Raw genomic sequence first — 57,671 nt, 5'->3', positions numbered from 1 at the left:
ATGTTCAGCGCGATCACCGACTTCTCGTTCCGCCGCGACGGGGACCTGGCGGTCATCGGCGAACCGCTGGACTACCTCGGCGTCAACTACTACTACCGGCTGCACGTCGCCGACGCGCCCCACCGGGAGCCGGACCCGGCCCGGCGGACCGCCCACGACATCGGCGTGGACACCACGCGGCTGCCGGACGTCCCCCGCACGGGCATGGGCTGGCCGGTGGAACCCGCCGGGCTCACCACCGCGCTGACCGACCTCACCGCACGCTATCCGACGTTGCCGCCGATCTACCTCACCGAAAACGGTTGCGTCTACCCGGATTCGAGCACGTTCGAAGACAACGAGCGCATCGCCTACCTCCGCGACCACCTGGCCGCCGCCGAAGCGGCGGCGGCCGCCGGAGTCGACCTGCGTGGTTACTTCTGCTGGTCGCTGCTCGACAACTTCGAGTGGGCGCACGGCTACAAGCATCGGTTCGGCCTGGTCCACGTCGACTACCCGACGCAGCGCCGCACCCCGCGCGCGAGCTACCACTGGTACCGATCGTTCATCTCGGCCGCGCGCCGATCAGGCTGAGGGAGCAGGCGCACTCGTCGGGGGAAAGATCGCCAGGAACGCGAACCAGACCAGGATCAGGATTCCGGCCGGGCGCAGGAACGATTCCGGCAGCACGTTCCCCACGAACGAATACCCGGCCAGCCAGAGACCCGTGATCACGCCGACCGCGCCGACCGGCCAGGCCCGGCTGACCAGCGAACTCGACACGATCCAGACACCGGCGAGGACGTGCCCGCCGAGCCGGACCGCCCAGGCGGTGTCGTAGGCGATCTCGTTGATCATCAGAATGCCGGCGAGCACGTCCAGTGCCACCCATCCGTAGCCCGCCGCCTTGGCCCACGGTGCCGCGTCCAGGCGGGAGACGAGGAAAAGGATGGACAGGTGGAAGAAGACTCCCAGGTATTCGCCCCACGCCACGTCCGGGTCCACGAAGAAGGCGATCACGGCCGGGAGGAACAGCACGAGGGGAAGAAGCGCCAACCAGCGCAGGCTGACGTAGTGCCGTCGAGCATCGAACATCGCGGAGTCCTTAGGTGTGGACGGTCTTGTAGGGTCGAACCCTAGAAGGGCGGTGTTGACATGTCAACGCGTGGCGAAGCGACCGAACTGTGGCTGCTGTGGAAGCGCGCCTACGAGACGACCCGCGCCGCGGTCATCGCCGACATGACGGCGGCCTCCGGTCTCTCCGAAGCAGAGCTGAGCGTCTTGGTGTGCCTGCACGAAGCCGGTGGTGTCCTGCGGCAGAGCGCCATCGCCACGACCCTGGGCTGGGACCGGACACGGCTGTCGCACCTGCTGACCAGAATGGAGAAACGCGACTACGTGGCCCGCGCCAAGGTCGCGAACGGCGTCGAGATCACCTTGCGCCCCACGGGCCGCCGCACGATCGACGCGTCGGTACCGGCGCTGGAAGCCTCGACCCAGCGCCACCTCCTGGCCCACCTCACCCCGGCCGACGCGGCAGCCCTCAAACACATCGCCGAGCAACTACTCCCCGACGAGAGTTGCTGAACGTCACTAGTGTGCGGTGAGTCCACCGTCGACGATGAGTTCGGTGCCGGTGATGTACGAGGATTCGTCGCTGGCCAGGAAGAGCATGGTGGGAGCGATTTCGGCGGGGCTGCCCGCGCGGCGCATGGGGGTGCGCACGATGTCGGGTTGCCGGTCGCCCTGTTCGTCGAGCAGTTCCTGGATCATCGGGGTGGCGATGACGCCGGGGTGCACCGAGTTGACCCTGACGCCACGGGTGGCGTATTCGACGGCGGCGGTTTTGGTCAGCAGTCGCACCGCTCCTTTGGTCGCCTGGTACGCGGCGGCGGCTCCGCTGCCGATGAGGCCGAGCACCGAGGAGGTGTTGATGACCGAGGCGTTGCCGGAGGCGCGCAGCAGGGGCATGGCGGTTTTCATGCCGAGCCAGGTGCCGGTCTGGTTGATCGCGATCACCCGGTCCCAGGCGTCCTGTGTGGTGTCCTCGATGCCGGGCCAGTCCACGACGCCGGCGAGGTTGACCAGGACGTCGAGGCGCCCGAATCGTTGCCGGGTCAGTTCGATGACCTCGCTCCAGTTCTCGGCCGAGGAGACGTCCAAGCGAGCCGCCAGCACCTCGGTCGCTTCCAGTCGCCCGGCGAGTTCCCGCGCGGCGTCCTGCGCGATGTCGGTGATCACCAGGCGGGCGTCTTCGCGGGCGAACAGTTCCGCGGTGGCCTGTCCGATGCCGCCGGTCGCGCCGGTGATCAACGCGACCTTGCCCATGAGCCGTCCAGGCATGGCTGCCCGCCCTCGGTGATCGGACTCGCGATAGAGGACAAGATGCTCGTGATAAAGCACGCCGTCGCGGATGTCACCCGTCGCGGTGAAACCGGTGTCGTCCACGTAGTCGAGGTGGTTGCCGGTCACGGTGTAGCGACCGGTGTAGGCGCTGCGCCGTTCCCCGCGTGCTTCGTCGTAGCGCCCGTCTGCGCGCAACTCCTGCCGGATGTGCCCGTCCGCGGTGACCCACATGCCGACCACGTCGCTGTTGTTTGTCATACCGCCCAGCGTCGGCGACGGCGGGAAGCGCTGGCAGGACGCGTGGTGGCTGGGTGTGCCACACCCACCCGACCGGGCCGACGGCGACCTACCCTGGCGCCATGGCCACTGGTGAGCTGGGCGCGTTCCTGCGAGCGCGCCGCGCGCAGCGATCTCCCGAGGACGCGGGCGTGCGCTATTCCGGTCGGCGCAAGGTGGCCGGCCTGCGCCGGGAGGAGGTCGCCGTGCTCGCCGGGGTCAACGCCGACTACTACACCCGCCTGGAACAGGGCCGCGAAACCCACCCGTCGCCGCAAGTGCTCGACGCCCTCAGCCGCGCACTGGACCTCGGCCCCGACGCCCGCGAGCACCTGTACCGGCTGGCCGGCACCGCACCGGACCACACTCCCGTGCCGCAGACCGTGAGCCCCGAACTGCGGCAACTCATGGACGCCTACCCGAACACGCCCGCCTTCGTCCTCAACCGCATCCTGGACGTCCTGGCCACCAACACCCTCGCCGACGCGCTTTTCTCACCATTCCAGACGGTGGACAACCTCGCGCGGATGACCTTCCTCGACCCCGCGGGACGACAGTTCTACGGGCGCTGGGACTGGACCGCGCAGGCCACCGTGGCGAACCTGCGGACAGCCGCGGGCTTCGACCCCCATGACCCTGGCCTGCGGCGCCTCGTGGCCGAACTCAGCGAGGGCAGCGCGCACTTCCGCGCCCTGTGGGAAACGCATGAGGTGCGCGGCAAGACCCGGGAACCCAAACACCTCGTACACCCGGACGTCGGCCCGCTCACCCTCACCTACCAGGCATTCGACGTGCGCAGCGCCCCCGGCCAGCAACTGATCATCTACCACGCCGAACCCGCCACCCCCAGCGCCGAAGCCCTCGCCCTGCTCGGCAGCCTCCACGCCGCCCCAGCCGACTACTCCTTCCACGTCACCTGATCAACCGACAGCTGGGCGGATGTTCTCCGCCGAACTGCTCAACCGAGCCCTCAACTCCGAGCAACCCGCCACCGCACCGGCCCCGCTCGCCGCCCCTTCGTGTCGCGCCTCGGCGGAATCGACGCCAACCGCTGCGAGGGCTCGCCGAGCACGGTCATGATCGTGTCGACCAGTTGTCGCCGGTGCGGGGGCGTGTGGGCCTTCGCCGTCGAAGTTCCGGCTCCGACAGCAGGCGGACCGCGTTTGTAGGCCACGTGTAGGAGGCACATGGCCGGGCAGTGGATCCGGTGGGCAAAGTTCTCACGGTGGTCAGCCAACGGGTACCGCCATCGCGCCACGGCGACGATCGCCTCCGGCGCGTGGTCCTCACCTGGCTGACCACGGCGCAGGGCGGCGCGGAGCGCTCCACCCTCGAACTGGCGCGGGGGCTCCGCGAACTGCTCGGCGCCGAAGTCACGCTGGTGTGGTGGGACGGCGGTGACCACCAGCCACTCCCGCCCGTGCCCGGTGTGCGGGTGTGGCGCACCGAGGACGCCGCTTCCTACGCGCGTGCCCTGGCCGGTGAGCTCCGCCGCGACCCGGACCGGACCGTGCTCATCGGCACCCACCGCACGGCGCTGGTGGACATCCCGGTCGCCGAGCCGCTCGAAGTGCCCGTGGTTTCCGTGCTGCGTGGAATCCTCGTGCCCGGCGAACGCCTGCGCACCGCCGATCCGGCCACCGGCCTGCTCGTCCCGCGCCTGCCCGGCGAATTGGACTGGACAACGCTGGCTCGAGCCACCTGGGTCGGGGTCAGCCGGGCGGCCACCGCCAGCCTCGCCAGGACGTCACCGCATCCGGTCGACGCCGTCACCATCTACAACGGCATCGCGGGGGCGGGCCGGCCGAAGGCGTCGGCGCCGAGGAGACCGCGCCGGTTCGCCGTGGTGGCCAGGACCGAACCCTGGAAGCGGATCGACCGGGTGATCCAAGCCTTCTGCGCGGTGCCCGACCGCGTGGCCTCCCGCGCGCGGCTGGACATCTACGGCACCGGAACCGCGTTGCCGCTCCTGCGGGCGCAGGCGAAGGCCGCGCCGGCCAGGGACATCCGGTTCCGCGGCCACGTCCCCGCCCACCGGTGGCAGGCAGCCGCGGACGTGCTCGTTTCGGCCTGCGACATCGAGGGATTCGGCCGGTCCGTGCTCGAAGCCGGTGCCGCGGGCATCCCGCAGCTCGTGCCGGACCGCGGTGGCAGCGCCGAACTCGTGCTGCCGGGCCTGACCGGGCTCATCCACTCCGCCGACGAACCGGGCGGTCTCACCGCCGCACTGACCGAAGCCGCCTGCTGGTCCGAGCAGCAGCTCCAAGCGCTGGGCAGGCTCGCCCAGCTCCACGCGCGTTCCTACTCCCAGACCCGCTGCTTCCTGGCCTACGCCCGGCTCGCGCAGCGTGTTCGCGCGTGTCCGGGCCACTCCCCCGCGTTGCACGCCTGACCGGCTCCTCCCGAGAAAGGATCAGCACATGGGTCACGAAGCCGAACGCCAGCACATCGTCCGCGCGGTCAGCGACATGACGCGCTGGGGAACGCTCGATCCGGCCGGGGGTTCGGTCAGCGTCCGGGCCGGTTCCGGGAACGTGGTCAGCACCACCTCGAGCTCGGCCTTCGTCCGGTGGGACATCACCGCTCGCAACCTCATGGTGTACGGACCCGACGGTGCCATCGTCGAACGGGCAACCGACCTGGCGCCTCCGGACGCCCCGCTCCACCTGGCGATCTACCGCGAGTTCCCCGGCTGCAACGCGATCGTGCACTCCCACGCGCCGTACAGCCTGGCGTTCGCTTCGCTCGGCCTCGGGGTACCGTCGTGCACGAACAAGCTCGACACGCTCGGCGAAGTGCCGTGCTTCACCTCCGACGACCCGGCGGTCAAGGAGGACGTGCTCGCCGGGCGCGTCGAGATCGAGGTCCCCGAGTGTCTAGGCTCCCGGCCCGATGTGATCGCCGGCTACCTGCTCACGGTCAACCCCCAGGTGTTGGAGCACTTCACCCCGCGGGCAGGCGAACTCGGCAGGCACGGCCTCGGTTTTGTGGTCTACCGGCACGGGGTGTTCGTGTTCGCCCGCCACCTCGACGAGGCCGTGGAGAACCTGACCAGGATCGAAGTCAGCGCCCGGACCGCTCTGTTCCAGGCCACTCTGCACGGCGGGATCAGCGGGATCAAGCCGGACGTGTTGCACCGCCCCGGTGCCACCTGGTCGGAGAGCCTCTACTCGGGGAACAGCCGCTGAGGTCGCGAAGCTGCCAGGACGGTACCCGCGGCGCCGCGGCGGGCATGCTCGTCGACACCGTCGGACGCCTGCTCGTGGTGAACCCCACCTACAAGTTCGGCTGGGGCCTGCCGGGCGGGGTGATCGAGGCCGACGAGTCCCCCCTCGCCGCTTGCCGCCGGGAACTGCGCGAAGAACTCGGCATCGAGCCCGCGCTCGATGGCCTCGCCGGTGTCGACTGGATCCCGGCCCGCCTGGACCGCGGCGCCGCCACCATCTTCGTGTTCGCGGGCCGGATCCCGGACGCTCTGGTGCACCGGATCCGGCTTCCGCCGGAGGAACTGTCGGCGCACTTGTTCGCCGACCCAGCGCGGCTCGACGAGTTGCTGGCGGTGCACATCGTCCGCCGGATGGCGGCCTGCCTCGCCGCCCGCCGTGCCGGACGTGTCGCTTACCTCGAGTTCGGCCGCGACGTCCTGCCGTCCGGCCGGACCGCCGGTTCGCGGTGATCCTTGCGGAAGGCGAGCCAGCCGAAACACCCGAACCAGAAATCCCGTTCCAGCCGGAATCCCGCGGTGGCCGCGGCCGCGGCCACCGCGGCCGGCGTGCGCGGCACGGCCGCCGGGCTCCGCTGGGCGTAGCGAAGATCGACCAGTTCCTGGTCGTAGCTGCCGGTACGGGAAAAGGTCATCGCCAGGCACACCACACCGCCGGCCCGCAGCAAGCTCGCCAGGCTTTGCCAAAGCGGCACCGGATCGCGCAGGTAGTGGTAGGCCCCGACCAGCATCGCGCCGTCGAAGCAATTCTCGCCGTCGAGTTCCAGCGGCCGTTCCAGATCGCCCGCGACCATCCGTATCCGCGGATCGCCGGAAGTGCGTTGCGCGGCGGCGCTGAGGAAATCGGGGCTGATCTCCACACCAACCAGATCCGTGTCCTTGCCGTGTCCCGCGTACCGCGCGAGTTCGAGCAGTCCCAGCCCGGTGCCGGAAGCGAGATCGAGTAGCGCGTTGCCCTCGGAAACCAGTGCACGTACCGCTTGGAGCCGTCCGTAACGGTAATAGGGAAGCTGCATTCCCTGGTCCCACAGCTCGACGTTCGACGCATCGAAGCCGGACAGTGCGGGCTTTTCCCCTTGGGTCAGCGAGGCCACCACGCGGCCGAAGCTCCCGCTGTAACCGAGTTCCCGGTAGCTGGATTTCCCGGTGGCCAGCCGGATCAATTCGTCATCCACCGGCCGCGGCGCGTGCTCGGCCGCCGCGGCGAACCGCGGGCCAGCACGGTACACCGCACCGCATCGGTTCAGCGCGCCGAGCAGGAGCTCCGCCACCGCGAGCTTGCCGGGCACAACTTGGTACCGAGCGGCGAACTCGGCGACCGTGGCCGGTTCCCGCAGCGCGTCGAGCACGCCGCAGTCGACCGCGGCCCGGCGGATGAACTCGTATCCGGAGCGCCGGTATTCCATATAGGCCGCTGCCATGCGTTCGGGCGGGATGTCGATCAATTCCTCGTCGGTTAGGCACATCGCACGCCCCTTCCCCGTGATCCCCGGGATGCGACTCCATTCTACGGCTCCGCCGTCAACCCAGCACCGCCTCACGTTGCATGAACCAAGATCTTGTGACAATCTGAGTTGCACTGCACTTTCTGCTCATCAACGCGTTTTGCCGATACCGCACGGCCGAAGTTGATCTGAGCAATTCTGTTCGTCGAGGGATGACCAGCTCTATTGGGGGCTTGAGAGATGGATTTCCGCGTTCTCGGCCCGGTCGAGGTGGGACCGGTGCGCAGGGAGCACGGACTCGGCACCCCGAAACAACGCACGGTGCTGAGCGCGCTCCTGCTCAACGCCAATCACATCGTGTCGGTGGACCAGCTCACCACCGTCCTGTGGGACGGCCGGCCGCCGCGCTCGGCCATGGCCAACGTCTACAGCTACGTCGCCGGGGTGCGCAGGCTGCTCGACGGCGCGGGCGAAGCAGGCCGCGATCGGCTGATCACCCGGATGCCGGGGTACGTGCTGCGCGTGCGCAGCGGGGAACTCGACCTGTCCGTTTTCGACCAGCTGGCGCACCGCGGGCAGGCCGCGCTGCGCCGGTCGGAGCTGGAACTGGCCGCCGACTGCCTTGGCCGCGCGCTCGCGGTGTGGCGGGGCCGGCCGCTCGAAGACGTGCGCGTCACCTCGGCGCTGATGGCTCCGATCACCGCGCTCGAAGGGCGCCGGATCGACGTGCTGAACGACCTCATCCAGGCCCGGCTCCGGCTGGGCCAGCACAAGGAAGTGGTCGGCGACCTGCGGGAGCTCATCGCGCTCGCGCCGTTGTCGGAGCTCACCTGGTCCCAGTTCATGTTCGCGCTGTACCGGTCCGGCCGCAAGGCCGAAGCGCTCGGGGCGTTCCTGGACGCGCGCCGGACAATGATCTCGCAGGCCGGGGTCGAACCCTCGGCCTACCTGCGACGGGTCCACCAGGCCATGCTCACCGGCACCCCGTCCGCGGAGCTCCTGGAGCACTGCTGGCGCGGGTGAGGATGCTGTCGCCGGCGTTCGGCGCCCACCGGCAACAGCGCGCCACCGGCCACCGGGGCGACCGCGACGGCGGCGAACGCCGCGGCGTATCCGGCGGTACCGATGAGCCCGCCCAGCAGCACCGGACCCGCGGTCGCCACCAGGCTCTGGACGGTGTGCTGGATTCCCAGTGCCCGGCCGAGCCTGGCGTGCGCGGCGAATCCGGCCACCGCCGTGGACGCCAGGCCGTAGCCGGTCACCGTGGACACGCAGGCGATCAGCAACGCGGCCGGAGCCCATCCGGTACCGCTCAGCACGCCGGCCACCAGCAGGGCCAGCACCACGGCGTTGCCGACGGCGAAAGCCCGCATCAACCCCAGCCGGGAGCCGCCGCGGTCGGACAGGTGGCCGAGCACCGGCCGGGTGAGCACGGTGAGCAGCAGCCCGCCGCTGAGCAGCCACCCAGCCCCCGCCGGGGTCCAGCCCCGATCATCGACCAGGTAGCTGACGGTGAAGGTGAGTAGTGCCGACTGCGGCAGCACCAGCAAGGCACAGGCCCCGTACATCCGGGCCATGACCGCGGGAGCAGCCGGTTCGCCCGCCGGACCGGACCGGTCGCTCTCCGCGCGTGGCTGTCCGCCGAACACCAGCACCAGTGCCGCCGCCAGGACGCAGAGCCCGGCCACGCCCAGCCACAGCGCGGGCAGGCCCTGCCGTGCCGCGACCCCCGGCACCACCGCGGCCGCCAGCGCCGAGCTGAGCGGTGTCGAAGTCTGGGTCAGGCCGAGGGCGAGTGCCCGCTGCCGGGCGGGAAAGCCGCGCACCACCGACCGTCCGCTCGGCGCGTACACCGCGGCCGCGGTCACCCCGGCGAGGGCGAAAGCACCGAAGAGCACCGGAACGGAACGGGTGCCCGCCGCCGCGCACAGGCACCCCGCGCAGAGGACGAGGCCGGTGGCCATGGCACGCCGGTCCCCGAAGCGATCGGCGAACACACCCCAGCCCAGCAGGGCCACGGTGAGCCCGCCGTTGGCGGTGCCGACCAGCGCCCCCGCCAGCGCCAGCGACATCCCGGTCTCCGCGCGCAATGCGGGCAGCACCAGTGAAAGCTGGAACACCGCGGTGGCCCCGGCCGCCCACGCGACCAGGCTGACCGCGAGCAGTACCCAGCGGTTCGGCGCGGCGTCACCGGCCATGCGCGCTGACCCAGGCGGCGAGGTCGTCCAGGCATCGCAGGTGTTCGTGCCGCCCCGGCGGGTCGGGACAGTCACCGTGCGGGTCGAGGTGCAGCGGCCGGAGGCCCGCCGCCAGCGCGCCGTCCACGTCGATGCGGGCGGTGTCGCCGACGTAGACCGCCCGCTCCGGCGAAGCGCGCAGCTGCCGGAGTGCCAGGCGGAAGATCGCCGGATCCGGCTTGGCGATCCCGACCAGTGCCGAATCGATCACCACCGCCACCGGCGTGCCCGGACCGGGACCCACCTGGCAGATGCCGGCCCGCCGCAGTTGCCCGGCGACCACGCCGACGGAGTTCGACACCACGCCCACCGAAACCGGGAGCGCGCCCAGCTTCCGCACCGCCTCGACCGCCCCGGGCACGCCGCGTGTCCAGTTCGGCCCGTTGATCGCAGCGCCGAGTTCGGCAACGACCCCGTTGAGCCGGTCGTCGCCGATCCCGCATCCGCGTGCGAACGCCCGCAGGTACCGCCCGCGGTCGCGGGGTGGGCAGGCGTCGTTCACCGCTGTGGCCAGGTAGTGCACGCGGTCGAGGAGGCGTTCGTCGGCCCGCGCTCCCGCCGCGCGCAGGATCGAGAGCACGGCTTCGGAGGCGGGCATGATGAGCACCCCGCCCGCGTCCAGCAACACGGCTTCCACCGGTGGCCTGGCGATCACGGCGGATCGCTCACTACGGTGTCCGCGTACCAGACGGGCTTGGTCGGCTCCTCGAAGTAGACCGTGCCACCACCGAGAAAACCGCGGACGCATTCCCGCACCCGGCGCTCGGTGTGCGGTTCCACCGCGGGCAGTGCGGACACCGGGAAGAAGCCGAAGTCGGCGATCTCGTCCGGTGCCGGCCGGATGGCCACCCGCGCCGGTCCCGGCAGCCGCCCGGCGAACACGAACAGGTTCGACGGCGGGCGGTGTGGCCACGGCGGGAACCACACCACCCCGACCAGGCGCTCGAGGACCGGGGTGATGCCGAGTTCCTCGCGCACTTCCCGCACGCAGGCGGCCATCGGCGACTCCGCTGCCTCGACCACGCCACCCGGCAGGTCCCAGACCGGCTTGTTCCCCGGCCGGACCAGCAGCACCCGGTCGGCTTCGTCGAGCTGCACGGCACCGGCGGCCCCGCGGGTGCGGGCGAGTTGCGCGTAGTACGCGCTTTCGGCGGCCGGATCAGGCATCCGCGAACTGCTTGGTGCTCGCCGCGGCTTCCGGGAACAGCAGGTTCGGCTCGACCCCGGCCAGTCCGCCACGCAGGATCGCCTGGAACACCGCGGTGCGCGCGCTCATTTCCACCCGCGCCAGGTTTTCGACCGCCTCGGTCAGGCCGCGCGCGAACACGAACGCACCGTGCCGGTAGAGCACGCACGCCAGGCCGTGCCGCTTGAGTTCTCCCGCTCGCGGGCCCAGCTTCTCCTTCAGCTGGGGGATCAGCTGGTAGGTGTCGACCGCGGCGATCTCCGGCCGCTGGGCGATCCCGTCGGGCAACTCCACCGGCGGCCGGTCGGATTCCCCGCTGAGCACCCCGCCCTTGACCGCGGTGTCATCGGCGACCAAGCAGGGCACCTCCCCGAGCGTGTCGAGCTGGTTGACACAGGACGGAACGCCCATGCCCAGTGAGGCGAAAGCCAGCACGTAGGCGTTGTGCGCGTGCACGATGGCGCGGCAGTCGGGGAACATCTCGTAGGCGGCCATGTGGATCAGCGCACCCACCGGAGCGACTCCCCCGGTGCGCTCCCGCAGTTCGCCGGTGGCCGAGATGACCGTCATGTCGCGCGGGCTGACCTTCCAGCGCGCGAAGGCCGAGCCGGTGGCGGTGACGATGATGTCGCCGTTGTCCGCACGCACGCTCAGCCCGCCGCCGGTGGTTTCGATCAGGCCCCAGCGGGCCATGTCCCCGATGGTCTCGACGAGCAGTTGCCGTTCGGCTTCGTACCGCATTTCTCCTCCGTTTTGTCGCGGGATGTGCCACGCCTCAGCGGTGCTGGCGGGCGAGCTGTCCCGGGGTGGCGCTCTCCTGGCTTTCGAACTTCTCCCGTGGCCCCAATCCGAAGGCAGGCAACGGTTGTTCCCGTCCTTCGAGCAGGTCGGCCACGTATTCGCCGAGTGCGGGCCCGAACTTGAACGCGTGCCCGCCACCCCCGGCCAGCCAGCCACCACCGCCACCGGGGACCGGCGTGAGCACGAAGTGCTGGTCGGTGGTGAGTTCGTACTGGCAGACGTGGCGCGACACCAGCGGTGCACCGGCCAGTGCGGGAAACCGGTTGGCCAGTACGCTCCTGGCGATCTGCTCGGCGTCCGGATCGGGACGCCGGTCGGCGAGGTCGGGGTCGATCACGGGTGCCTCGCCGAGCGCGCCGCCCACCTTGAACCCGCTGTCGTCGAGGTCGCCGACGCCGTAGGCACCGCCGTCCACCCACACCGGGAGGCCGGGCGTGCGCCAGTGCGGTTCCACCCCGTAGTAGAAGACGTTCTGCCGGACGGCTTCGATCTCCAGCAGGTGGGGGAACCAGCGGCCAAGCCACGGCCCACCGGCCCACACGGTCCGGTCGGCGGGCAGCGGCCCGCCGTCCGCGACCGCCCGCCCGCGCTCGTCCGGCCTCGCCGTGGCGATCCGCAACCGGGCGCCTTTCCGCAGCGCACGACGCACCAGCGCCAGCACGGCGGGTCGCGCCCGCAGCACTCCGCTCCTCGGTTCGTGCACCACGAATTCGAGGTCGTCACACCGCACGTCGGGGAAGAACTCGCGGGCCGCCTCCGGCGGCAGGCGCTCAACCGGCAGGTCCAGCGCCTCCAGACTGCGCGCGCTGCGCTCCTCGAACTCGGCGGTGCCCCTGGCGAACCAGACCACACCAACGCTGTGGAACAGCTCGGTTCCTTCGTCTTCACCGATTTCCTGCCACAACTGCCTGGCCCGCCAGGCCCGGCGCGTGTACCAGACGTCGATCTCCCGGCCGCCGCCGTAGGACAGCCGGAGCACCCGGGAGCTGTCGTGGCTGGATGCCCGCACGTGCGCCGGCGCGTACTGCTCGACGATGGTGACCGTCCACCCGCGGTGGACCAGCTCGTGCGCGATGGACGCGCCGACGATCCCGGCACCGACCACCACCGCCGTGGGTGCGTCAGACATCGGACCTCCTTCCCCGCCCGGCCGCCCGGCCGAGCTGTTCGACGGCGTGCTCGACGCAGGCCACCAGCGCCTCGACGTCGGCGGTCTCGATCGCCGGGAACAAGCCCACGCGCACCTGGTTGTGGCCGAACTTCCGGTGTGGCTCCAGATCGACGATCCCGTGTGCTCGCAGCCCGGCGACCAGGCGAGCGGCGTCGATGTGCGGGGCGAACTCGATCGTGGCCACCAGTGGCGACCGGCAGCCGGGCTCGGCCACGAACGGTGCCGCCCAGCGCGCTGCCTCGGCCCAGCCGTACAGCACCGAAGCCGATTTCCGCGCCCGGGACGCGGCGGCGTCGAGCCCGCCGATCCCGAGCAGCCATTCGATCTGCTCGGCGAACAGGAAAAGCCCGGAAACCGAAGGGGTGTTGAAGACGAGGTCGCGCGCGGAGTGCTCGATGGCGACCGGAAGGCTGAAGAACTCCGGTACGTAGCGCCCGTCGGCCACCAGCCGCTCGGCGCGGGCCACCGCGGCAGGCGACATCAACGCGACCCACAGTCCGCCGTCGGCACCGAAGCACTTCTGCGGCGCGAAGTAGTAGACGTCGAATTCCTCCGGTACCACGGGCAGCCCGCCGGCCGCGCTGGTCCCGTCGACGAGGACGAGCGCATCGTCGTCGGCGCCGGGGACACGGCGGACCGGCATCACCACGCCCGTGGAGGTTTCGTTGTGGGTCAAGGCATACGCGTCGACACCGCGTTCCGCACGAGGCTCCGGGTAGCGGCCCGCCGCGCACTCGAGCACCGACGGCTCGGCCAGCCACGGCGTGTGGCGGTCAACCGAGGCGAACCGGGCGGAGAACTCGCCGAAGGACAGGTGCTGCGCCCGCTCCCGGATCAGCCCGTACGTCGCGATGTTCCAGAACGCCGTGGCACCGCCGTTGCCCAGCACGACCTGGTACCCCTCCGGCAGGGCGAACAGTTCCGCCAGCCCGGTGCGAATCCGGCCGACCAGCCCGCGTACCGCACCCCGGCGGCAGGAGGTGCCGAGGAAGTCCGCGGCACGGCGAGCCAGGGCGCTCACCTGTTCCGGGCGGACTTTGGCGGGGCCGCACCCGAATCGCCCATCGGCGGGCAGCAACGCGTCCGGGATGCTGAATTCACTTTCGCCGGTGACGACCACACCACCGGACGGTAGGTGTTGTCCTCCCGGAATTCTCGCTCGCGCGCGGCCGCTGTGGAGCATTTGTAGGACGCCTGTGGGCCTGCTGTGGACGAACCGGAAAGGGTGGCTACCCGGGCCATCGAGGAGAAGTCGACCATGCGAATCACCGTTATCGGCACCGGTTACCTCGGCGCCACGCACGCGGCCTGCATGGCCGAGCTGGGTTTCGAAGTGCTCGGCATGGACACCGATTCGGAAAAGGTGGCCGCGCTTTCGGCAGGTCTGCCCCCATTCTACGAACCGGGCCTTGCCGATCTGCTCCGACGGCAGGTCAATTCCGGCAGGCTGCGGTTCACCGACTCATACCTGGACATCCGCGCCTTCACCGCCGGTGCGCCGGCCGTGCATTTCCTGTGCGTCGGAACACCGCAAAGACCGGGCGCCGATTCGGCCGATCTCCGCTTCGTCGAAAGGGCGCTCGACGACCTGATCCCCCAGCTGACGGCATCCGGCCTGGTCGTCGGCAAGTCCACGGTGCCGGTGGGCACGGCGGAGCGGCTGGCGGCCCGCATCGGGGCGCGCGCCGAACTGGCCTGGAATCCCGAGTTCCTGCGCGAAGGATTCGCCATCGGCGACACGCTCGCACCGGCCCGGCTGGTCTTCGGTGTGCGCACCGCGCGGGCCGAACGCCTGCTACGACAGGTCTACCGCGGCGCGCTCACCCGTGGCGTACCACTGGTGGTGACCGATCTCGCCACCGCGGAACTGGTCAAGGTCTCCGCGAACGCCTTCCTCTCCACCAAGATCTCCTTCATCAACGCGATGGCCGAGGTCTGCGAAGCCACCGGGGCCGACGTGACCCAGCTCGCGCAGGCGCTGTCCCACGACCCGCGCATCGGCGGGCAGTACCTGCGGCCCGGCCTCGGTTTCGGCGGCGGCTGCCTGCCCAAGGACATCCGCGCGTTCCTGGCCAGGGGGAACGAACTCGGCGTCGAACGGACACTGACCTTCCTCCGCGAAGTCGACGCGATCAACCTGCGGCGCCGGGCGCGGATGGTGGACCTCACCCGCGAGCAGTGCGGTGGTTCGTTCCGGGGCAAGCGCGTGGCGGCCTGGGGAGCCGCGTTCAAGCCGGGGTCGGACGACGTCCGCGACTCGCCGGCGCTGAGCGTTGCCGCGTCGATCCAGCTGCAGGGCGCCGAGGTCACCGTGTACGACCCGAAGGCGGTGGACAACGCCCACAGGCACTTCCCGGAGCTGGGCTACGCGGACTCGGCACTCGAAGCGGCGACCGGCGCGGACGTGGTGCTGCACCTGACCGACTGGCCGGAGTTCCAGGAGCTGGACCCAGCACTCGTGGGCGCGGTGACGACCCGGCGCCGCCTCGTCGACGGTCGCAACACCCTCGACGACCAGCGCTGGCGCGCGGCCGGATGGACGGTGCGGGCGCTGGGCCGTCCCGACCGCACCGTCCGGGCGAAGGCAGTCGGCCGGTTCCGCGGACCGGTGCTCAGCCGGCCACCCGACCGTTCCGCACCACCACCACGCCGTCCTTGACCACCCGCCGACGCGGTGGGCGGACGGCGACCGCCTCCGCGGGCACGAGGGCTTCCACCAGGCACAGCCCGCGGCCAGGCCGTATCCAGCCAGCCGCAGCGCCGCGGGTGGCGGTGTCCAGTGCCAGCTCGATTCCTCGTCCCGGCGAAGCCTGCAGCCCTGCGCGAGGAACAGCGGAAACCGCCGACTCAAACGTGCCTTCCGCCTCGCCCGGCGCACCGCGACGGCCGACCGGCTATGCGCCACGTACGACCACTCGCTGCGCGAACCCCTCCGCACCGCGACCGTCGCGCTCGGGATCGCCACACCGGCGGCGGTCGCGCAAGACGCCCCCGCGCACCTGAGTCCGCAGTGGTGAGAATCTGCCGCCTGAGGCGCTTTCCTTCCACCGCACCCACACCCGGTTCGACTTGAGGCATCTCAGCGACGGCCGTTCCTGCTCCTCTACTACTTCCCCGAGCAGGACCGTCCACTCCGACCTGTCTGCCGCTGGTGCGATGGTGGCGGTGCCGCGCTCCGTTCCCAGGCCGCGCCGGCGGGTTCCCAATCCGGTGCGTCGATTCCGGCTTCGTCCCCTGGCTGCTCGAACTCGGCCTGCCACCTAGGATTCGCCCATGACGTCGAAACTGTCGCACGGAACCTCCGGGGCGCTACGCACCTTCGCGTTCTGGGTCGCCAACGGCACGGTCGGCCACCCGCTACTCGACGACATCGACTACTGGGACGCTCTGCGGGAATCCCCGAGTTATCTGGAAATGACCTTCGCGATCTTCGCGAACGTTCTGGAAATCGACGATGACGGTGAACCGGTGAACGCCAAGCACGCCGAACGCCGGGCAGCCGCCTACATCTACCAGTACATGACCGGCCACCTGCCCGAAGGCGAACCACCATTCCAAGCGTGGGAAACCGCGCTCTACTAACCCGCCCGGCCCGTCCTCAGCGCACGACGTCGAGCAGCAGCACGATCGGCCGTGAGATCACCGAGGCCAGCGTCATGGCCACCGTGTGCAGCGACTGGAACATCCAGAAGAAGTTGCTGCTGACGTGCGGCAGGAACAGCGCCCCGGAGCAGGCGGCGAGCGCGATCAGCACCACCGGCACCCCCAGCGAGCCCATCGCGATGTGCAGCACCGCGGCCACCAGCCAGACCAGCAGCAGCGGCGGGCGCAGCGGGTAGCGCCCGGTCAGGGGCCGCAGGTCCTCAGCACGCACCGGCCACGACACGCAGGTGAGCCGTGCTCACCCACGGCGTCCGGGACATGTCGGGGCTTCGAACTTGACCGTGCCTGGTGAGCACGATCCGCTGTCAGGGTCTTGACGGGACCCACATCGGCCGCTGGAACCTCGAACGCACCCTCGCCGACGTCGAGGCCGATGCCACTGGCCGAGCGCTGTTCGCGACGGTGCGGCGCGCGGACGAGCGGGGGTGATCCTGGGGCAGTCGGCTTGGTGTTCGTCGCCGGCGCAGCCTCGATCGTCAGTCGAGGCCTTCGATGATGCGGAAGTCGCGCTCGAAGCCGTCGGGGAGTTCGGCCAGCGCCTTCTGGTATGCCGCACTCTCATATGCGGCGACGGCCTGTTCGAAGCTGTCGAACTCGATCAGGACAACGCGCTCCGCGATTCCGGCTTCGTGTGCGACGACCCGGCTGCCGATGCCGGCGAGCAACCGCCCGCCCGCGGCCTTGACAGCCACACCGGCCAGTTCGTTGTAGACATCGAGTCCTTCAGGGTCGGTGATGGTGGGGTAGACGCTGACCCAGTAACCCTTGGCCACGGTTCCTCCTGCATTCGGAATTGATCATCAGAAACATACTCAGCTCCATCGCCGGCGCGCTGTGGGTCAGCGAGCCGTGGTCATGCTCGCCGCGTCGGTGGCCGAACAAAGCGCGCACGACAGCGGACCGTGACCTGACTCACGCCACGGCTGGCACAGCAAAGCCAGGCGCTGTCCGCTCGATCTTGCGTGCGACCACCGAGGCCATCTTCAGCTGTGATCGCTACTCGGCGATCAAAGCTCGCCGCAGGGGCTCCCGCCAGGTATCGGTCTCGCGGGCATAGGCACCGAAGTCGGTGCCGAACTCCCAATAGGCCCAGCCGATCCGCAGACGCTCTGCTTCCGCCCGTACCCAGGCGGTCCAGCGGACACGGGAATCCATATCCGCCCGCTCGTATGCGCCGAACTCGCCGATGAACAGCGGAACCGCGTGAGCGTCCGCCCAGGCCGCCGCTACGGCAAGGTCCTCGCTCACGGTCTTCCGGTCGGCTTCACCACCCCACGTCGTGCCGAGCCACGGGGCGGAGTTCTCGACCCAGGGCGCGCCCTGGTGGGTGAACTCGAACGGGGCGTAGTAGTGGACCGTCGCCACCAAGTGGTCGTCGTCGGGCAGTTCGAGCTTCGAAAGAGCGCTGATGTCGTTCATCTCCGCCGGCCCGATGAGCACCGCGCGTTCTGGACTTGATTCCCGTACGGCGGCCAAGGCCTGGGATAGCAGGGCGTTCCACCGCTGCGCGGTCATGGCGGCACGAGGCTCGTTGAGCAACTCGAAATGAAGGAGCTCTGGACGATCGACGTAGCGTGGAGCGATCTGCCGCCACAATGCCAGAAACCGGTCCGTCTGCGCGTCGGGCACGTGGTTGAGTTCGTGATAGTGGTGCACGTTGAGCACGACGTTCAGATCCCGTGCCAGTGCCTGATCGACCGCTTGGTCGACGCGTTGGAAGAAGTCCTCTCTGATGGTGTAGGGAGCGGCCTGTTCGGCGTGCGCCGACCACGCCACCGGCAACCGGATCGTGTCGAACCCGGCGGCCTTGATCTCGTCGAAATACCGCCGCGGCAACCCAAGCGCGTGCTCGTCGGCGGTGTCCAGGGCGTTGCCCAGGTTGATCCCCGCTCCGAGCGTCACGGACGAGAACGAGCGCGGCATGTGGCCTCCGATCCGGGACAGCCTCACAGCAATGGGAGGAGCATATCCGTCGGGTCGACGCACGATCTTCGCCAGCGTCGCGAGGATCGGAAACCGGCCTGTGCCGAGGGCCGCTTGGCGCTGTGCTCCCTGTCGGCCGCGTCCAGTACGACGCCGTGATCCATGGCCCGGCGGCGGCGAGGAAGCCCGCATCCACATCGGACGGTCCAGGTCAACGACATGCCACGACCGTCACCGGAAACGCCCTGAACAGCAACGGGGAATATCAGGGCGCGGCCAATGCTGCATCAGACGCAATAACGTGTAGGTCCCACGTCCAGTTTTCAGTGGTGGCCGAGCACGGCGTGTGGTCGGTACGGTGCCTGCAGGGTGGTCACCTCGTCCTCGCTCAGTCGTATGTGTACTGCGGCGACCGCGTCCTGCAGGTGCCGTGTTCTGGTCGCTCCGATGATCGGTGCGGTGACGCCGGGTCGGTCGAGCAGCCAGGCCAGCGCGATCTGCGCCGGCGGCAGGCCACGCTTGGCGGCGATCGCGCGTACCGCGTCGACCACGTCGAAGTCGTCGTCGGTGTACATGGTGTCGGCGATGGGGTCGGAGCCGGATCGGACGGTGGTCTGCGCACCGCCGCGTTCGCGGGAGCCGGTCAGCAGGCCGCGTGCCAGTGGGCTCCACGGAATGATGCCGACGCCCTGGTCGAGGCAGAGTGGGATCATCTCCCGTTCCTCCTCGCGGTAGACGAGGTTGTAGTGGTTTTGCATCGAGATGAACCTCGTCCAGCCGTGTGTCTCGGCGGTGTGTTGTGCCTTGGCGAACTGCCAGGCGAACATGCTCGACGCGCCGATGTACCTGGCCTTGCCGGCCAAGACCACGTCGTTGAGCGCGTTCATGGTCTCCTCGATCGGTGTCTCCTGGTCCCAGCGGTGTATCTGGTACAGGTCGACGTGGTCTACGCCCAGCCGGTCGAGCGAGGCGTCGATGGCGGCCATGATGTGCTTGCGGGACAAGCCCTTGTTGTTCGGGCCGGTTCCCATCGGGAAGTAGACCTTGGTGGCCAGCACGTAGTCGTCGCGGCGGGGGAACAGCTTGGCGAGCAACCGCCCGGTGATCAGCTCGCTGCCCCCGTCGGAGTACATGTCCGCGGTGTCGAAGAAAGTCACTCCCGACTCGACGGCCTGCCGGACGATCGGCTCCGCGGCGTCCTCGCCGAGCATCCAGTCCTTTGTGCTGGGACTGCCGTAGCTCATCATGCCGAGGCAGATTCGGGACACGGTGAGGCCGGAGGTGCCCAGCCGGATGTGTTCCATCAGTTCTCCTTGTTTTCCGGTGGTTCCTGGTGGACCGCGACACCTGCGGCGATCAGCGCGATGCCGGTCAGCTCGCCGATGGTGGGGACCTGGGTGAGCACCACGATCCCGATCACCGTCGCGACCGCGGGCAGGATGCTCAGCATCAGCGCAAAGGTCTCCCGCGGTAGCCGGGCCATCGCGAGTTGGTCGGTCACGTAGGGGATGACCGACGAGCAGATGCCCACACCTACGCCGGCCAGCAGCGCCGCCGGGCTGGTGAAGACCGGGGCTGCGGCGCCGAGGCAGAACGGCGTCGCGACCACCGCGGCGATCAGCATCGCGGCGCCGAGCTGATCGATCCCAGCGCCGGTGTTGGCGATCCGGTGGCTGAGGACCACGTAGAGCACGAACAACGCACAGTTGGCGAACGCGAAGGCGAACCCGAACCACGCACCGGCGAGCTGGAGGTCGGTCAACGCGACCACTCCACCCACGGCGAGCACGAGGGCGAGCGCATTGCGGACGTTGCGGACACCGATCGTGGCGAGCACGATCGTGCCGAGGAACTCGATCGCTCCGACGGTGGCCAGTGGCACCTGGTCGATAGCGAGGTAGAACGTCGCGTTCATGGCCGCGAGCACCACACCGAGCCCGAGCAGCACCCACCGCTGCCCCGGATCGAGGCGCCGGACCAGCCGCCACGGCCTGCGCCACACCGCGAACACCACCGCGGCGCTGGCGATCCGCAGCCAGGCCACGCCGAGCACGTCCACGCTGGCGAACAGCAACACGGCGAAGGCCGGCCCGAGGTAGTGGAAGATCGCGCTGACGCCGAAGTAGGCCGGTGCGGGCACCCGCTCGGTGACTGCGGACGCCGGTCGCCGCGACTCGATCCCGGACGGTGTCGTCATGCGGAGTATCTTCCAAAGCAGTACCCGCAATCGGAATGGCACTATCCAGGAAGATGGTGTGAGTTGTCTGGAAAATCAAGGCCGAACGGCCAAAATTCCTTCATCGCGCGATCGCGGCTGCTGGACGAGGTGAACCTGCGGCTGCTGAACGAGCTGCACGACGATCCGCGGCTGTCCATGTCCGAACTCGCCCGCCGCGTCGGCATGTCGGCGCCCGCGGTCACCGAGCGGGTGCAGCGCCTGGAACGGACCGGCGTGATCACCGGCTTCCGGATGGAGGTCGACCCGGCCGCCCTCGGCATGCCCGTGACCGCGTTGGTGCGCATCCGGCCCGGACCCGGCCAACTCCCCAAGATCGTGGCAGCGGCACGGGACACGCCGCAGGTGGTCGAGTGCTTCCGGATCACCGGCGAGGACTGCTTCCTGCTCAAGCTGCACGGGCCGTCGATCGAGCAGCTCGAGGAGGTGCTCGACCGGTTCCTCATGTTCGGCCAGACCACCACCTCCATCGTCGTGTCCGAACCGGTGCCACGGCGGCCGCTACCCGTTCCCGTCCCGGACAAGCAATAACACCTGAGACGACGGCTCTATCTGAGCTGACCCGGTATCCGCGTGCTTTCGGCACGAGTCGCGCCCACAGGACACCCGACCCCGCCACACCGCTTGTCAGCCGGCCATGGCCCGGCCGTCTGCCTGCTCTCACCGGACCGCGTGAGCTCATCGAACGACTTCTGCCGCCGTTTGACCGCGTAGGTCTTCGCGTGAGGGCAGGCCTTCCCAGTCGCCGGGGACCCGGCACACCGCCGCGCCCGCGGCGTTGCCGGTGCGCAGGCATTCCGACACCGGTGCCCCGGCGACCAGGCGGCTGAGGTATCCGGCGACAAAGGCGTCCCCGGCGCCGACCGGGTCGAGCACGGTCACCGGAACCGCGTCGGCTCGGTACACCTCGCCTTGGCCCAGGGCCAGGGATCCGAGTTCACCGAGCTTGATCACGACGGTTCCCCGCCCGGTGTCCGCCAGCTCGCGCGCCAACTGCTCACCGAGGGCGAAGGTGGGTTCGCCGGGTTGTTCACGGCCGAGGACGAGCGCCGCTTCCTCCGGCCCGGCGAACACGAGGTCCGCGGCGGCGGCCAGGCCGGCGAGCACCGGCCTCGCCTGCTCGCCGGTCCACAGGGTCGCACGGTGGTTGACGTCGAAGGACACCAGTGTCCCGGCGTCATGGGCCAGTTCGATGACGTGGTGGAGAACGTCGCGTGGTCCTGGACCGAGTGCGGCGGTGATCCCGGTCAGGTGCACCACGTCGGCCCGCTGGATCACGCTGGGGTCGATGTCCGAACGCGACAGTCGGGAGGCGGCACTGCCGCGGCGGTAGTAGCGCACCCGCCGTGGTTTGCCGTCACGCAGTTCCTTGAGCATCAACCCGGTCGGCGCCTCGGCGTCGGTCTTGGCGAGCACCTCCACGCCTTCCGCGCGGATTTCCCTGGTGACCAGTTCGCCCAGCGCGTCCTCGCCGACGCGGCTGATCCAGGTGGCAGGCACGCCGAGCCGTGCCAGCCCGATGGCCACGTTGGACTCCGCGCCCCCGATGCCCACCGGCAGGGCCGAGCCGCCGGTCACCCGGCCCCAGGGCGGAGTGGACAGCAGTGCCATCGTCTCGCCCAGTGTCACCACGGTCATCGCCGCTCCTCTCCCAGTCGCAGAAGGACCTTGCCGCTCCCGCTCGTCCGATCGGCCGCGACGGCCAGCGCCTCGCCGGCGCGATCGAGGTCGAAGGTGTGCGTGATCAGCGGCGAGACGTCCAGCCCCTCGCCCAGCGCGCGCACCGCGTCGGTGATTTCGTCGACGAACCGGTAGGAGCCGACCCAGGTGATCTCCCTGGTGATCAGGTCGCCGAGCACGGCCGTCGCCGGTTTCCCCGGCAGGTTGCCGACCTGGACCAGCGTGCCGCCGCGCGCGGTCGCGTGCAGCACACCACCGAGGGCGCCGGGAGCGCCCGACGCCTCGAAGACCAGCTCGACGTCATCAGGCAGGGCGTCACCGGAACCGAGGTCGACAACGTGGTCGGCGCCGAGCCGTCGTGCGATCGCCAGCGCCGATGGCGCGAGATCGGCCACGATCACCGTGGCGGCACCGGCGAACTTCGCCGCCGCGACGAGCAGGCAGCCGATCGGGCCGGCGCCGTTGACCAGCACCGTGCGGCCGCTGACCGCCCCGGCGCGGTGGACCGCGTGCATGGCCACGGCCAGCGGTTCGGCGAGTGCGCCCTGCCGGGTGCTCACCCCTTCCGGCAGTGGCCGCAGCTGCCCGGCGCGCACGACTCTCAGTTCGCTGAACCCGCCGTCGGTATGCGGGTGCAGGGCCGCCGAGCCGAAGTAGCGCACGCGCGGCAGCAGATTGGTGCGCCCGGCGATCCGTTCCGGCAAGGTCGTGTCGCCGACGGGTTCGGCGGGGTGGACGGTGACCGGCAGGCCCACCTCGACGCTCACCCCGGGACCGACCCCGGCCACCCGCCCGGCGACCTCGTGCCCGAGCACCAGCGGGTGTTCGAGAACCGCGGTGCCGGAAGCGCCGTGCCGCCAGTACGCCAGGTCAGAACCGCAGATGCCGCCCCATTCCATCGCGACCAGCACCTCACCGGCACCGGGCTCCGGATCCGGCAGGGTGTCGATGCGCAGATCACCCGGCCCGTGCACCACGGCTGCTTTCATGCGGCGTCCTCCAGGCGGACCAGATCACGCCCGCGGGTCTCCGGCGCGAGGTAAGCGGAGACGAACGTGATGAGCGAGTAGGCGGCGAGCATCGCCGCCACGGGCCACCAGTGCCCGGTGACCGCGGTCAGCGACGCGGCCAGCACCGGGCCGATCGCGGTGGCGAGAATGCCGCCGATCTCCTTGGCCACGGCGAGCTGGGTGAACCGGGTGCGCGAGCCGAACAACTCCGCCATCGTCACGCTCTCCAGCGAGAACAGGCCCAGCACCCCGACGTTGAGGCCGACGATCATCGCCACGGTCAGCGCGGCCGTGCCGCCGGAGGCGATGGTCAGCATCATCGGCACCGCGATCACCACGGTCAGCACGGACAGTCCCAAGTAGACCGGACGACGGCCGAACCGGTCCCCGAGCATGCCCACCACCGGGATGGTGACGAACCCGAGCAGCGAGCCGTAGACGATCGCGGCGGTCGGCACGGACTTGTTCACCGCCAGCTCGGTGGCGATGTAGCCGACCAGGAACGTCTGCACCAGGCCGGAGTTGCCCGCCTGCCCGAAGCGCAGTCCCAGCGCCAGCAGGAAGGCCTTGCCCTTGCGCTGCTTGAGGCCCTCCTCGAGCGCACTCGCCCCGGACTCCTCGATCTCCTTGCGGGACAGCGCGACGCCGTCGACGACGTCCGGCCGTTCCTCGAACACCGGGCTTTCCTTGAGGTTGGCGCGGACCCACACCCCGAACAGCAGCACGACGAAGCTCAGCAGGAACGGCAGCCGCCAGCCCCAGCTCAGCAGCTGCTCCTCGGACAGCACCGCCAGCAGCAGAGCCCACAGCCCGGACGCGGCGAGCGTGCCCGAGTTCGTGCCGAGCGACACCAGTGACGAGATCAGCCCGCGGCGCCGGGCGGGCGCGTATTCGGCCAGCATCACCGTCGCCCCGGCGATCTCCGCGCCCGCGCCGAACCCCTGGATCAGCCGCAGCGCGACGAGCAGGATCGGCGCGGCGATGCCGATCACCGCGTACGAGGGCAGTGCGCCGATCAGCGTGGTGGACACCCCCATCAGCGCGATCGTGATGAACAGGACCTTCTTGCGCCCGATCCGGTCGCCCATCCGTCCGAAGTAGACCGCGCCCGCGAGGCGGGCGACGTAGCCGACGCCGTAGGTCGCCATCGCGGCGATCAGCCCGATGGCCGGGCTGACCTCGGGGAAGAAGATCTTGTTGAACACGATCGCCGCGGCCAGTGAGTAGAGCTGGAAGTCCATGAACTCCATAGCGGTGCCGAGCCAGCCCGACACCGCCGCCCGGCTCAGGTCCCTGGTCGTCCTGGCCGCGGTGCCTTCCGCCACCGGCGTGCTCTCGGTCATCGTGTGCTCCTTTGCTCCACGGGGGACTAGAGGTCGATGCGGCCGGCGCGGACCGCGGGCAGGCGTTCGGCGACCGCGGTGGTCAGTGCCCGGTCTTCGGCCAGGCCGGCGCCACCGGCGATCCTCAGCAGGCTGGCCACCGCCACCGCGTCACCGGGCTCGTCCGCCCAGCAGGCGGCGAGGTCCGCGGCGGCGGGGTCGGTGGTGCCGAAGTCTTCCCTGGTCGTGTGGGCCCACGCCGCCAGCGCCGTGGCCAGTGCCGGACCGGCGCCGCCGCGCTCGCGCAGCACGGGGAACCAGCGTTCGGCGATCTTCAGCGATCCGTCCGAGCCGATCTGCCGCAGCCGGTGCCCGATCGCCGGATTGGCGAACCGCTCGACCAGCGCGTCGACGTAACCGGGCACGTCGAGGTCCGCGACGGGTAACGTGGGCGCGGCTTCCGCGGCGAGGCCGCGGACCAGCTTCTCGCCCCAGGCGGTGGCAAGGGTGTCGGAGACCGTCCGGCAGCCGGCGGCCAGCCCGCAGTACGCCAGCGCGGAATGCGCGCCGTTGAGCAGGCGCAGCTTCATCAGCTGGTAGGGCGTGGCATCGGGAACGACCAGCGCGCCATCGAGTTCCCACGGCGGCCGTGCGGCCACGAAGGTGTTCTCGAGGACCCACTGGCGGTACGGCTCCCCCACGACCGCCATCTCGTCGCGCACACCGAGCGCGGCTTCGGCGGCGTCCCGGTCGGCCTCGGTGGCAGCGGGCACGATCCGGTCGACGACCGTGGACGGGAACGCCACCGACTCCTCGATCCAGGACAGCACGGCGTCGCGGTCGGGCCACGGCGAGGCAGCCACAAAATCGGTGAGCACAGCCTTGAGCGCGACCCCGTTGCCCGCCGCGTTGTCGCACGAAACGAGGTTGACCGGGGCGCCACTGGACCGCGACCGGTTCGCCAGCGAGGTCGCCAGCCTGCCGAGCACGCTGCGCGGGGGCCGCCCGGCGAGATCGGCAGCCACCTCGGGAGCCGAGAGGTCGAGCCGTCCCGTGCGGGGGTCGCGGCAGTAGCCCTTTTCGGTGATGGTCAGCGTGACCACGGTGACATCGGGGCTGGTCAGCAACTCATCGACGCGGGCGGCGTCCGGCACCATCTTCAGCGCCTCGACCACCGATCCGACCACGCGGGTGCGGCCGTCGGTGACCGAGAACAGGCCGTCCTGGGCACGCAGGGCGTCCACCGGCTCCGGCGAACGCGGTGCCACGGCGGCGATCCCCCACGGCTGCCCCGACGCGGCCACGGCTTCGGTGTAGACCGCCTGGTGGGCGCGGTGGAAGGCACCGAGTCCGAAGTGGACCACCTTCGGCCTGAGTTCGTCCGGCCGGACGAGCGGACGGCACGACTCGGCCACAGTGTCCAGTGTGGACAGGAACAGGCGCGCGCTCACCAGTCGTGCACCGAACCGTCGAGGCGGCGCGCCACCGGCAGGTAGCGGGGTTCGTACGGGAACCGCGCCGCCGCCTCGTCGTCGTAGTCCACCCCGAGCCCCGGTTCCTCGGACGGGTGCAGCATGCCGTCGGCGAAGGACACCCCGCTGCGGAAGACCTCCATGGTCTCCGGCACGTGCGGCATGTACTCCTGGATGCCGAAGTTCGGCACGGCGAGGTCGAGGTGCACGGCGGCGGCGAGGGTGATCGGCGAGAGGTCGGTCGCGCCGTGCGAACCGGTGCGCACCTGGTACAGCGCGGCGAGGTCGAAGATCCGGCGCAGGTGCGTGATGCCGCCCGCGTGCACCACGGTGGTGCGCACGTAGTCGATCAGCTGCTCGGTGATCAGGTGCTGGACGTCCCAGATGGACGAAAGGTTCTCCCCGACCGCCACCGGTGTGGTGGTGTGCTGGCGGATCAGCCGGAAGGCTTCCTGGTTCTCCGCCGGAGTCGGGTCCTCCATCCAGAACAGGCGGCAGTCTTCGACCCGCTTGCCGAAGCGGGCCGCCTCGATCGGGGTGAGCCGGTGGTGCACGTCGTGCAGGAGGTGGAAGCCGAAGCCGTGGGTTTCGCGCACGGCCTCGAGATAGGTCGGCGCGAAGTCGAGGTAGGCCTCGGTGGACCAGGGCTGCTCGTCGGGGAGCGAGGTGGCGGCAGGCTCGTACACCGCGCCGCGGCGCACGCCGTAGCTGCCGCCGATCTCGGGCACGGCCGCCTGCGCGCGGATCGCGCGGTAGCCCTCATCGCGGAACCGCGCGACATCGTCCAGCAGGGACGGGACGTCGGTGCCGCTGGCGTGCGAGTAGACCAGCACGCCGTCGCGAGACCGGCCGCCGAGCAGCTGGTACACCGGCAGTCCGGCGACCTTGCCCTTGATGTCCCACAGCGCGGTGTCCACCGCGGCGATCGCGGTCATCGTCACCGGGCCACGCCGCCAGTAGGCCCCGCGGTACAGGTACTGCCAGGTGTCCTCGATGCGCGCCGGGTCGCGGCCGGTGAGCAGCGGCACGACGTGGTCGCGCAGGTAGCTCGCCACCGCCAGCTCGCGGCCGTTCAGCGTCGCGTCGCCGAGGCCGGTCACCCCGTCGGAGATGGTCAGCCGCAGGGTGACGAAGTTGCGGCCAGGTGAAGCCACCAGCACCTCGGCCCGCTCGATCGTGCTCAAACCGGGAACCTCCTGTGTTTCAGTACTTGTATACAAGCATCAGTCGGGTAGTACGTCAACCGGTGGGACCGGGGTGTCGGCTAGGGTTGGCTGGTGACCGACCGAGGGCGCACGAACCGCCGACGCGTCTACGAGACCCTCCGGCGGCGGATGCTGACGCTGGACCTGCCCCCCGGCTCCCCCCTGTCGGAGAACGAGCTGGCCGCGGCATTGGGCGTGAGCCGCACCCCGGTCAGGGAAAGCCTGATCCTGCTCGCCGAGGAAGGCCTCGTGCAGGTGTTCCCGAAGGTCGGCTCGTTCGTCTCACGGGTGGACCCGCAGCGGGTGGCCGACGCGCAGTTCCTGCGGGAGGCGGTCGAACTCGCCGCGCTGGACGACCTGCCGGAGACGCTGGACCCCGAGATCGTCAAGGAACTGGAAGACAACCTGGCGCGCCAGCAGGAGCCCGGCATCGCGCTCGAGGACTTCTTCGAACTCGACGAAATGTTCCACCGCGGCCTGCTCGCGCTCAGCGGGCACAGCTCGGCATGGCCGACGGTCGTGTCGGCGAAGGGGCACCTCGACCGCGCCCGGCGGCTGGGATTGCACGAGGCCAACACCCCGGAGCTGTTCGCCGGGCAGCACGTGGACATCCTGCGCGCGGTGACCGCGCACGACCTGCCGCTCGCCCGGCGGACCATGCGGACCCACCTGCGCGAGGTTTTCGCGGACATCGAACGCATCCGGGAACGCAAACCCGAGCTGTTCGCCTCGAACGACGCCACCACACCGGTGCGCCGCAACGTAGTCGTCTGGGACTGAGCCGCCACCCCGCCGTGGACGACCCGAGCGGAGCGCCAACACGGCCCTCGCCACCCAACCAGATCACGACGCCCACCTCCAGAGGGATTTCCGTGACGCCTCGCGGGAACTCTGGCCTGCGCAGCGTGGTAAACCACCCCACCGGCCAGGTACGGCCACCAGGTAGCGCCCTCGCTCACGGCGAGGAACGCCTCGGCGGGCCAGAACGTGGGCACCACACCGAACGCCAGCCGCCACAGCGAGTCCACAAAGGACGGAATCAGCGGCAGCCAGGCGATCATGCTGCCGAGTGCGCGGATCGCGGCCAGCCCGTCGACCTTGTCAGGTCGAGTCGCGTGGCACGACCTTCGGCCCGCCGGCGTCCGACGGCGGCTGCGCTTCCTGGCCTGACAGGGCGGCCACGATTGTCAAGCCCAGGGTTTGATGGAGACTGGGTTAGTTGGTTTCCAGGGTTGTGGTGACCGGATGGGTCATCGCGTGTAGTGCTTCGTACTCGGCGGGCGGCACGTGTCCGAGTTCGCCGTGCAGGCGCCGGTTTTTGTACCAGTCGATGTACTCGACGGTTGCGATTTCCAGGTCGTCCAGGCCGCGCCAGGGACCCTTGTTGCGGACGAGTTCGGCCTTATAGAGCGAGTTGAATGCCTCGGCCATCGCGTTGTCGTAGGAGTCGCCGGTGGACCCGACCGAGGCGACCGCGCCCGCCTCGGCGAGGCGCTGGGTGTAGCGGATCGCCCGGTACTGCACTCCGCGATCGCTGTGATGGACCAGCCCGGCCAGGTCGGCGCGGCCGGCCTGGCGGCGCCAGAGCGCCATCTGCAGGGCGTCCAGGGCGAGGTCGGTGTAGAGGCTGGTGGCGACCTGCCAGCCGACGATCAGGCGGGAGAACACGTCCAGGATGAACGTCGCGTAGACCCAGCCGTCGGCGGTGCGGACGTAGGTCAGGTCCGCGACCCACAACTGGTTCGGCCCGGTGGCGGTGAAGTCGCGTTCAACCAGATCACCCGGCCGCCCGGTCTCGGCGGCGGGCTTGGTGGTGCGCGGGGACTTGTCCCGGAGCAGCCCGCGCAGCCCGGTCTCGCGCATGAGCCGCTCGACCGTGCACCGGGCCACATCGGTGCCGTGCCGGTTCAGCTCGGCCCAGACCTTGCGGGTCCCGTATACGCTGTAGTTGTCCTCGTGCACCCGCTCGACCTTCTCGGCCAGCACCCGGTCGGATGCCACGCGGGCGGACTCGGGACGAGTCTTGGCGGCGTAGTAGGTCGACGGTGCGATCTCGGCGGGCGTGCCCTGCAGCACCCGCAGGACCGGCTGGACACCGTGCTCCTTCCGCTGGGAATCGACGAACTCGACCCTCATCGCGACGGACGGTCCAGCTCCGCTGCGAAGAAAGACGCCGCGGACTTCAGGATCTGGTTCGCCCGGCGCAGCTCACGCACCTCACGTTCCAGCGCGGCGACCCTGGCCGCCTCGGTCGACGTCGTGCCCGGCCTGACCCCCTCGTCGGTCTCGGCCTGCTTCACCCACATCCGCAACGCTTCCGGGTGCACCGAACTGGTCGGCGATCCGCTTGATCGCCCCACCAGCCGACACAGGACCCCGCCTGGCCTCAACCGCCAGCCGCGTCGTCCGCTCCCGCGACTCCTCCGGGTGCTTCCGTGGTGCCCCCTGGCCCAACAGGACTCGGTCTCCCTGGAGGCCCTCGTCGACCGGACGGTGATCGTCGGCACCGCGCCGGACTACTGGCGCCACACCTCATCCCCCACCCACACGCCAGCGGCCGACTGATCACCATCGGCCCGAAAGTCGCCAGCTTCGAGCAGGACATCCCACTGCTGCTCACCGGCGAGGCCATCGCAGAGGCGGCGGGGCGCCTGCACGCGATAGCTGTCCGTCACCAGCTCGGCAACCTCGACCCAGTCCGTCTCGTCGTCCAGCACCATTCCCACGACATTCGCACCCCAGTCGGCCCGGAAGAACGGAGGGCCGGCATGCGCCAGCGCGGCCAACTCCCAGGGCGGCGCCCGGAAGGTCATCAGGATGGCCGGATCGTCCACATCGATGTACGCCGACCCCCTCCCGTCGGTGGTGTAGACGTGCAGGAACGTCCGCCGGCGAATCCGCCACCGCAGGCCGATCCACGCCGGCTCCTCGTACGCCTCGGGCAGTTCCCCGCAGATCACCCGGAGCCGGCCCACAACGGCGGGTGGCACGTCCGCGATGTCGCTCATCTGTACCTCCCGAGCCCATCCTGCCCGCCGGGTAGGACATCAGCACATCAGAGTCTCCGGGGTTGGCGGGGCCGCGCCGACTGAAGGCAGGTGGATGAACCGCCGGCTACCTCCCCACGTTACCGCTTATCCAGGTTCGGTGCTGAGAAAACGATTCCGATGACGACATCACCCAGTGCCGCATGCTCCGGCCGTCTGGCCGGATTTGCGGGTGCAGTTCATTCCGGGCGTAATCGGCTTCACGAACTGGTAGCTGCCTTCGCGGGTCCACCGCGGCGTGACATCGAGGAAGACCTCGCGTCGTTCGTTGGGGAAGCCCGCATTGCTGGTCTTTCCGTAGCCCGTCGTGACTACCTCGCCGGTCGGCACCGCGCCCTTGGGCTGGTCAAGCGCAGGATCGCGAGATCGCCGTCCATTGCCGGGACGCGCTTTCACTCGGTTCGGGTACCGGCCTCGAGCACGGTGAGGTCGCGCACCGCGTACCGGTGATGCTCGGCCTCTTCCTTGAACACGACGCTGAGGCAACGCCGCACGACGTAGTCCTTGTCCGGATACGAATCGGCCGGCTTGCGACCACACACCCGATCCAACTCAGCCTCGGTGAGCTCGTCGACAACCCGACGCACCGCGGCCATGCGAGCAAGCCGCGGCACGAGCACCTCCTCCAGCGTCGGGACCGCATCAAGAGTGAGCCCGAGAAGCTTCGCCGATGCCTCAGCCGACATCCCGCCACCAGGAAAGCCCAACGGATGATACGGCGCATCCTCCTCCAGCACAGCGTTACCGATCCAAGCATCACCGGCCATCAGCAGATGCCGCTGCGTCTCAACAAACGACCACTCACCATCGACCCGCTCATGCAGCTTCACCTCCGGTAAGCGCCCGGCACGGTCGATCGTCTCCCCCCACTGCCTCTCGATCGCATCCCAAGCAGCCCGGTATTCAGCGGCAGACGTGGCCTCACGGGCCAGCACCCGGTTCGGATGCAACCGATCGAGCTCAGCCTCGACATAGGCGGTCACATCGACGTCATTGACAACAACACGCTCAAAACCGCCACCAAGGGAAACCTCACCCCCATAGCAGTCCACAATCTTCAGGCCGGTGACGTCACAATCACGAATCTCGAGGCCGGAGAGGTCGCACAGATGGATGCGGGCACCACGGAACTGGTCACCTTGGGTGTACTCAGCAGTCATCTGGACAGCCTCCCGTATCCGTCCCGCCCCCGGAAGTGAATGGCACAACGTGAGGGTTGCGTGTTGCGTCCGGGTGAGGAAGTGCGGGATCGAGCATCTTGGCGAGCGCTCGACGATCGATCTTGCCCGCGCGGTTGAGAGGCATCTCGTCCAGCCAGACGTAGACGCGTGGAATCATCGGCGCGGGTAGCCAACGACCCAGTTGGCTCGTGAGCAGCTCGTCGGGTCGCCGTTCGCCGACCAGATAGGCGACGATGGCCGCGCCGCCCGGGGTGTCCTCGCGCAACAGTGCCGCCGCGTCGACCACGCCTCGGCATGCCCGCAGGTTGTGCTCCACCTCGCCGATCTCGACCCGGTACCCACTGATCTTGATCTGGTCGTCGATTCGGCCGGCGTACACGTAGTTCCCGTCCGGCTGAAGCCGAACGTTGTCCCCGGTGGCGTACATGCGCTCGCCGGGCCTCTCGGCGAACGGATCCGGGAGGAACGAGGCCGCCGTGCGGCCGGGATGGCCGAGATAGCCTCTGGCAAGACCGGCGCCGGCCAGGTACATCTGGCCGGTGTCGCCGGCCGGGACGGGGTTCAGCTCCTCGTCGAGGACATAGGTTCGCACGTTGCGGATCGGGCGCCCGATGGGGACCCACTGCGGGGTCGAGGCGTCGCAGGGATACCACGTCGCGGCCACCGAAGCCTCGGTCGGGCCGTAGCCGTTGTGGACGACCAGCGAGTCGTTGCTGCCCAGGTCCGGCCCGTCGAGTTGGGACCCGCCGGTGATGACCAGGCGCACGCCGGCCGCGGCCAGCCGGGGAAGCAGGGACGTCCCGTACGGCCCGAGCACCGCGGCCGGGACTTCCAGCGCGGTCACGCCGAGCGCGCGGACGGTGCGCAGGATGCGGTTGGCGGGCAGGTCGCCGCCGTCGGCGATGGCGACGCAGGCGCCGAAGCAGAGCGGCATCAGGCAGTCGTGCATGGTGCTGTCCACGGTGAGCGCGGTCGTCCACAGCATCACGTCGTCGGTCCTGATCAGGTCGATGTCCTCGAACGAGGCGATGATCAGGTTCAGGAGGCCTTCGTGCGGCACACCGACGATCTTGGGTCGCCCGGTCGAGCCCGACGTGGTGAGCGCGTATGCCAGGTCGAGCGGCCTCGGCGAGGGGAGCTCCGTGGCGGCGGGGCTGTCGGGACTGTCGGCGCCCGTCTGCGGGCCGGTTACGTCAATGAGCTGGGCGTCGGGCAGCCAGTCGACCGGCGCGGTAGCAAGGACGCGTCGGCAGCCGACGTCGTCGAGCACCCCGCGATTGCGCAGCGGCGGATCGTCGGGGCTCATCGGCAGGCACGCCGCGCCGCTTCGCAGGATGGCGACGATGCCGATCAACGCGGCCGGGCAGTGCCGCGCGACGAGACCGACGATCGGTCCGGCGTCGCCGGCCACCAGCCGCCGCGCGAGTCGCGCCGACTGCCGATCGAGCTCGGCATAGCTCCACGAGCGGGCCGAGGTCCGGATGGCCGTGGCCGCCGGCCGGTCGCGAAACCGGCGCTCCAGGAGATCGACCAGGGTCCGCGCACCCGCGGTCTGGGCTGACCGTCGAGAATCCTGCACCGCAAGCACCACCTATCGACTATGGTCGGTCGCCCAGCGACCAGCGGATCGCATCGGGGAGCATCGACTCCCACGCCGCGTAGGTGTGGCCGCCTTCCCCGATCGCGCTTCGTACGACGTGTCCGTCGGCCGCGAGCTCGTCGGCTGTGCGTTCGGTCGCTTCCACCAAGCTGAGTCCGTCGTCGAGGATGATGTCCTTCTCCTCCCGGCTCGCGGACAGGAAGAACCGCGACCCGCCTCTCGACCGGCCGGGCCTCGCCGGGCCGAGCCGATGTTCGCTCACCGGGCCGGAGAGGGCCACGGCGCCGTGGAAGCGATCCGGCCGGCGCAGCGCGGAGCGGATCGCCGTGACCGCCCCCAGACTCGCGCCCACCGCGACGGCGCGGCCGACCGGCCGGTTCCCGAGCCAGGTGCGCAGGTAGGGGATCAGCTCGTCGGCGAGCGCGTCGACGATCCCGTCGTCGAGGAGCTCGCCGCGGCGGGTCGGCCACTCGCTCGGACTCAGGAATATCGCCGCGGTGGTGGGGATCCGATCCTGGCGGGAGAGCCGGTCCAGAATCGCCGGCAGGCGCATGATCTCCACGAACTCGGAGCCGTCGAGGACGATCAGCAACGGGAGGTCGGCATTCTTCCGGAGCGGGTTCTCGGTGGAGATGAACAGATCCACGCGTCGGCAGCCGGCGAGCTTCTCGCCGCGCCAGGTTCGCTGGACGAGCCGGTCCTCACGCGAGGCCGCGCTGAGGTCGGGCAGGCTCTCGCGCAGGATCGCGGCCGCGTAGCTCGCAGGCGTCCGATGTTCCAGCATCAGCTGCAACGGCACCTCGCGGCCGAGTTCGCGGCGGACCGTCGCGGTCGCGCGCGGCACCATCAGGGAGTGCCCGCCCTGGTCGAAGAAGTCGTCGGAGGCCGACAGCGGCCTGCCGAGCGCGGCGGACCACGCCGCGACGACCCGTGCTTCGAGCCCGGTCGCGGGCGGCAGGTCCACTCCGGCGCGCGTGGTGGCGGTGGTGACCGGTGGCAGCGCGGCGCGGTCGAGCTTGTTGTTCGCGGTCAGGGGGAATCGGGGGATCGTGACGAAGTGGTCCGGGCGCAGGTACGCGGGCAGTGTTTCGCGGAGCATGTCGCGCAGCGCCCCCACGTCCACCGACCTGGCCGCCACGATGTAGGCGACCAGCGCGGGGCCGGTCGCCAGGGTGGCCCGGACGACCGCCGCCGCAGTGATGTCGGGATGGCGCAGCAGGGCGTGTTCGACCTCGCTGGTCTCGATCCGGAAACCACGGATCTTGACCTGGTGGTCGGTGCGGCCGAGGAAGTCGATGGCTCCGTTCGGCAGGTAGCGGCCCAGGTCTCCGGTGCGGTACATGCGCGACCCGGGCGGCCCGAACGGATCGGGAAGAAACGACGCTGCGGTCAGGCCGGGGCGGGAATGGTACCCCCTGGCCAATCCGTCGCCAGCGAGGAAGATCTCGCCGCGCATGCCGACCGAGACCGGCTGGAGGTCCTCGTCGAGGAGGTAGGCACTCGTGTGCGGGATGGGGCGGCCGATCGGAACTCTGCCCGACCACGGCTCGCCTTCGAACACGGTGGCCAGCACCGTGCACTCGGTCGGACCGTACGACGCCACGACCCGGCAGCCGGGTAGGAGTCCGTCCACCAGGGCGAAGCTCCTCGGGTTGACAACGTCGCCGCCGACGACGAGCTGGCGCAGCCCGGACAGGATATGCGGATCCTGCTCGACGAGGATGTCGAGCTGCGGAGAGACCAGCTTGAGCGTGGTGACCTGGTGTTCGCACAGGACATCCCGCAGACCGTCGAGAAGGGACCCGGTTTCGGCGATCACCACCCGGCCGCCGTGGGCCAACGGTGCCCATTCGAGCACGGCGACATCGAAGGTCAGCGGACCGGTCTGGAGAAACACCGATCCCGGGCCTACCTCGAGATAGTGCGGTGCGCCTTCCACCAGTCGGCTCAGGGCTCGATGTGAGATCGCCACCGACTTGGGGTTTCCGGTCGATCCGGATGTCGATATCAGGTAGGCCAGACTGTCCGGAGCCGGGAGAGCCGGAAGATTGCCGGTGGCGTATCCGGTCAGGTCCGGGCTGCCGTCACCGATGGTGACAACCGGCGTCTCCATCGAGGGCAGGCGGGCCAGCAGCGGTGAGCCGACGATCATCAAGACCGCGGCGGCATCCGACATCAGGAGGCGGATCCGATCGGCTGGGAAGTCGGGGTCGACCGGTAGGTACGCTGCGCCACATTTGGCCAGCGCGAGCAGCACCACGAATCGTTCGACGGTGCGTTCCAGGCAGACGCCGACCACCTGCTCCGGTCCGGCGCCCAGGGTCAGCAGGTGTCGGGCCAGCCGGTTCGCGCGTTCGTTCAACTGCCCGTAGGACAGCGGGCCGCCGTGGCCGACGACCGCCGGCGCGTCCGGCGTGCGGGCGGCCCGGGTCTGCAGACGTTCGACGACGGTGGTCCCGGACGCCGGAGTCCGATCGTTGCCGCGCCGCAGCAGCGTGCGGTCGGCCCGGGTGAGCAGGTCGAAGTCGCGCATCGGCGCGTCCGGCGTCGCCACGCCCTGTTCGAGCGTGCGGATGTAGCGGTCCGCGAGGGTGGCGATCGTGGCCCGGTTGAACAGCGCGGTCGGGTACACGAAGGTCGCCCGCAGCCGCCCCTCGACGATCCGGGTGGTGAGCGAGAGGTCGAACCTGGCGGTCACCGGCAGGTCGGGTTCCCACCACATCGGCGCGTCTGGATCCTCGGCCAGGTCCTCCCGGTCGCCGGCGTGGTTCACCACGACGTCGAAGATCGGATTCCGGTGCGCCTCCGACCCGGCGTTGAGCGCACCCACGATCTGCTCGAGCCGCGCGTCCTGGTGCGCGTCCGCGGCCATCCAGGCGTCCCGGGTTCGGGTGATCGCCTCGCGAAAGGTCAGCTCCGTCGTGGTCAGGTCGACCCGCAGGATCATGGTGTTGATGAAGAACCCGATCAGATCTCGCAGGTCCGGGTGTGTCCGGTCGGACACGATGGCACCGATGACGACGTCGGACTGGCCGCAGAAGGCCCGGAGCGTCGCGACGAACGCGGCAGTGACCACCATCGCCGGGCTCGCGCGCGTACGCCAGGCCAGGGCGGTCATGGCCGCCGTGGCCTCCCTCGGCAGCTCGAGGACGACCGTCTCGCCGATCGCGTCGATCGCCGTGGGCCGAGGCCGATCCAGGGGCAGTTCCAACGGTTCGCAGCCGGCCAGCGCCTCGGTCCAGTAGTTCAGCTGGGATCGGAGCAGGTCGTCGGTCAGGAAGTCGCGCTGCCACCTGGCGTAGTCGCCGTACTGGACGGCCAGCCTCGGAAGGCGCGGTGTCCTGGCCTTCAAGGCCGCCTCGTACAGCTCGAACAGATCCCTGGCGAAGACGTCCATCGACCACCGGTCGGTGATGATGTGGTGCATCGTCACCAACAGGCCGGGCCCGTCGACCAACTCCGCGGCCACCGCTCGAAACAGCGGGGGCCGCGCCAGGTCGAAGGGCCGCACGGCGGCCTGTTCGACGGCTTCCTGCCAGTCGCGGCCGGCCCAGACGAGCGGGATCTCGACATGGTCGACGATCTCCTGGCTCACCGCGCCGTCCGGCGACATGAGGAACTTCGTCCGCAGGATCTCGTGGCGCCGCACCAGGGCGTCGAGGGCGGCGAGCAATGCCTCGCGGCTCGCCTCCGCCGGAAACCGCCAGCCACAGCTGATGTGGTACTGGTCGTGCGACGAGTCCAGCTGGCGCAGCCACCACAGTCGCTCCTGTCCCGCCGACAACGGGAATTCGCTCGCCGTGCCGTCGCGAAACGGTGGGAGCGGGTTTCTCGGGCGCGACTCGCGTGTCGGCATTGCTACCCCCACACTCCTACCTATTTGCGAGAACTCTCCACCGCCGCGGATATCGTGTTGATGCTGCGGAAGGTCGACTCCTTGAGCGCCTCCTCCGGCAGCTCGATCTCGAACGTGTCCTCGATGGACAACATCAGACCCAGGCAGGTCAAGGAGGTCATGCCCAAGCGCCAGAGGTTGTCGTCAGGGCGAAGATTCTGGCTGTACCCATTCAGGTTGAGCTGCTTCGTCACGAGGCTGCGAATGGTGTCCGCGACAGATGGTTGATAAGCGGGCATTGCTACCGCGTTCCCCCGGTGCCGGTGGTGGCCCCAGTCGGTTCGGCCACGTCACCATCGCCCTTGAAGGCGCGCAGATAGCGCGCGACACGACGTGCACCATGCAGGTTCCCCTGTGCGTACCAGAGAATGTCGGGGCCCAGGGCGTAATCGACGCCGAGTTGCTCATAGGTCTGCACGGCCAAGTTCCGGTAGTAGTCGGTGAGCTGCGAGGTCGTCATCTGTGGTGCGGCCTGTGCGCCGGTCTCGAACCAGGCGGCAAGGCTGTGTGTGACATATTCATCGATCGACCATTCGACGGTCCTGGTCGCCACTGGCTTGCGCATCGGCTGGAAAATCGAGTCGATGATTCCGGACTTTCCTTGCAGTTCATTGGCGACGTGCTCGGCCAGCAGGGGCGCACAGTGGAAGCCGTCACGGTAGGTGCCCGTCATCAGATACAGGCCCGAGAGTGGCATCCAGCCGACCAACGGGAATCCGTCGAGCGTGACGGGGCGGTTGCCGGTGCACCATTTCGTGACCTCGTGGGTGGCTGCCCGCTCGTCGAGCTGTTGCATTGAGTACTGGGCCAGGAAGCGGACGTCGGCCATCCAGGTGACACTGGAGACAGTGTGCACCAAGCGGTTGGTCGCGCCGTAGTACTCCAGCCCGCCGCCTTGCGGCACCACGTGCAGTCCGCAGGCGAAACCGCGATTCGGCGTCCGAACCACGCTGGTGAACGGTTCACCCCCGGTCCGCTTGGCGATCATCGCGAAGCCGAGCCCCGGAAAGGTCGGCATCAGATCGGGCACGTCGAACACGGTTCGCACCAGCGACTCACTGTGGATGCCGGCGGCCACGACGACAGTGCCGGCTTCGATGAGATGGCCGTCGTCCAGCTCGACCGCGGTCACCTCCTCGTCGCTGCCGACCAGCCTCCGTACTGTCTGATCGAGAAGGATCGCTCCGCCATGCCGCAGTCTGCGTTCCAGCGACGCCAGCACCCCGCGAGCATCCACGGCTCCCTCCGTCGGCAGATGAAGGGCACGCAATGCGCGCGACTCCGTCCGGGGGTGGTAGCCGGGAATGTCGGCCGGGTCGACCTCCTTCCATGGCCTTTCGTACTGGTCGAGGGCGTCGATTATCGCGGCGAAGTTCACCGTGTCCAATTCGGCTCCGACGGAGTTCAAGATGATGTGCGATTCCGTCGTTGTCTGCAGCGGCCGGTCGGATGGCGCGAACTCATCGAGCCGCCGCAGCGTCTCGGGCCATTTGTCATGGGCGGACAGGCCGAGCTCGAACCTCGTCCGCGCGGCGTCGGTCCGCAGCGTTTCGGTCGTGGTCTCACCGAAACAGCCGAGCATCGCACCGGCCGCCTGGCTGGCGCCCGTGTCGCGATGGCTCGGACCCACTACCACCACTGATCCGACCTGGCGCTCGATCAACTCGTCAGCAAGAAACAGGCCGAGCGCGCCGTTGCCGATGATCACCACATTGGCCTTGGCCGGTCTCTTGGTGCCAGCGGCGAATACGAGGTCGGACTTCATGGTCGGATTGGACACCCCGGGCTCCTCAGATTTTGGCTGATGCCTCTCAGCGCGTGATCAGATGTCGAAGATGTAGAGGCCGAAGTTCCGGTCGGAAACCAGGACGTAGTTCTTCTCACCGATCTTGTGGATTTTGACGCCCCAGAAGTCGATGCCGGGCTCGCGGAAGGCGCCGACCTCCCGCAGACCGTCGCTGCCGTAGCTCAGCACCCGGAGGCCACCGGCGAAGAAGGTCGCGTACACCAGCCGGCGATCGGGGTCGATCGCCACGTGCGACGCCGAGAAGTCGCCGAAGCCGGTGCCGTACCTCGGGTCCTGTGACTCGGGGATGGCGTACGTGTCAACCTGAGTGGCCGAACCGGCGCCAGCGCTGCCAGGGATGTCCGTCTTGAACAGCCGGAGGCAGCCCCAGCCCACGAACTCCGACTTGACATCGGTCGCGCAGGCCACCGGATTGGCCGGTGTCGGGGTGGTGCCGGCGGTCTCCGCGGTTACGCCAGGCACACCGAGAAGCCGCAGACCCGTCAGGCGGTTGACGAACATCAGCGGGATCGTTCCCCTGGCCGCCGTGGGGAACTGCTGCATAGCGTCCGGTCCCTGGTGGTTGAAGATGATGCCAGCGCTGTAGCCGGCCGCGGTGATGGCATCCAGCTTCTCCTGGAACGCGCACCCCGGGGCCGACCCGCCGGTCAGGATCGAGGCGTCACGCTCGATGAGCGCGATCCCGCGCCCGGGCGGCACGGTGCCCGGGCAGCCGGAGCCGACAAAGGTGGGCATACCAGAGATGGGGTGGTCGGCATTGACCGGTGCCGAACCCGAGCTCCAAGCCGCGACGTACTCGGTGCCGGCGTGCGGGCCCGATGTGATCGTGCCGAAAAGGCGATAGGCTTCGATGTTCTCGTCGGCGCCCACCAGATACTCGGCGTCGGGCGAGAGGTCGCAATGGTTGGCGTTGCCCTCCGGCCAGATCTGTTGCCCGCGCTTGGCACGCTCCTCGTCGAATTCGGCGTACTCGGTCCCCGCGATCAGCGAGACGTTGCCCGGCGTCGGGTCGGTGACGTCGAGCAGCACGTACCCGCCGTCCCAGTACGTCGCGGTCATGACGTACCGGTCGCCGACCCGGCGTACGTCGACGGCGTGCCCGAACACCGAGATGAGGCCCCTCGAAGGGTCTCCGGTCACCTGGAACGGTGCCATCCTCAGGTCAAGGGCGTTGACCATCACCGGGTTACGGGGATCAGTGATCTCCATGATCACGATGTCGGTGGTGGGCTTGTCGGTGACGAAACCGACGTAGGTGCGGCTGGTGGAGCTGTCTGTCCAGGCGCAGGTGTAGTACGCCGCCAGGGCCTGATCCGCCGGCTCGTTGTGCGAATCCGTGTAGTCGCCGGCGTGGGCGGCGAGGAGCTGGGCATTCTCTGGGTCGGAAACGTCCCAGATGTTGATGCCACCCCGCTGGCGCGGCCCGGACGGATCGGGCGCATCAGCCAGGATGTAGTGCTCGTTGGGGTGGATGAACAGCGCACCACTGAAGTACTCGTTGTCGATCTCGATCACGCACGGACCCTCGCCGACGTAGTTGCCATTCGTGGTCTCGATGAACGCGCTCTCGACCTCGAAGGGCGCTTTCGGTTCACTGATGTTCATGACGTAGGCGCCGGTCCGTACACACGTCGGATGCCGGTATACCGTGAGGAACGCGTAGTCGCCGTAGGCAGCCACGTCCGCGATGTGACGCGCGAGGCCCGCACCCGACGGGTTGGTGACCGTGGCCTTACCCACCAGCGTCACCCCGTACGAGACGGACGGCAGGTGCCCGTCAAGCTCCCGAGCGCGCCAGACGAAGCCCTCGCCCTGGCCCACATCCGTGCCGGTCATTCGTGCCTCCCAACCATGTGTCCCTCCCAACGGAGGAAGGATGCCGTCGGCGGCCTGGGGCTGTCCCGTCGCCGGTTCACGTGACTGCGATGCCCCGGGTGGCGCGGCCTACGATCCAGCTCAAACCGAGGGCGAATGGGAGCCGGACGCGTGGACATCGGTACGCTCGCGACGCTCGTCCGCGCGATTCTCGTGATCATGGTGCTGGCCCGGCTACTCGGGCTCCTGTGCCGGCGGTTCGGGCAGCCGGAGGTGACCGGCGAGATCGTCGGTGGCATCCTGCTCGGTCCGACCGTGTTCCACGGCGCGATCACCCGTGAGCTGTTCCCGACCGACATCCGCCCGGCGCTCGAGATGCTGTCCACCGTCGGGATCTGCGTCTTCATCTTCTTCGTGGGGCTGCACCTGGCCGACGGCGGCCTGCGCGGGAAGGGCCAGCTCGCCGTCGCGCTTTCGCTCGGCTCGATGGTCGTGCCGTTCGTGCTCGGCACCCTGTTCGCGATCGGCATCGTCGGCGACCGGTCCGGCCGGGCCGCGGTTCTCTTCTGCCTCTTCGTCGGTACGGCGATGTCGATCACCGCGTTCCCCGTCCTGGCCCGGATCCTGACCGACCGCGACCTGATCGACACTCCCGTCGGCGGGTTGGCGCTCGCTACGGCCGCGGTCGGTGACGTCCTCGCCTGGTCGATGCTCTCGGTCCTGGTCGCCCTCTCCCACGGAAGCACGCTGCCATGGCAGGTGCTGCTGGTCCTGCCCTTCGTGGCGATCCTCGTCGGGGTGGTGCGACCGCTGCTGGCCAAGCTGGCGGAGCGCCCACCCCGGACCCGGGTACGGAGCCGGGGGGCCAGGGTGAGCCTCGATGCCGGACTGGCGATCGCGGTCGCCGCGGCCCTGGTGCTGTCGTGCGCGGCGACCTCGTGGATGGGGCTGCACGAGGTCTTCGGTGCCTTCCTGCTCGGTGCGGTCATGCCCCGGACGGGCGCGGCTACCTTGCGCGCGTCCGTGCTGCCGTGGACCGAGCGCGTCAACCGAGTGGTGTTGCTGCCCCTGTTCTTCGTGGTCGCCGGTTTCGCGGTCAACCTGTCCGGGATGGACTGGCGGGCGGTGGGCCTGCTGCTGTTGATCCTGCTGGTCGCCATCGGCGGCAAGATGGCCGGCGTCTTCGGGGCCGCTCGGCTGTGCCGGGTGTCCGTCCGGCACAGCGCCGGGCTCGCCCTGCTGATCAACACTCGCGGGCTCACGGAGCTGATCGTGCTGGCGGTCGGCCTTCAGATCGGCCTGCTCGACCAGCGGCTGTACTCGCTGATGGTCGTCATGGCGTTGGTCACCACGTTGATGCCGGGCCTCCTGCTGTCCTTCGTCTACCCGAAGCGGGCGACACGGAAGCACGAGTCCCGGGCAGTCACACCACTGCTGGAAAGGGAGTCGATGCCATGAATCCGTCCGTTGCGGAGGAGGTCGATGTGATGAACCCGTTCGACGACCCGGAGGGCCGCTTCCTGGTGCTCGTCAACGACGAGGAGCAGCACTCGCTGTGGCCGAGCCGCCGGGCGGTACCCGCCGGCTGGCGGATCGTGTACGGCGAGGACAGCCGGCAGGCGTGTCTGGACTACGTCGAGCAGCACTGGACCGACCTGCGTCCGCTGAGCGTGCGCTGAGCGGACTCCGCGCCGCCCGCAGAGAAAGGGACAGCCCGTGCTCGCGATTTCCGATCTCCTGGAGGAACTGCGCTCGGCCGGCATCCAGCTGTGGCTGCAGGACGGCAGGCTGCGATACCGGCCGGCCGGCGCACTGGACGGCGAGCGGTTGGCGGTGCTCCGTGAGCGGCGCGACGAGCTGATCTCCGCGATACGCGCCGACGCGGCGCCGGCGGCTCGGCCGGACAGCATACCGCTGTCCGAGCACCAGCAGGGCATGTGGTTCCTCGATCAGCTGGGCCTGCTGGGGCCGGCGTACAACCAGACGTCCCTGCACCGCATCGCTGGTGAGCTGGACGTGGCGGCCCTGCGTTCGGCGATCACGGAGATCATGCGGCGACACGAGATCCTGCGGACCGCGTTCCCCGCGCGCGACGGGATCGGGGTACAGGTGGTGGAGCCGGCCGGCGACCCCCGCTTCACCTTCCTGGACGTGTCCGGCCTGTCCGTCGCCGAGCAGGACCGGTGGTGGGACGACCGAAGGCGGAGGTACGCGGAGCACCGGTTCGACATCTCCGTGGCGCGCAACTTCCGCACCGAGCTGATCCGCTTCGGCCCGGCCGAGCACGTGCTGGTTTTCCGCTCCTATCACCTGGTGATCGACGGGTCTTCGTACGCTCACCTCTTCCACGAGCTGCGCACGCTCTACGCGGCGTACCGGACCGGGATCCCGTCCCCGCTGCCCGAGCTGACCATGCAGTACGCCGACTACGCACTGTGGCAGCACGGCCGGGATGGTGCCGTGGCGAAGCGGCACCTGGACTACTGGAAGGAGCGGCTGGCCGACGCGCCGCACGTCTTCGACCTGCCGACGGACCGGCCCCGGACGGCGGTCGCCGACCTCGCCGGTGGCATGGTCGAGGTGCCGGTGCCCGCCGAGGTGGCCGACGGGCTGCGCCGACTGGCCGGGCGCGAGGACACCACGCTGTTCATGGTGCTGCTCGCAGCGTTTCACACGCTGCTGTACCGGTGGAGCGGGCAGACCGACGTCAGCATCGGGATGATCGTCGACGGGCGGGCACACCCCGACGTCGCCGCCAACATCGGCCACTTCGTCAACCCGGTGGTGCTGCGGGCCGACCTGGCCGGGCAGCCGACCTTCGCCGGGCTGCTCGGCCACCTCCGGCCTCGGCTGGTCGAGGCCCTGGAGCACCGGCACGTGCCGTTCGACCGGCTGGTGGCCGAGCTCCGGCCGCAGCGGGACCTGACGGTACATCCGCTTTTCCAGGTGCTGTTCACCTACCTGGCGGCAGAGCCGTTCGACCTCCTCGACGGGCTGACCGTCATGCCGATCGAGCCGGGCGAGCCGAACGCGATGTTCGACCTCACGCTCTCGGTCTCGGAGACCGAGGCGGGGGACATGCACGTCGGCATGGCGTACCGGACCGCGCTGTTCGATCGCTCCACCATGCAGCGCCTGGCCGGCTACCTGATCAACCTCCTCACCGCGGTCGCCGCCGCACCCGACGTGTCGATCGACGACCTGCCTCTGATGTCCGCCGCGCAGCGGCACGAGGTCCTCGAGGTCTGGAACGACACCGCCAACCGGTTCGACGACGGCAGCTGCCTGCACCAGGTGATCGAGCGGCAGGCCACCGCCGCGCCGGACGCCACCGCGGTGGTGTTCGAGGGCCGGGCGCTGACCTACCGCGAGTTGGACCACCGAGCGAACGCCCTGGCCCGGCACCTGCGCGAGCTGGGCGTCGGCCCCGACGAACGGGTCGGCATCGCGCTGCACCGATCCTTGGACATGGTGGTCGCCAACCTGGCGGTGCTCAAGGCCGGCGGAGCCTGTGTGCCGATCGACCCGACCTACCCGATGGCCCGCCAGCAGCTGATCGCCGAGGACGCGGCCCTGCGACTGCTGATCCGCGATCGGGACGGACCGGACAGGGCCGCCGAGCCGGAGCGGGTGCTGGCGCTCGACGTGTTCGGCACACCGTGCGACGCGACCGGACCGCCCAACCTGGCCGACCCGGCCAACATCGCCTGGGTGCTCTACACCTCGGGGTCCACCGGCACGCCCAAGGGCGTGGCCATGTCACACCGCGCCCTGCACAACCAGGCGCAGTGGCAGCGGCGCCAGGGCCCCGGCGGACGCGGACGCACGCTGCAGTGGGCCGCGCTCAGCTTCGACATCTTCTACCAGGAGATGGTGACCACGCTGTCGGTCGGCGACACGCTCGTCCTGGTCAGCGAGGAGGTCCGGCACGACTTCGAACGGCTGCTCGACGTGATTTCCGAGCAGCGGATCGAGCGGATATTCATGCCGTTCGTGGCCCTGCGCGGGCTGGCCGAGCTGGCCGTGCGCCTGGGCCGGATCCCGCGGTCGCTGCGTGCGGTGCTCACGGCGGGCGAGCAGCTCCAGGCCACCCCGGCGATTCGAGCCTTCTTCGAACAGATGCCCGCCTGCACCCTGTACAACCAGTACGGACCCATCGAGGTGCACCTGGCCACCTCCCACCAGCTCGACCCCGATCCGACGACGTGGGCGGAGCTGCCACCCATCGGCAGGCCCTTCGACAACGTGCGAGCGTACGTGCTCGACGCCGAACTGCGGCCGGTGCCGCCCGGCGTGGCCGGCGAGCTGTTCGTCGGCGGCCTCGCGCTGGCCCGCGGCTACCTCGGTCGCCCGGAGATGACGGCGGAGCGGTTCCTGCCCGACCCGTTCGGCACTGGGGCCCGGATGTACCGCACCGGTGACCGAGTCCGCTGGAACGCCGTCGGCCAACTGGAGTTCATCGGCCGCTTCGACGACCAGGTGAAGATCCGCGGGTTCCGGGTGGAGGTCGCCGAGATCGAGGCGGTCCTCACCGGCTGCCCGGGCGTGCGGGAGTGCGCCGTCTCCGCCCACCGCCACGGCGCCGGCGACGTCCGCCTGGTCGCCTATGTCGTGCCGGACTCGGACGCCCCGCCGACCGCCGCCGAGCTCCGCGCCTTCCTCGCCGACCGCCTGCCCGACTACCTGGTGCCGGCTGCCTACCAGCCGGTGACCGAGCTGCCGCGTACGCCCAGCGGGAAGCTGAGCCGGCGGTCGCTGCCGCAGCTGTACGACGGGCCGGAGTGGGCCGGGGCGGCCCAGTACGAGTCGCCGAGCACGCCGATGGAGGAGCGCATCGCCGCGATCTGGGCCGAGGTGCTAGCCGTGCCCCGGGTCGGCCGGCGCGACAACTTCTTCGAACTGGGCGGGCATTCGCTGCTGGCGGTCACCGTCGTCACCCGGCTCAGCGAGGTTGTCGGGCGCACGGTCGCCCTGCGTGCCCTCTTCGAGGCGCCGACGGTGGCCGCCCTCGCCAGCCGCCTGAGCGACGCCGAAGAGCGATGAGCGGCTCGCGCCGGCCATGCCGGGCTTACCCGGTTCGGCGGTTCCGCGTGGACTCGTTCGACGTCGAGAACCGGCCGAAGTCGTCGACCCGCTTCGACCCGAAGACGGGGTCTGGCACCATTCCGGAGTCGGGCATCCCGGTCTCGAGCGGCACGCGGTCCCGCTGACCGGCTGGGTCCCACCGGACACCGGGCACTGGCGATGGACGTGATCAGCCGTGCTGACCGCTCGCCTGGTCGTCCTCGAGCCCCATGGCGAGCTGGATCCAGGCCGCCGCACAGGCTCTCGCCAGCGCGCCGAGGTTGACCCGGGAGTGCGGCGGGAGGTGGCGCAGCGGGAGCGGGATCTCGTCGGTCAGCAGCACCTGCGGACCGAGCCAGCGCAGCAGCATCCGGCCGGACTCGGTGTAGCGCAGCGACGGATCGCGCTGCATGGTCTTGAGCAGCGACCGCAGCTCGTCGGAGGGGTCCGCCTCCGGAAGCTTCACGGTCATCTGCCGGTCCTCCGCCCGGTCGGCGCGGTCCGGCCGGGTCCGCCGGTCCAGTACCGGGTCCTCGCCGGCCCGCAGGCGCGCTCGGACGCTCCGCGCGGTCTCCACGGAGATGCCGGCGTCCTTCGCGATCTGGCGCAGGGTCGCGTCCGGGTGGCTGGCGATCAGCTCGGCCGCGACCCCCCGCCCGGCCGCGCCGTTGATCGGCCGGACCCGGCCGTCCCGGCCGATCCGCGCCAGTACCGGCGGGCCGTCGATCTCGCGGCGCAGCGATCCGATGGTCTTCGCCGCCAGACCAGCGGTGAGGGCGATGGCCCGGTCCGACATCCGCGGCTGGGCGCGGATGATCCGGACGGCCGCTGCACGCCGATCGGCCGTCGAGAGCGGCATGCCGTGTGACACGTTGAGCCGGACGGCGAGCAGGAACGCCTCGTTGTCGTCGCCGTCGAACAGCTTCGCGGAGATCTCCCGCTCGCCGCGCAGCCGGGCGGCGGTGAGCCGGTGCGCCCCGTCGATCACCCGCATCGTCCTGCGGTGCACCACGATCGGTGGCAGGTTCGCCTCCGTCTGCGCCAGCGATCTCGCGTGAGCCAGGTCCACGCCCGCGGAGCGCGGCGAGTCGGCGTCGCGGACCGCGGAGATCGGCAGCCGTACGACGGCGTTGTCCCGGGCCGGGACCGGCTCGGCGGACCGCTGGCCATCGGTGGACGATCGGGGTTCGACTGGGGATCGAGAGGTGTCGACCGACACTGGGGAGCCCCCGTTCTTTGTCACGGCCACGGCCACGGCCGTCGAGCGAAGACACGGCCTTCACTCATCCTGACCCTGCGGCCGGACATACGGGATTCACCTATTTTGGGGTCAACGACTCACTCGACGGGCGTGCGCAGGAAGCCCAGGCGGCGTACCTCCTCCACGCCGCCGGCCAGCGGGACCGGATCGCCGCCGCGAGACAGGGCGGCAAGGAACTCCCGGCGCGGCACTGGCCCGGCATTGAGCCGCCGGCTCTGCTCGCTGTCCCACTCGACGTCCAGCAGCGTCACGCCGGTGCCGGCCAGCCGGCACTCCATGTCGAGCAGCGCCACCTTCGAGGCGTTGGTCTGCCGGTGGAAGCAGGTGTCCAGGGTGAATACCGTGCCGACGCCGATACCGACGGCGCCCCCTACCAGCTCCTCGCCGTCCCAGACCTCGACGCTGTGGGCCCAACCCAGCTTGTGCAGCTCCCCCATGCACTCACACAGCTCGTCGGTGAGCCACTCGGGGATGCGGTTCACGCGGCACTCGGCGAGCACCCGGTCGAAGCTCTGGTTCGCGGTGGTGGTCCAGCGCAGCCGGTTGCGCAACAGCTTCATCAGGCTGCGCGGCTTGGTGAGCCGCCCGTACGGGATGACCGGGCGCGGGTCCGGTGACCACCAGGTCAACGCGAACGGATCGGGGAGCGGCGAGTCGAGCACCGCGGTCGTCCCGGCCGCCACCGAATCCTCGTACAGGAAGTGGTTCACCTCGGCCTCGGCCGCGGATACCGCCGGCATCGGGAAGGCGCCGTGCCGGTAGCCGGCGAGGACAGTCGCCGGGTCGAGGCGGCCACCGATCGCGGCCGGCGCGTCGCCCGGGGCACTATCCATCGCAAGACCGTCCCACACGCATCCCTCGCAGCGAAACACCTGTCGATTCTGGCCTCCGACCACCGACCAACGGGACCCCTCATGACCGCACCCTCGACAGAGAGCTCCTTCGACGCATCGGCGCGGTGGCTGCGCCGGCCGCGTCCCTGCCACGACCCGGCGACCCGGCTGGTCTGTCTGCCGCACGCCGGCGGCACCGCCAGCGAGTACGCTTCCTGGGCCGCCCGGCTGCCGGCCCGGATCGAGCTGATCGCCGTCCAGTACCCCGGCCGGCAGGACCGGCTGGCCGAGCCCTGCGCGCGGTCCGTCCAGGAGATCGCCGACGCGCTCGTTGCGGCGCTGGCCGCCTACGCCGACCGGCCGCTGTACCTGTTCGGGCACAGCATGGGCGGCCTGGTCGCCTACGAGGTCGCGGCCCGGCTGGAGGCCGGCGCCGGGCCGGGTCCGGCGGGCCTGTTCGTCTCCGGCACGCTCGCCCCGCACCGGTTCCTGCCGCCCCGGGAGGTGCTCGACAACGCGATCATCGAGGCGGAGACCCGGGCGGCCGGCTGGACCGATCCGATGGTGTTCGAGCACCCGGAGCTGCGCGAGCTCGTGCTGCCGGCGCTGCTGGCCGACGTCCGGGCGGTGCTGTCCTACCGCCGCCGCGATCCGGCGCGGCTGCGTTGCCCGATCGTCGCCTACGCGGGCAGCGACGGTCCCGCCGACGTGCCGGCCCAGCTGGCCTCCTGGGGCGAGCTGACCTCCGGCCCGGCCGCCTGGCGGCGCTTCGACGGCGATCACTTCTACCTCCAGCCCCGGGAGGCCGAGTTGGTTGCCGACATCCTGACCCGGATGTCTAACTGGGGAAACGTCTCAGTTGGACACCTATGAGCGAAGGAGGAAGGACCGTGGCCGATTCGGATCTCGCCGAGCGGTACCGCTTCGCGCCGGACATCCTCGCCGCGGTCCGGGCGGCGTCCCGACCGGACAACTGGCACGGCCCGCTCGAGGCCGTCGAGCATTGGACCTGGATCGCTGTCTGGTGCGCGGCGTCGGTGCTGGCGTGGCGGCACACCCCCTGGTGGCTGGGGGTGCCGGTGTACATCGTGGCGATATTCTTCATCGGCGGCCGGCAGCGGGGCATCGCCGGCATGCTGCACATGGCCACGCACCGGGCGTTCATGGCCAACCATCGGGTCGGCAGCGTGATCGGGGCGGTCCTCGGCGGATACCCCGTGCTGCAGAGCTACACCGGCTACCGGGCCTCACATCTCGGCGAGCACCACGGCCGACTGGGTGACCCGGAGCGGGACCCGGACTACCGTCAGTACCGGGACAACGGGCTGTGCGGGGACGACCTGAGCCGCCGGGCGCTGCGCCGGTACCTGTGGCGCGTCATAACGCCTCGGGCGACCGCCTCGTACGTGCTCTACCTGCTGCGGCACCGCATCATGACAGCCGGCGAGCGCCCGGCCGAGCGGGTGCTCCGGGTGATCCTGCTGGCGGCGGTGCTCGCCTGGGCCGTCCTGGGCGGCTGGTGGCCGTGGTTGCTGCTGCTCTGGTTCGTGCCGCTCGTCACCACGCAGGTGTGGATCGGCGCGTTGGCGGAGCTGATGGAGCACTTTCCGCTCATCGAGACGTCCCCCCGGATCGACATCTACATGTCCTGGAACCGGGTCTACGGACTGGGCACCCGGTTCCTGCTGGGTGAGAAGGACGGCGAAGGCTTCCACCTGGTCCACCACCTGTACCCCCGGACGCCGATGTGGCGGCTGCGCGAGGTCGACGCGATCCTGCGCCGCGACCCGGTGTACGCGGCCCTGCCCCGGCTCGGCGGCGCCCTGGGTGGCCTGGAACAGATCTACCGATCGCTGCCCCCGCGGCGGGACCACACCGGTCCCGCGCTCCCCCGCACATGACCAGCCCAGTGGTCGTGGTCTACCCGGCCGGGGGTGCCACGCCGATCGAGCTTGCCGCCGATGCCGGGGACTACAAACTGCTGTTTGCCGCACCCGTCGGAGACCTGCCGGAAGGCCTGGCCGAGCTGCTGGCAGCGGTTGGCGAGCTCATTGGCGTCACCGACGAGGCGGCCGGTGGTGCGCGACGGAGCCGGCGCCATCGTCGGCAACCCCATCTGGCTGCCCGGAAACTCCCCACCTGACCGTCGCCGGCGGCGTGGGGTCAGACGATGCGCTGGACCCAGCCGAACTCGTCCTCGGCACGGCCGTACTGGATGTCCAGCAGGGCGGAGCGCAGCGACGTCGTCACCCGCCCCGACCCACCGTCACCCACGACGATCTCGCCATCAGCGGACAGCAGCCGGGCGATCGGCGTGATCACCGCCGCCGTGCCGCAGGCGAACATCTCCGTCAGCGCATCGCTCGCGGCATCGGACCGGAACTCGTCGATCGAGTACGACCGCTCCTCGACGGTGAGCCCGCGGTGCCGGGCCAGGGTGATGACCGAGTCTCGGGTGATACCCGGCAGGATCGTGTCGGTCAGCGGCGGGGTGACCAGCGTGTCCCCGAGCACGAAGAAGACATTCATGCCGCCGAGCTCCTCGAAGTGCCGGTGCTCCGTGGCGTCGAGGAAGACCACCTGCTCGCAGCCGTGCCGCATGGCCTCGGCCTGGGCCAGCAGACTGGAGGCGTAGTTGCCCCCGCATTTGGCTGCACCAGTGCCGCCGGGGCCCGACCGGTTGTTCTCCCGCTCCAGCCAGATCGAGCACGGCTTTGCCCCACCGGCGAAGATCGCCCCGACCGGCGAGGCCAGCACCAGGAACTGGTACTGCAACGCCGGCCGCACCCCCAGGTACACCTCGGAGGCGTACTGGATCGGCCGCAGGTAGAGGCTGGACTCCCCGCTGCCCGGAACCCAATCCCGGTCCTGCTCGATGAGCACCCGCAGGGAATGAAGGAACAGCTCCGGCGGCAGCGGCGGCATCGCCATGCGCTCGGCGGACCTGACGAACCGCGCGGCGTTGGCGTCGGGCCGGAACATCACGACCCCGCCGTCGGGCGCACGGTAGGCCTTCAGCCCCTCGAAGATTGACTGGGCGTAGTGCAGCACCGCAGTGGCCGGGTCCATCCGCAGCGGGGCATAGGGCTCGAGTCGGGCATCGTACCAGCCCTTGCCGTCGGAATAGCTGATCGACACCATGTGGTCGGTGAAGGTCCGCCCGAACCCCAGGTTCGCCAGCAGCGCCTCCCGTTCGGCCACGGCGACGGGGGTGGCGTTCTGTCGAGTTTCGAACTCAAGGCTACCGTTCATTCAGGCATGCGCTTTCGCTTTGACTGGTCCCCGGAAGCAGTGACAAGCGTTCGGCTGATTCCCAATGCTAGCGTCGGTGCGTCTCTTTGGTCAACTAATCACAACGGAACTTTCCAACAAGAAGCAAGCTAAGTGGACAAATCACACCTGCAATTGTGACTGCATTCTCCGGTTCGGGGGCCGCCGTGGACGACGGAATAAGGACTTGCTGACGGATCAAGGCGACGGCTACCGGCGGTGGTGACGGCAGCGGCCGGCGCAGAGGTACAGTCGCCGAATAAGGACAGAATGCGAGACTGGGGGAAAAATGATCCGAACCGATATTCTCGTCAATTCACCCATCTTCCTCGTCGGCCTGACCCACACGCTGACCATGGCAGGCATCGATGTCGTCGCCATGCGAACCTCGCCCACAGTGGACGCGTCCTGCCTCGCGGATGCAGCTGTGATCGACGTTGACGCGCTTCGGATACCCGACGACCTGACGCATGTCACCGAGGTGGCCAAGAGCGCGGCGGTCCTGGTCCTCAGCAACTCGGACTGCATCGAGACCGAGATGTACCTGCGGGCCGGAGCGTTGAGGGTGGTGAGCAAACTGGAGTCCTGCGAGGGCATCGTCGGCGCGATCCGGGTGGTGACGTCCGGAAGCCGCGTCTGGCAGGCCGAGCCCACCGCGCTGCACGCCGACACATCGGGCTACCAACAACTGTCCATGCGCGAGGAGCAGGTGCTGCGGTACATCTCCCGTGGCTTGACCCACGGTCAGATCGCCACCCGGTTGGGCATCAGCCCGCATACGGTCGACACCTATGTCAAGCGCATCCGGGCCAAGCTCGGCTGTGGCAACAAGGCGGAACTCACCCGGGCCGCGCTGCTCGGCCAACCTGCCGCCGAGAGCCGAAACACCCGGTCGCCCGAACAATCGGAGACCGTGTCGCTCATCGGGGTTGCATGACGCCGCCCGGTGACGCGCACGGCATCCATCCCGGGGCGGCAGCCCGACCCTGGTTCCGGTGACAAGACGCCCCAGCCGGGCGGAACCCCACGGTGTGCTCAACGGGGCGGCTGACGTCAGACACGTCCGACCAGCGATCACGGTCATTACGAGGAGGGAATCACGGTGGCTGAAAGCGTTGTCCAAAAGGTGACCCAGGGTCTGACGGCCGAACAAGTCCAGTTCTTCACGGAGAACGGGTTCATCGGCCCCTTCGACCTCTACTCCGAGGAAGAGGCTCCGCTGGTCTGGAGCCAGGCCATGATCGATATGGTCACGTCCGAGAACAAGCCGCACGACTCGACCATCATCAACTACGACCGCCATCTCGACTGTGAAGCGCTGTCCCGGCATATCGCCCACCCGGCGATCGTCCACAAGCTTCGCAGCCTCATGGATAACGACATCATGTGCTGGAAGACGCACATCTTCGAGAAAGAGCCCGGCGACTCGGGAACGGGCTGGCACCAGGTCGAGGCATTCACTGTGTACAACGAGTCGGAAACCCGCTCGTATCCCTCGCTGCACTACACCGAGGAGTCCACGGCCGCCACGCAGGAGCTCACCGTCTGGACGGCCTTCTCCGAAGCGGACAAGGCGCACGGTTGCCTGCGCTTCCTGCCCGGCAGCCACAAACAGTGGTACTACGACGAGTCGAAGCCGATGACATACAACGTCGAGAACAAGGCCCACGACTTCTTCGGCTACGACTACGCGGAGCTCAAGCTCGACAAGGACTGGGATCCGAACAGTCACGAGATCGTCGACATGGAGTTGAAGCCCGGCCAGTTCGTCATCTTCCTGGCCAAGTGCGTCCACGGCTCGCACCCCAACACGAGTGCCACCAGGCGCGTGGGGTTGGCGTCGCGTTATGTATCGCCGTCCGTGCGGGTCTACGAGCACATCAACCGTCTCAGCGGGTTCGGCGACGCGATCGACCTCGACTACCACGGATGCGTCATGGTGTCCGGCGAGGACAAGTACGGGCATAACCGGATGTACCGGGAGAACCTCAACGGCTTCCCCTTCCCGAAGGTCGAGTCCGATGGCCACTGACGACTACCGGCAGAGGTTCGCCGAGATCCTCGCGACTCAACCTTTCGGCGACGGTCTCACCTACGAGCAGGTCGCCCGGGCGCGGTCGCGGCAGGAACTGGGCATCAGCTCGCTCAACATGATCATCGTGCTGATGAACTACATCAACAAGTACACGGACGGCACCATCACAGTCCGCCCGGAATGGGTCCCCCGGCTCAACGACATCGACGGCATCGTCTCCGTCCTCCGCGAGATCGATGCGGTCGGCGTCGAACCGGCTCGGTCCTGACGTCGCCACCTCGCCGGGCCCGGCAATTCCCGATCCTCGGCCGATCGAAGGGAACCATGATCTCGGACCACGAAGACATCGGCATCGGCTCGTTCGCGTGCGCCTTCGGCGATCTGGAATGCAAGCCGGAGGACATCCCTGATTTCGGCGCCCTCTGGGAGTCCGTGTCGTTCGGCACCGACTTCCATGAGATGGGATGTACGACGTACCGGAAAATGTCCGGGCCGGTCGAAGACTATGTCGTGGACGCCGTGCGCCGAACCCTCCGGGACGCCGGCGTCGCCGCCGCGGACATCGACCACCTTGTGTTCGCGACCAGCGACCCGACCTTGGCTCTGTTGCCGTCCGACTTCGCGGGCCGAGTGCTACTCGCCTTGGGAATGGACGACTGCGTCCCTCATGTCATCTCCTATCAGCGGTGCTGCAGCTCGCTGACCGCGCTTCGGCACGGCCAGCGGCTGTTGGCCGATCCGGAGGCGACCCACGTGGTGGTCGTCGCCATGGACTTCGTGTCGCACGACCGCGACCGGGTGCTCCCCTACGCGATATTCGGTGACGCGGCCGCGAGTTGCCTGCTGGCCCGCCGGCCGGGACTCGTGCGGCTGGTCTCGTCCGCGATAAAGATCGACCCGGAGGGATTGCGCGGCCTCGACACGTTCGTCTCGCGCAAGGATGTCGCCGAACGGACGCTGTCCGCGGCGCTCCGGGCCGGTGGCCGGCAGCAGGCACAGATATCCAAGGTGTTCGCGGCCAACCTGCACAAACCGCTGACGCTGTTCAACGCGACATCCGTCGGTCTGCGCCCGGACACCCTGCACTTCGCCGACACGCTCGCCACCTACGGACACTGTGGAAACGTCGATTGGGTGATCAACCTGGCCGATTACCACGAGCGGTTCGGCATTCAGCCCGGACAGACGTATATGGCGCAGTCCCTGGCGCCGGGGTTCTACGCCTGCGGACTCCTCGAAGGAAGCGCGCAGTGAGCGGGTATCTGTCCACAACGGATTGCGTCGGACCGATCGCCCTACCGGACGGCGTGCCGGAATCCCTGCACTCGCTCGCCCGGGCGGCCGGCGTGGACGACTTCGACCCGCTGTTCCTCTGCGCCGGTGTACTGGCCGAGCGGCTGCCACGCCCCGGCACCCATTGCCGCATCCGGGTCACCCTGGGGCCGGTCGAAGCGATCGTTGGGGCGACCGGCGCCCCGGACCTGTCCCTGAACTTCCGCGAGGCGCTCCGGCAGGCCCCCCGGCCGCGGGGCACCACCGTGCCCGGACCGGGGGGCGACGACGAACCGGTCGCCGTGACGATCCTGTTCGGCCAGGCCGGCCGGCAGCTGTACGTCGAGACCATGACGGACTCGTCCGACCTCCCCACCGCGCAGGCCTGGGCGCGCTCCTTCCTGCAACTGCTGACCAGCATGGCGAACGAACCCGATCGGCCGATGCTCGACCATCCGCTGGTCGGCGCCGAGGACCGCGAGCTGATCCTGCACGGCCTCAACCCACAGCTCCGATACCGCACGATGGCCGAACCGTTCCAGGAGCAGGCGGAGCGAACCCCGGATTCGGTCGCGTTGCAGGACGAGAACGGGGACACGGTCAGCTACCGGGAGCTGAACGAGCGCGCGAACCGGCTGGCCCACCACCTGCGCGAGCGCGGTGCCCGCCCGGGTGCTCGGATAGGCGTCTTCCTCCAGCGCGGCATCCACCAGGTTGTCGCGTTCTACGCCGCGGTCAAGACCGGTGCCACCTACGTTCCCCTGGACGCCGACCTGCCGGACCAGCGCATCGCCCTGATGCTGGCGGACTCGGCGCCAAGCCATGTGCTGACCGATCCGGCCTGCCGCGCTCGCCTGCCCGGCGGCGCGTGGGAGATCCACGACGTCCACGCGGAGCGCACATGGTCCCGCCGGCCCGCGACGAATCCGGTTCTCGACGGCGGCCCGGGTGGCGTGGTCTCCGAGCCGGTCCACATCCTCTACACGTCGGGGACGACCGGCCGCCCCAAGGGCGTGGCCTCCCGCACGGCCGGCACCCTGGCCAACGTCTTCTGGATGCAGCGCCAGTACCCGTTCCATCTCGGCGATACGGCCCTGTACAAGACCTACGCCGGGTTCGACGTGCACATCTGGGAGATCTTCTGGCCGCTCTACCACGGGGCGCGGTTGATGATCTGCCGGCCCGGCGGCGAGCGCGATCCGCGGCACCTCGCCCGGCTCATCCGGGACCACGACGTGTCGATGATCTTCCTGGTGACGACGCTGGTGCCGGCTTTCCTGGACGAGATGTCCCGGGTCGGGGCCCACGCGCTGCGGTGGCTGGTGTGCGGCGGCGAGTCGATGAGCCCGCGGATCCCGGCGGCCTTCCACGCCGCGCTGCCCGGCAGCACCCTCGTCAACGCCTTCGGTCCCACCGAGGCCGGTTCGGTCACCGACAACGTCATCGAGCCCGGCTGGGACGGCGTCGTCGTTCCGGTCGGCCGTCCCGCGGACAACTTCCGGGCAACCATCCTGAACACCAAACTCGATCTTGTCCCGGTCGGCACGCCCGGGGAGGTGTACATCAGCGGTGTTGTCGGCCTGGCGGACGGCTACTGGCGGCAGCCGGGCAGGACCGCGGAGCGGTTCGTCGCGGATCCCCACGGGCCGCCGGGGTCGCGGATGTACCGCACCGGTGACCTCTGCCGGCTTCGCGAGGACGGCGCGCTGGAGCACCTCGGCCGGATCGACCGGCAGGTCAAGATCCGTGGCCTGCGGATCGAACCCGGTGAGGTCGAGGCGGTGCTGGCCGCTCACCCCGCGGTCGGCGACTGCGCGGTGATCGCCCACGGGTCGCCGCCCAGCCTGCTCGCCTTCGTCGTCCCCGCCGGCGGGTGCACCACCGCCGACCTGGACCCCGCGGCGCTCCTCGAACTCGCGGCCGGATTGCCCCGCCAGATGCGGCCCGCGCAGGTCGTGCCCGTGGACCGTCTTCCGGCGACGGTGAACGGAAAGCTGGACCACAACGAGCTGATCAGGATCTGGCAGGCGTCGACCGAGCCCGAGCGTACGGTCGTGCCCCCCGCCGACGAGCTGGAAGCCACCCTCGTCGAGATCTACCGGCGGGTCCTGAGGCGGTCGCCGATCAGCGTCCTGGACACGTTCGTCGAGCTCGGCGGCCACTCGATCCTCACGTTCCGGCTACGCGACGAGTGCCAGGCGATCCTGCAAGCCGCGCCCGACCTGACGAAACTCCTTGACGGGACAGTGCGCGACGTGGCCGCGACGATCCGCGACGGAGGGTGCCCACCCGAGACGAAGGTTTCCGTCACCGCTGGAACCGCTGGACGAGAGCTGGAGGACGGTTCTGGACACGCTGACGACCGGTGACGCGGAGAAGCTCGCTCAAACGGCATCTCATCGGAGAACCTTTCCGGTAAAGCTTCACCATCGATCCAGATTGGCCGGGATGAAGGAAAACACGTGAGATTCGGCATCCAGATCGTCCCGGAGGACCGTTGGCAGACGGCGCGCGTGAAGTGGCGCCGGGCCGAGCAAATGGGATTCGATCACGCGTGGACCTATGACCACCTGAACTGGCGGTCGTTCCGCGCGAAGGACTGGTTCACCCTCGTCCCGACGCTGACCGCGGCGGCCGTGGAGACCGAACGGATCGGGCTGGGCGTCCTGGTCGCCTCGCCCAACCTGCGACATCCGGTGTACCTGGCCAAGGAAGTCGCCGCCATCGAGGACATCTCCGGCGGCCGCTTCATCCTCGGTCTCGGCGCCGGTGCCGAGGGCTTCGACGCCACCATGACCCGCCGGACCGCGTGGAGCCGGCGGGAGCGGACCGAGCGGTTCGCGGAATACGTGCGGCTCACCGACTCGCTCCTGCGGCAGCCGGTCACCACCTTCGACGGCCGCTACTACGTCGCCGACGAGGTTCATTCGTACCCGCTGTGCCAGCAGCGGCCCCGTGTCCCGTTCGCCGTCGCCGCCGGCGGGGCCCGCGGCATGCGCTTGGCGGCCGAGTACGGCTCGTACTGGGTGACGACGGGCGCGCCCAACCGGGTCGAGAGCGCGCCGTACGAACAGGCGCTCCACGTCGTCCGCCGGCAGGTGGAGGCGCTCGAGAAGGCCTGCGTGGAGGTCGGCCGTGACCCGGCCACGGTGGCCCGGTTGCTGGTCTGCGGCCCGTCCGTGGGCGGTGTTCTCGAGTCGCCGGCGGCGTTCTTCGATGCAGCGGGCCGATTCGCCGAAGCCGGCATTACGGATACCGTCGTGCAGTGGCCTCGGCGCAGCGAACCCTATTCGGGAAAGGTGGAGATCTTGGAGAAAGTGGCCGAGGATCTGGATCGTCACCGGAACACGTGACCTGCGTACCAAAGTGGGAGTCGCCTAGCGTATCGGAAGAGCCCGGATTCGGCTGAGAGGGAT

Annotated in this window: 53 protein-coding genes and 3 pseudogenes (1 of these 56 only partly in view); 24 read left to right on the top strand and 32 right to left on the bottom strand. The window is 69.5% G+C overall.

The genetic code is table 11. The annotated features are described in order from the left end of the window. Window positions 1-573: the final stretch of a GH1 family beta-glucosidase gene (locus A4R43_RS02550; RefSeq protein ID WP_113690791.1), read on the top strand. The gene continues 795 nt to the left of window position 1, outside the view; the window shows 573 of its 1,368 coding nt (coding positions 796-1,368); the start codon falls outside the window, past its left edge; it ends in the stop codon at window positions 571-573. Here A4R43_RS02550 and A4R43_RS02545 read toward each other — a convergent pair. Next, a complete protein-coding gene (locus A4R43_RS02545) occupies window positions 565-1,074 on the bottom strand; it encodes a hypothetical protein (protein ID WP_113690790.1) in 510 nt (169 codons plus the stop codon). The two genes, A4R43_RS02550 and A4R43_RS02545, sit on opposite strands and share 9 nt — an antisense overlap. A gap of 60 nt (window positions 1,075-1,134) precedes the next feature. On the opposite strand from A4R43_RS02545, the gene A4R43_RS02540 reads away from it, so the two are divergent. Continuing rightward, on the top strand, window positions 1,135-1,566 hold the full coding sequence (locus A4R43_RS02540) for a MarR family winged helix-turn-helix transcriptional regulator (protein ID WP_113690789.1): 432 nt from the start codon (window positions 1,135-1,137) through the stop codon (window positions 1,564-1,566). A gap of 6 nt (window positions 1,567-1,572) precedes the next feature. On the opposite strand, the gene A4R43_RS02535 is transcribed toward A4R43_RS02540, so the two are convergent. Next, window positions 1,573-2,322 (bottom strand): SDR family NAD(P)-dependent oxidoreductase, encoded by a 750-nt coding sequence (locus tag A4R43_RS02535; protein ID WP_205215406.1) that lies wholly within the window; start codon window positions 2,320-2,322, stop codon window positions 1,573-1,575. An 87-nt stretch (window positions 2,323-2,409) separates the two neighbouring features. After that, window positions 2,410-2,556: pseudogene (locus A4R43_RS43725) on the bottom strand (Atu4866 domain-containing protein); the annotation flags it as partial. Window positions 2,557-2,684: 128 nt separating this feature from the next. On the opposite strand from A4R43_RS43725, the gene A4R43_RS02530 reads away from it, so the two are divergent. The 4 genes from A4R43_RS02530 to A4R43_RS02515 all read left to right on the top strand — a co-directional run bounded on the left by A4R43_RS02530 (window position 2,685) and on the right by A4R43_RS02515 (window position 6,277). After that, window positions 2,685-3,521, top strand: a complete 837-nt coding sequence (locus tag A4R43_RS02530) for a helix-turn-helix transcriptional regulator (RefSeq protein WP_113697301.1) — start codon at window positions 2,685-2,687, stop codon at window positions 3,519-3,521. A 359-nt stretch (window positions 3,522-3,880) separates the two neighbouring features. Continuing rightward, window positions 3,881-4,993, top strand: coding sequence for a glycosyltransferase family 4 protein (locus A4R43_RS02525; RefSeq protein ID WP_162788289.1), 1,113 nt, complete (start codon window positions 3,881-3,883; stop codon window positions 4,991-4,993). 28 nt (window positions 4,994-5,021) lie between these two features. Beyond that, the gene (locus tag A4R43_RS02520; RefSeq protein WP_113690786.1) at window positions 5,022-5,789 is read left to right on the top strand and encodes a class II aldolase/adducin family protein; all 768 of its coding nucleotides are present in this window, start codon (window positions 5,022-5,024) and stop codon (window positions 5,787-5,789) included. Beyond that, the gene (locus A4R43_RS02515; RefSeq protein WP_257791798.1) at window positions 5,753-6,277 is read left to right on the top strand and encodes an NUDIX domain-containing protein; all 525 of its coding nucleotides are present in this window, start codon (window positions 5,753-5,755) and stop codon (window positions 6,275-6,277) included. Before A4R43_RS02520 ends, A4R43_RS02515 begins: the two co-directional genes overlap by 37 nt. Here A4R43_RS02515 and A4R43_RS02510 read toward each other — a convergent pair. Next, window positions 6,220-7,404 carry a class I SAM-dependent methyltransferase gene (locus tag A4R43_RS02510; RefSeq protein ID WP_162788288.1) on the bottom strand — a complete coding sequence of 395 codons (1,185 nt, stop codon included), beginning with the start codon at window positions 7,402-7,404 and terminating at the stop codon, window positions 6,220-6,222. The genes A4R43_RS02515 and A4R43_RS02510 overlap by 58 nt on opposite strands. Before the next feature lie 144 nt (window positions 7,405-7,548). Between A4R43_RS02510 and A4R43_RS02505 the strand changes: the two genes are divergently transcribed. Further along, window positions 7,549-8,292, top strand: coding sequence for an AfsR/SARP family transcriptional regulator (locus A4R43_RS02505; RefSeq protein WP_162788287.1), 744 nt, complete (start codon window positions 7,549-7,551; stop codon window positions 8,290-8,292). On the opposite strand, the gene A4R43_RS02500 is transcribed toward A4R43_RS02505, so the two are convergent. The 6 genes from A4R43_RS02500 to serC are packed head-to-tail and all read right to left on the bottom strand — an operon-like array spanning window position 8,214 to window position 13,784. Further along, the gene (locus A4R43_RS02500) at window positions 8,214-9,467 is read right to left on the bottom strand and encodes an MFS transporter (RefSeq protein WP_113690782.1); all 1,254 of its coding nucleotides are present in this window, start codon (window positions 9,465-9,467) and stop codon (window positions 8,214-8,216) included. The genes A4R43_RS02505 and A4R43_RS02500 overlap by 79 nt on opposite strands. Then, window positions 9,457-10,161 (bottom strand): HAD family hydrolase, encoded by a 705-nt coding sequence (locus A4R43_RS02495; protein ID WP_162788286.1) that lies wholly within the window; start codon window positions 10,159-10,161, stop codon window positions 9,457-9,459. The genes A4R43_RS02500 and A4R43_RS02495 overlap by 11 nt, the downstream gene beginning before the upstream one ends. Next, window positions 10,158-10,673, bottom strand: a complete 516-nt coding sequence (locus A4R43_RS02490; RefSeq protein ID WP_113690781.1) for an NUDIX domain-containing protein — start codon at window positions 10,671-10,673, stop codon at window positions 10,158-10,160. The genes A4R43_RS02495 and A4R43_RS02490 overlap by 4 nt, the downstream gene beginning before the upstream one ends. Then, a complete protein-coding gene (locus A4R43_RS02485) occupies window positions 10,666-11,433 on the bottom strand; it encodes a class II aldolase/adducin family protein (protein WP_113690780.1) in 768 nt (255 codons plus the stop codon). Before A4R43_RS02485 ends, A4R43_RS02490 begins: the two co-directional genes overlap by 8 nt. A gap of 34 nt (window positions 11,434-11,467) precedes the next feature. After that, window positions 11,468-12,622 carry an FAD-dependent oxidoreductase gene (locus tag A4R43_RS02480; protein ID WP_113690779.1) on the bottom strand — a complete coding sequence of 385 codons (1,155 nt, stop codon included), beginning with the start codon at window positions 12,620-12,622 and terminating at the stop codon, window positions 11,468-11,470. After that, window positions 12,615-13,784: a phosphoserine transaminase gene (gene serC, locus A4R43_RS02475; RefSeq protein ID WP_236808729.1), complete on the bottom strand. Its 1,170-nt coding sequence runs from the start codon at window positions 13,782-13,784 to the stop codon at window positions 12,615-12,617. Before serC ends, A4R43_RS02480 begins: the two co-directional genes overlap by 8 nt. A 138-nt stretch (window positions 13,785-13,922) precedes the next feature. Between serC and A4R43_RS02470 the strand changes: the two genes are divergently transcribed. Both A4R43_RS02470 and A4R43_RS02465 read left to right on the top strand, forming a co-directional pair. After that, a complete protein-coding gene (locus tag A4R43_RS02470; protein ID WP_113697299.1) occupies window positions 13,923-15,323 on the top strand; it encodes a UDP-glucose dehydrogenase family protein in 1,401 nt (466 codons plus the stop codon). Window positions 15,324-15,937: 614 nt separating this feature from the next. Then, window positions 15,938-16,246: a DUF7677 family protein gene (locus A4R43_RS02465; protein ID WP_113690777.1), complete on the top strand. Its 309-nt coding sequence runs from the start codon at window positions 15,938-15,940 to the stop codon at window positions 16,244-16,246. A gap of 16 nt (window positions 16,247-16,262) precedes the next feature. On the opposite strand, the gene A4R43_RS02460 is transcribed toward A4R43_RS02465, so the two are convergent. Continuing rightward, window positions 16,263-16,538: a GntP family permease gene (locus A4R43_RS02460; RefSeq protein ID WP_236808728.1), complete on the bottom strand. Its 276-nt coding sequence runs from the start codon at window positions 16,536-16,538 to the stop codon at window positions 16,263-16,265. A gap of 77 nt (window positions 16,539-16,615) precedes the next feature. On the opposite strand from A4R43_RS02460, the gene A4R43_RS42540 reads away from it, so the two are divergent. Continuing rightward, entirely contained in the window at window positions 16,616-16,756 is a 141-nt protein-coding gene (locus A4R43_RS42540) for a hypothetical protein (protein WP_162788285.1), read from the top strand. Between the two features lie 47 nt (window positions 16,757-16,803). Here A4R43_RS42540 and A4R43_RS02455 read toward each other — a convergent pair whose 3' ends face one another. The 4 genes from A4R43_RS02455 to A4R43_RS02440 form a co-directional block, all read right to left on the bottom strand. Next, window positions 16,804-17,100 carry a DUF1330 domain-containing protein gene (locus A4R43_RS02455; RefSeq protein ID WP_113690776.1) on the bottom strand — a complete coding sequence of 99 codons (297 nt, stop codon included), beginning with the start codon at window positions 17,098-17,100 and terminating at the stop codon, window positions 16,804-16,806. Window positions 17,101-17,323: 223 nt separating this feature from the next. Further along, complete coding sequence (locus A4R43_RS02450; protein WP_113697298.1) at window positions 17,324-18,250, bottom strand: glycoside hydrolase family 5 protein; 927 nt, start codon at window positions 18,248-18,250, stop codon at window positions 17,324-17,326. 323 nt (window positions 18,251-18,573) lie between these two features. Continuing rightward, window positions 18,574-19,554, bottom strand: a complete 981-nt coding sequence (locus A4R43_RS02445; protein ID WP_113690775.1) for an aldo/keto reductase — start codon at window positions 19,552-19,554, stop codon at window positions 18,574-18,576. Beyond that, window positions 19,554-20,447 (bottom strand): EamA family transporter, encoded by an 894-nt coding sequence (locus tag A4R43_RS02440; RefSeq protein WP_113690774.1) that lies wholly within the window; start codon window positions 20,445-20,447, stop codon window positions 19,554-19,556. Before A4R43_RS02440 ends, A4R43_RS02445 begins: the two co-directional genes overlap by 1 nt. 129 nt (window positions 20,448-20,576) lie before the next feature. Here A4R43_RS02440 and A4R43_RS02435 point away from each other — a divergent pair, with 129 nt between their 5' ends. Beyond that, on the top strand, window positions 20,577-21,017 hold the full coding sequence (locus A4R43_RS02435) for an Lrp/AsnC family transcriptional regulator (RefSeq protein ID WP_236808727.1): 441 nt from the start codon (window positions 20,577-20,579) through the stop codon (window positions 21,015-21,017). A gap of 243 nt (window positions 21,018-21,260) precedes the next feature. Here the strand turns inward: A4R43_RS02435 and A4R43_RS02430 are convergent. The 5 genes and pseudogenes from A4R43_RS02430 to manD form a co-directional block, all read right to left on the bottom strand. After that, window positions 21,261-22,097 (bottom strand): annotated as a pseudogene (locus tag A4R43_RS02430) (sugar kinase); the annotation flags it as partial. Window positions 22,098-22,120: 23 nt separating this feature from the next. Continuing rightward, a complete protein-coding gene (locus tag A4R43_RS02425; protein WP_113690772.1) occupies window positions 22,121-23,155 on the bottom strand; it encodes an L-idonate 5-dehydrogenase in 1,035 nt (344 codons plus the stop codon). After that, on the bottom strand, window positions 23,152-24,519 hold the full coding sequence (locus A4R43_RS02420; RefSeq protein ID WP_113690771.1) for an MFS transporter: 1,368 nt from the start codon (window positions 24,517-24,519) through the stop codon (window positions 23,152-23,154). The genes A4R43_RS02425 and A4R43_RS02420 overlap by 4 nt, the downstream gene beginning before the upstream one ends. Before the next feature lie 26 nt (window positions 24,520-24,545). Continuing rightward, a complete protein-coding gene (locus A4R43_RS02415) occupies window positions 24,546-25,949 on the bottom strand; it encodes a mannitol dehydrogenase family protein (RefSeq protein ID WP_113690770.1) in 1,404 nt (467 codons plus the stop codon). Beyond that, the gene (gene manD / locus A4R43_RS02410) at window positions 25,946-27,154 is read right to left on the bottom strand and encodes a D-mannonate dehydratase ManD (protein ID WP_113690769.1); all 1,209 of its coding nucleotides are present in this window, start codon (window positions 27,152-27,154) and stop codon (window positions 25,946-25,948) included. Before manD ends, A4R43_RS02415 begins: the two co-directional genes overlap by 4 nt. Window positions 27,155-27,247: 93 nt before the next feature. Between manD and A4R43_RS02405 the strand changes: the two genes are divergently transcribed. Then, window positions 27,248-27,955: a GntR family transcriptional regulator gene (locus tag A4R43_RS02405; protein ID WP_236808726.1), complete on the top strand. Its 708-nt coding sequence runs from the start codon at window positions 27,248-27,250 to the stop codon at window positions 27,953-27,955. Between the two features lie 435 nt (window positions 27,956-28,390). Here the strand turns inward: A4R43_RS02405 and A4R43_RS02400 are convergent. The 9 genes and pseudogenes from A4R43_RS02400 to A4R43_RS02365 form a co-directional block, all read right to left on the bottom strand. Further along, a pseudogene (locus tag A4R43_RS02400) lies at window positions 28,391-29,629 on the bottom strand (IS3 family transposase). Between the two features lie 62 nt (window positions 29,630-29,691). After that, on the bottom strand, window positions 29,692-30,183 hold the full coding sequence (locus tag A4R43_RS02395) for an MmcQ/YjbR family DNA-binding protein (protein WP_113690767.1): 492 nt from the start codon (window positions 30,181-30,183) through the stop codon (window positions 29,692-29,694). Between the two features lie 168 nt (window positions 30,184-30,351). Next, window positions 30,352-30,618, bottom strand: coding sequence for a hypothetical protein (locus A4R43_RS42535; RefSeq protein WP_162788284.1), 267 nt, complete (start codon window positions 30,616-30,618; stop codon window positions 30,352-30,354). Continuing rightward, complete coding sequence (locus A4R43_RS02390) at window positions 30,615-31,382, bottom strand: DinB family protein (RefSeq protein ID WP_113690766.1); 768 nt, start codon at window positions 31,380-31,382, stop codon at window positions 30,615-30,617. The genes A4R43_RS42535 and A4R43_RS02390 overlap by 4 nt, the downstream gene beginning before the upstream one ends. After that, complete coding sequence (locus A4R43_RS02385) at window positions 31,372-32,994, bottom strand: amino acid adenylation domain-containing protein (RefSeq protein WP_113690765.1); 1,623 nt, start codon at window positions 32,992-32,994, stop codon at window positions 31,372-31,374. The genes A4R43_RS02390 and A4R43_RS02385 overlap by 11 nt, the downstream gene beginning before the upstream one ends. Window positions 32,995-33,001: 7 nt before the next feature. Next, window positions 33,002-36,859, bottom strand: a complete 3,858-nt coding sequence (locus A4R43_RS02380; RefSeq protein WP_113690764.1) for a non-ribosomal peptide synthetase — start codon at window positions 36,857-36,859, stop codon at window positions 33,002-33,004. Window positions 36,860-36,879: 20 nt separating this feature from the next. Continuing rightward, window positions 36,880-37,092 carry a phosphopantetheine-binding protein gene (locus A4R43_RS02375; RefSeq protein WP_205215219.1) on the bottom strand — a complete coding sequence of 71 codons (213 nt, stop codon included), beginning with the start codon at window positions 37,090-37,092 and terminating at the stop codon, window positions 36,880-36,882. Between the two features lie 47 nt (window positions 37,093-37,139). Further along, window positions 37,140-38,678 (bottom strand): NAD(P)/FAD-dependent oxidoreductase, encoded by a 1,539-nt coding sequence (locus A4R43_RS02370; protein ID WP_113690762.1) that lies wholly within the window; start codon window positions 38,676-38,678, stop codon window positions 37,140-37,142. A gap of 42 nt (window positions 38,679-38,720) precedes the next feature. Then, entirely contained in the window at window positions 38,721-40,541 is a 1,821-nt protein-coding gene (locus A4R43_RS02365; protein ID WP_113690761.1) for an LVIVD repeat-containing protein, read from the bottom strand. A gap of 150 nt (window positions 40,542-40,691) precedes the next feature. Between A4R43_RS02365 and A4R43_RS02360 the strand changes: the two genes are divergently transcribed. Genes A4R43_RS02360 through A4R43_RS02350 form a run of 3 tightly spaced genes read left to right on the top strand, consistent with a single transcriptional unit; the run spans window position 40,692 to window position 45,563 of the window. Beyond that, window positions 40,692-41,978, top strand: coding sequence for a cation:proton antiporter (locus A4R43_RS02360; RefSeq protein WP_236808725.1), 1,287 nt, complete (start codon window positions 40,692-40,694; stop codon window positions 41,976-41,978). A 26-nt stretch (window positions 41,979-42,004) separates the two neighbouring features. Next, window positions 42,005-42,199: an MbtH family protein gene (locus A4R43_RS02355; protein WP_113697296.1), complete on the top strand. Its 195-nt coding sequence runs from the start codon at window positions 42,005-42,007 to the stop codon at window positions 42,197-42,199. 37 nt (window positions 42,200-42,236) lie between these two features. After that, window positions 42,237-45,563 carry a non-ribosomal peptide synthetase gene (locus A4R43_RS02350; RefSeq protein ID WP_113690759.1) on the top strand — a complete coding sequence of 1,109 codons (3,327 nt, stop codon included), beginning with the start codon at window positions 42,237-42,239 and terminating at the stop codon, window positions 45,561-45,563. Window positions 45,564-45,774: 211 nt separating this feature from the next. On the opposite strand, the gene A4R43_RS02345 is transcribed toward A4R43_RS02350, so the two are convergent. Both A4R43_RS02345 and A4R43_RS02340 read right to left on the bottom strand, forming a co-directional pair. Next, window positions 45,775-46,803, bottom strand: a complete 1,029-nt coding sequence (locus tag A4R43_RS02345; RefSeq protein WP_236808724.1) for a ParB/RepB/Spo0J family partition protein — start codon at window positions 46,801-46,803, stop codon at window positions 45,775-45,777. 119 nt (window positions 46,804-46,922) lie between these two features. Next, entirely contained in the window at window positions 46,923-47,741 is an 819-nt protein-coding gene (locus A4R43_RS02340) for a leucyl/phenylalanyl-tRNA--protein transferase (protein ID WP_162788283.1), read from the bottom strand. An 18-nt stretch (window positions 47,742-47,759) separates the two neighbouring features. Between A4R43_RS02340 and A4R43_RS02335 the strand changes: the two genes are divergently transcribed. From A4R43_RS02335 to A4R43_RS42530, 3 genes are read left to right on the top strand one after another with little or no spacing between them, the layout of a single operon-like run. Beyond that, window positions 47,760-48,551 (top strand): thioesterase II family protein, encoded by a 792-nt coding sequence (locus tag A4R43_RS02335; RefSeq protein WP_113690757.1) that lies wholly within the window; start codon window positions 47,760-47,762, stop codon window positions 48,549-48,551. Between the two features lie 17 nt (window positions 48,552-48,568). After that, window positions 48,569-49,579: a fatty acid desaturase gene (locus A4R43_RS02330; RefSeq protein ID WP_205215218.1), complete on the top strand. Its 1,011-nt coding sequence runs from the start codon at window positions 48,569-48,571 to the stop codon at window positions 49,577-49,579. Beyond that, complete coding sequence (locus tag A4R43_RS42530; protein ID WP_162788282.1) at window positions 49,576-49,821, top strand: hypothetical protein; 246 nt, start codon at window positions 49,576-49,578, stop codon at window positions 49,819-49,821. Before A4R43_RS02330 ends, A4R43_RS42530 begins: the two co-directional genes overlap by 4 nt. A gap of 20 nt (window positions 49,822-49,841) precedes the next feature. Here the strand turns inward: A4R43_RS42530 and A4R43_RS02320 are convergent, their stop codons facing one another. After that, entirely contained in the window at window positions 49,842-50,879 is a 1,038-nt protein-coding gene (locus A4R43_RS02320) for a branched-chain amino acid aminotransferase (protein WP_236808723.1), read from the bottom strand. A gap of 358 nt (window positions 50,880-51,237) precedes the next feature. Between A4R43_RS02320 and A4R43_RS43720 the strand changes: the two genes are divergently transcribed. The 6 genes from A4R43_RS43720 (at window position 51,238) to A4R43_RS02290 (ending at window position 57,608) form a co-directional block, all read left to right on the top strand. After that, entirely contained in the window at window positions 51,238-51,885 is a 648-nt protein-coding gene (locus A4R43_RS43720; protein WP_113690753.1) for a response regulator transcription factor, read from the top strand. 165 nt (window positions 51,886-52,050) lie between these two features. Further along, window positions 52,051-52,980 carry a chlorinating enzyme gene (locus A4R43_RS02310; RefSeq protein ID WP_162788281.1) on the top strand — a complete coding sequence of 310 codons (930 nt, stop codon included), beginning with the start codon at window positions 52,051-52,053 and terminating at the stop codon, window positions 52,978-52,980. Continuing rightward, on the top strand, window positions 52,970-53,251 hold the full coding sequence (locus tag A4R43_RS02305) for a hypothetical protein (protein ID WP_113690751.1): 282 nt from the start codon (window positions 52,970-52,972) through the stop codon (window positions 53,249-53,251). The genes A4R43_RS02310 and A4R43_RS02305 overlap by 11 nt, the downstream gene beginning before the upstream one ends. 56 nt (window positions 53,252-53,307) lie before the next feature. Continuing rightward, entirely contained in the window at window positions 53,308-54,237 is a 930-nt protein-coding gene (locus A4R43_RS02300) for a beta-ketoacyl-[acyl-carrier-protein] synthase family protein (protein WP_162788280.1), read from the top strand. Then, window positions 54,234-56,624: a non-ribosomal peptide synthetase gene (locus A4R43_RS02295; RefSeq protein WP_205215217.1), complete on the top strand. Its 2,391-nt coding sequence runs from the start codon at window positions 54,234-54,236 to the stop codon at window positions 56,622-56,624. The genes A4R43_RS02300 and A4R43_RS02295 overlap by 4 nt, the downstream gene beginning before the upstream one ends. A 93-nt stretch (window positions 56,625-56,717) precedes the next feature. Then, a complete protein-coding gene (locus A4R43_RS02290; RefSeq protein WP_113690749.1) occupies window positions 56,718-57,608 on the top strand; it encodes an LLM class flavin-dependent oxidoreductase in 891 nt (296 codons plus the stop codon). Window positions 57,609-57,671: the final 63 nt, after the last annotated feature.

It is taken from the genome of Amycolatopsis albispora (assembly GCF_003312875.1).
GTDB classification, from domain to species: Bacteria; Actinomycetota; Actinomycetes; order Mycobacteriales; family Pseudonocardiaceae; genus Amycolatopsis; species Amycolatopsis albispora.
This window is presented reverse-complemented; position numbering and strand designations above follow the sequence as displayed.

Bases quoted from the DNA above. Each gene is read 5' to 3' on its own strand.
- A4R43_RS02545 (WP_113690790.1), bottom strand. From the start codon at position 1,074: ATGTTCGATGCTCGACGGCACTACGTCAGCCTGCGCTGGTTGGCGCTT.
- A4R43_RS02540 (WP_113690789.1), top strand. From the start codon at position 1,135: ATGTCAACGCGTGGCGAAGCGACCGAACTGTGGCTGCTGTGGAAGCGC.
- A4R43_RS02535 (WP_205215406.1), bottom strand. From the start codon at position 2,322: ATGCCTGGACGGCTCATGGGCAAGGTCGCGTTGATCACCGGCGCGACC.
- A4R43_RS02530 (WP_113697301.1), top strand. From the start codon at position 2,685: ATGGCCACTGGTGAGCTGGGCGCGTTCCTGCGAGCGCGCCGCGCGCAG.
- A4R43_RS02520 (WP_113690786.1), top strand. From the start codon at position 5,022: ATGGGTCACGAAGCCGAACGCCAGCACATCGTCCGCGCGGTCAGCGAC.
- A4R43_RS02500 (WP_113690782.1), bottom strand. From the start codon at position 9,467: ATGGCCGGTGACGCCGCGCCGAACCGCTGGGTACTGCTCGCGGTCAGC.
- A4R43_RS02490 (WP_113690781.1), bottom strand. From the start codon at position 10,673: ATGCCTGATCCGGCCGCCGAAAGCGCGTACTACGCGCAACTCGCCCGC.
- A4R43_RS02485 (WP_113690780.1), bottom strand. From the start codon at position 11,433: ATGCGGTACGAAGCCGAACGGCAACTGCTCGTCGAGACCATCGGGGAC.
- A4R43_RS02480 (WP_113690779.1), bottom strand. From the start codon at position 12,622: ATGTCTGACGCACCCACGGCGGTGGTGGTCGGTGCCGGGATCGTCGGC.
- A4R43_RS02470 (WP_113697299.1), top strand. From the start codon at position 13,923: ATGCGAATCACCGTTATCGGCACCGGTTACCTCGGCGCCACGCACGCG.
- A4R43_RS02465 (WP_113690777.1), top strand. From the start codon at position 15,938: ATGACGTCGAAACTGTCGCACGGAACCTCCGGGGCGCTACGCACCTTC.
- A4R43_RS02450 (WP_113697298.1), bottom strand. From the start codon at position 18,250: ATGCCGCGCTCGTTCTCGTCCGTGACGCTCGGAGCGGGGATCAACCTG.
- A4R43_RS02445 (WP_113690775.1), bottom strand. From the start codon at position 19,554: ATGGAACACATCCGGCTGGGCACCTCCGGCCTCACCGTGTCCCGAATC.
- A4R43_RS02440 (WP_113690774.1), bottom strand. From the start codon at position 20,447: ATGACGACACCGTCCGGGATCGAGTCGCGGCGACCGGCGTCCGCAGTC.
- A4R43_RS02425 (WP_113690772.1), bottom strand. From the start codon at position 23,155: ATGAAAGCAGCCGTGGTGCACGGGCCGGGTGATCTGCGCATCGACACC.
- A4R43_RS02420 (WP_113690771.1), bottom strand. From the start codon at position 24,519: ATGACCGAGAGCACGCCGGTGGCGGAAGGCACCGCGGCCAGGACGACC.
- A4R43_RS02395 (WP_113690767.1), bottom strand. From the start codon at position 30,183: ATGAGCGACATCGCGGACGTGCCACCCGCCGTTGTGGGCCGGCTCCGG.
- A4R43_RS02390 (WP_113690766.1), bottom strand. From the start codon at position 31,382: ATGACTGCTGAGTACACCCAAGGTGACCAGTTCCGTGGTGCCCGCATC.
- A4R43_RS02380 (WP_113690764.1), bottom strand. From the start codon at position 36,859: ATGCCGACACGCGAGTCGCGCCCGAGAAACCCGCTCCCACCGTTTCGC.
- A4R43_RS02365 (WP_113690761.1), bottom strand. From the start codon at position 40,541: ATGACCGGCACGGATGTGGGCCAGGGCGAGGGCTTCGTCTGGCGCGCT.
- A4R43_RS02335 (WP_113690757.1), top strand. From the start codon at position 47,760: ATGACCGCACCCTCGACAGAGAGCTCCTTCGACGCATCGGCGCGGTGG.
- A4R43_RS42530 (WP_162788282.1), top strand. From the start codon at position 49,576: ATGACCAGCCCAGTGGTCGTGGTCTACCCGGCCGGGGGTGCCACGCCG.
- A4R43_RS43720 (WP_113690753.1), top strand. From the start codon at position 51,238: ATGATCCGAACCGATATTCTCGTCAATTCACCCATCTTCCTCGTCGGC.
- A4R43_RS02305 (WP_113690751.1), top strand. From the start codon at position 52,970: ATGGCCACTGACGACTACCGGCAGAGGTTCGCCGAGATCCTCGCGACT.
- A4R43_RS02300 (WP_162788280.1), top strand. From the start codon at position 53,308: ATGATCTCGGACCACGAAGACATCGGCATCGGCTCGTTCGCGTGCGCC.